At 61.7% G+C, this 46,850-nt stretch carries 46 protein-coding genes, 1 tRNA gene and 1 pseudogene (1 of these 48 running past the window's edge); 18 read left to right on the forward strand and 30 right to left on the reverse strand.

Annotation, left to right across the window (positions count from 1 at the left end; genetic code table 11):
• The 13 genes from D6Z24_RS18805 to D6Z24_RS18865 form a co-directional block, all read right to left on the reverse strand.
• Positions 1–1,213 carry the 5' portion of a nickel-dependent hydrogenase large subunit gene (locus tag D6Z24_RS18805; protein ID WP_129128153.1) on the reverse strand. 485 nt of this gene lie to the left of the window's left edge, so 1,213 of the gene's 1,698 nt are visible here — the first part of the coding sequence; it begins with the start codon at positions 1,211–1,213; its stop codon lies off the left edge, out of view.
• Position 1,214: 1 nt separating this feature from the next.
• The gene (locus tag D6Z24_RS18810) at positions 1,215–2,330 is read right to left on the reverse strand and encodes a hydrogenase small subunit (RefSeq protein ID WP_129128154.1); all 1,116 of its coding nucleotides are present in this window, start codon (positions 2,328–2,330) and stop codon (positions 1,215–1,217) included.
• Positions 2,331–2,802: 472 nt separating this feature from the next.
• Positions 2,803–3,441 carry a response regulator gene (locus D6Z24_RS18815; protein WP_129128155.1) on the reverse strand — a complete coding sequence of 213 codons (639 nt, stop codon included), beginning with the start codon at positions 3,439–3,441 and terminating at the stop codon, positions 2,803–2,805.
• A gap of 1 nt (position 3,442) precedes the next feature.
• Positions 3,443–5,146 (reverse strand): sensor histidine kinase, encoded by a 1,704-nt coding sequence (locus D6Z24_RS18820; RefSeq protein WP_162605188.1) that lies wholly within the window; start codon positions 5,144–5,146, stop codon positions 3,443–3,445.
• A 219-nt stretch (positions 5,147–5,365) separates the two neighbouring features.
• On the reverse strand, positions 5,366–5,905 hold the full coding sequence (locus D6Z24_RS18825; protein WP_162605189.1) for a C-GCAxxG-C-C family protein: 540 nt from the start codon (positions 5,903–5,905) through the stop codon (positions 5,366–5,368).
• Between the two features lie 114 nt (positions 5,906–6,019).
• Positions 6,020–7,150, reverse strand: coding sequence for an ABC transporter permease (locus tag D6Z24_RS18830; RefSeq protein ID WP_129128158.1), 1,131 nt, complete (start codon positions 7,148–7,150; stop codon positions 6,020–6,022).
• Between the two features lie 9 nt (positions 7,151–7,159).
• A complete protein-coding gene (locus D6Z24_RS18835) occupies positions 7,160–8,293 on the reverse strand; it encodes an ABC transporter permease (RefSeq protein WP_129128159.1) in 1,134 nt (377 codons plus the stop codon).
• Positions 8,290–9,246: an ABC transporter ATP-binding protein gene (locus tag D6Z24_RS18840; RefSeq protein WP_129128160.1), complete on the reverse strand. Its 957-nt coding sequence runs from the start codon at positions 9,244–9,246 to the stop codon at positions 8,290–8,292. The genes D6Z24_RS18835 and D6Z24_RS18840 overlap by 4 nt, the downstream gene beginning before the upstream one ends.
• Positions 9,243–10,187 (reverse strand): ABC transporter ATP-binding protein, encoded by a 945-nt coding sequence (locus tag D6Z24_RS18845; protein ID WP_129128161.1) that lies wholly within the window; start codon positions 10,185–10,187, stop codon positions 9,243–9,245. The genes D6Z24_RS18840 and D6Z24_RS18845 overlap by 4 nt, the downstream gene beginning before the upstream one ends.
• Before the next feature lies 1 nt (position 10,188).
• Complete coding sequence (locus tag D6Z24_RS18850; RefSeq protein ID WP_129128162.1) at positions 10,189–11,181, reverse strand: HlyD family secretion protein; 993 nt, start codon at positions 11,179–11,181, stop codon at positions 10,189–10,191.
• Positions 11,182–11,196: 15 nt separating this feature from the next.
• Entirely contained in the window at positions 11,197–12,537 is a 1,341-nt protein-coding gene (locus tag D6Z24_RS18855) for a TolC family protein (RefSeq protein ID WP_129128163.1), read from the reverse strand.
• A 23-nt stretch (positions 12,538–12,560) separates the two neighbouring features.
• Positions 12,561–13,196 carry a TetR/AcrR family transcriptional regulator gene (locus D6Z24_RS18860; protein WP_162605190.1) on the reverse strand — a complete coding sequence of 212 codons (636 nt, stop codon included), beginning with the start codon at positions 13,194–13,196 and terminating at the stop codon, positions 12,561–12,563.
• 341 nt (positions 13,197–13,537) lie between these two features.
• A tRNA-Asn gene (locus D6Z24_RS18865) sits at positions 13,538–13,613 on the reverse strand.
• A gap of 295 nt (positions 13,614–13,908) precedes the next feature.
• On the opposite strand from D6Z24_RS18865, the gene D6Z24_RS18870 reads away from it, so the two are divergent.
• The 4 genes from D6Z24_RS18870 to D6Z24_RS18885 all read left to right on the forward strand — a co-directional run bounded on the left by D6Z24_RS18870 (position 13,909) and on the right by D6Z24_RS18885 (position 18,100).
• Positions 13,909–14,538, forward strand: a complete 630-nt coding sequence (locus tag D6Z24_RS18870; RefSeq protein ID WP_129128165.1) for a cation transporter — start codon at positions 13,909–13,911, stop codon at positions 14,536–14,538.
• A 158-nt stretch (positions 14,539–14,696) separates the two neighbouring features.
• On the forward strand, positions 14,697–15,125 hold the full coding sequence (mscL, locus tag D6Z24_RS18875) for a large conductance mechanosensitive channel protein MscL (protein WP_129128166.1): 429 nt from the start codon (positions 14,697–14,699) through the stop codon (positions 15,123–15,125).
• A 42-nt stretch (positions 15,126–15,167) separates the two neighbouring features.
• A complete protein-coding gene (locus tag D6Z24_RS18880; RefSeq protein WP_129128167.1) occupies positions 15,168–16,439 on the forward strand; it encodes an OmpA family protein in 1,272 nt (423 codons plus the stop codon).
• Between the two features lie 296 nt (positions 16,440–16,735).
• The gene (locus tag D6Z24_RS18885; RefSeq protein ID WP_129128168.1) at positions 16,736–18,100 is read left to right on the forward strand and encodes an OmpA family protein; all 1,365 of its coding nucleotides are present in this window, start codon (positions 16,736–16,738) and stop codon (positions 18,098–18,100) included.
• Between the two features lie 227 nt (positions 18,101–18,327).
• On the opposite strand, the gene D6Z24_RS18890 is transcribed toward D6Z24_RS18885, so the two are convergent.
• The 6 genes from D6Z24_RS18890 to D6Z24_RS18915 all read right to left on the reverse strand — a co-directional run bounded on the left by D6Z24_RS18890 (position 18,328) and on the right by D6Z24_RS18915 (position 22,385).
• A complete protein-coding gene (locus D6Z24_RS18890) occupies positions 18,328–18,981 on the reverse strand; it encodes a hypothetical protein (protein ID WP_129128169.1) in 654 nt (217 codons plus the stop codon).
• A gap of 88 nt (positions 18,982–19,069) precedes the next feature.
• Positions 19,070–19,651, reverse strand: coding sequence for a putative metallopeptidase (locus D6Z24_RS18895; RefSeq protein ID WP_129128170.1), 582 nt, complete (start codon positions 19,649–19,651; stop codon positions 19,070–19,072).
• The gene (locus D6Z24_RS18900; RefSeq protein ID WP_129128171.1) at positions 19,648–19,947 is read right to left on the reverse strand and encodes a cytochrome C; all 300 of its coding nucleotides are present in this window, start codon (positions 19,945–19,947) and stop codon (positions 19,648–19,650) included. The genes D6Z24_RS18895 and D6Z24_RS18900 overlap by 4 nt, the downstream gene beginning before the upstream one ends.
• Positions 19,948–20,139: 192 nt before the next feature.
• Positions 20,140–20,904: an acyl-CoA dehydratase activase gene (locus D6Z24_RS18905; protein ID WP_407925426.1), complete on the reverse strand. Its 765-nt coding sequence runs from the start codon at positions 20,902–20,904 to the stop codon at positions 20,140–20,142.
• A 153-nt stretch (positions 20,905–21,057) separates the two neighbouring features.
• Positions 21,058–22,041 carry a 2-hydroxyacyl-CoA dehydratase family protein gene (locus D6Z24_RS18910; protein ID WP_129128173.1) on the reverse strand — a complete coding sequence of 328 codons (984 nt, stop codon included), beginning with the start codon at positions 22,039–22,041 and terminating at the stop codon, positions 21,058–21,060.
• A 5-nt stretch (positions 22,042–22,046) separates the two neighbouring features.
• Entirely contained in the window at positions 22,047–22,385 is a 339-nt protein-coding gene (locus D6Z24_RS18915; protein ID WP_129128174.1) for a hypothetical protein, read from the reverse strand.
• Between the two features lie 122 nt (positions 22,386–22,507).
• Here D6Z24_RS18915 and gcvT point away from each other — a divergent pair, with 122 nt between their 5' ends.
• The 7 genes from gcvT (at position 22,508) to D6Z24_RS18950 (ending at position 29,364) form a co-directional block, all read left to right on the forward strand.
• Positions 22,508–23,599: a glycine cleavage system aminomethyltransferase GcvT gene (gene gcvT, locus D6Z24_RS18920; RefSeq protein WP_129128175.1), complete on the forward strand. Its 1,092-nt coding sequence runs from the start codon at positions 22,508–22,510 to the stop codon at positions 23,597–23,599.
• A 213-nt stretch (positions 23,600–23,812) separates the two neighbouring features.
• A complete protein-coding gene (gene gcvH, locus D6Z24_RS18925; RefSeq protein ID WP_129128176.1) occupies positions 23,813–24,184 on the forward strand; it encodes a glycine cleavage system protein GcvH in 372 nt (123 codons plus the stop codon).
• 2 nt (positions 24,185–24,186) lie between these two features.
• Positions 24,187–25,524: an aminomethyl-transferring glycine dehydrogenase subunit GcvPA gene (gcvPA, locus tag D6Z24_RS18930; RefSeq protein ID WP_129128177.1), complete on the forward strand. Its 1,338-nt coding sequence runs from the start codon at positions 24,187–24,189 to the stop codon at positions 25,522–25,524.
• Positions 25,515–26,954 carry an aminomethyl-transferring glycine dehydrogenase subunit GcvPB gene (gcvPB, locus tag D6Z24_RS18935; protein WP_129128178.1) on the forward strand — a complete coding sequence of 480 codons (1,440 nt, stop codon included), beginning with the start codon at positions 25,515–25,517 and terminating at the stop codon, positions 26,952–26,954. Before gcvPA ends, gcvPB begins: the two co-directional genes overlap by 10 nt.
• 4 nt (positions 26,955–26,958) lie before the next feature.
• Positions 26,959–27,756: a lipoate--protein ligase family protein gene (locus D6Z24_RS18940; RefSeq protein WP_129128179.1), complete on the forward strand. Its 798-nt coding sequence runs from the start codon at positions 26,959–26,961 to the stop codon at positions 27,754–27,756.
• Positions 27,756–28,646 (forward strand): lipoyl synthase, encoded by an 891-nt coding sequence (lipA, locus tag D6Z24_RS18945; RefSeq protein ID WP_129128180.1) that lies wholly within the window; start codon positions 27,756–27,758, stop codon positions 28,644–28,646. The genes D6Z24_RS18940 and lipA overlap by 1 nt, the downstream gene beginning before the upstream one ends.
• A gap of 241 nt (positions 28,647–28,887) precedes the next feature.
• Complete coding sequence (locus tag D6Z24_RS18950) at positions 28,888–29,364, forward strand: response regulator (RefSeq protein ID WP_129128181.1); 477 nt, start codon at positions 28,888–28,890, stop codon at positions 29,362–29,364.
• A 146-nt stretch (positions 29,365–29,510) separates the two neighbouring features.
• On the opposite strand, the gene D6Z24_RS18955 is transcribed toward D6Z24_RS18950, so the two are convergent.
• From D6Z24_RS18955 to D6Z24_RS18985, 7 genes are all read right to left on the reverse strand, one after another.
• Positions 29,511–29,840 (reverse strand): carboxymuconolactone decarboxylase family protein, encoded by a 330-nt coding sequence (locus D6Z24_RS18955; RefSeq protein ID WP_198419588.1) that lies wholly within the window; start codon positions 29,838–29,840, stop codon positions 29,511–29,513.
• A 20-nt stretch (positions 29,841–29,860) separates the two neighbouring features.
• Complete coding sequence (locus D6Z24_RS18960) at positions 29,861–30,382, reverse strand: flavodoxin (protein ID WP_129128182.1); 522 nt, start codon at positions 30,380–30,382, stop codon at positions 29,861–29,863.
• Between the two features lie 10 nt (positions 30,383–30,392).
• Complete coding sequence (locus D6Z24_RS18965; RefSeq protein ID WP_129128183.1) at positions 30,393–32,195, reverse strand: aldehyde ferredoxin oxidoreductase family protein; 1,803 nt, start codon at positions 32,193–32,195, stop codon at positions 30,393–30,395.
• On the reverse strand, positions 32,192–32,899 hold the full coding sequence (locus D6Z24_RS18970) for a 4Fe-4S dicluster domain-containing protein (RefSeq protein ID WP_129128184.1): 708 nt from the start codon (positions 32,897–32,899) through the stop codon (positions 32,192–32,194). Before D6Z24_RS18970 ends, D6Z24_RS18965 begins: the two co-directional genes overlap by 4 nt.
• A gap of 420 nt (positions 32,900–33,319) precedes the next feature.
• Positions 33,320–34,399 (reverse strand): MBL fold metallo-hydrolase, encoded by a 1,080-nt coding sequence (locus D6Z24_RS18975; protein ID WP_198419589.1) that lies wholly within the window; start codon positions 34,397–34,399, stop codon positions 33,320–33,322.
• Positions 34,400–34,545: 146 nt separating this feature from the next.
• Entirely contained in the window at positions 34,546–35,604 is a 1,059-nt protein-coding gene (locus tag D6Z24_RS18980) for an NAD(P)-dependent alcohol dehydrogenase (protein ID WP_129128185.1), read from the reverse strand.
• Positions 35,605–35,632: 28 nt separating this feature from the next.
• Positions 35,633–36,643, reverse strand: a complete 1,011-nt coding sequence (locus D6Z24_RS18985) for an aldo/keto reductase (RefSeq protein ID WP_129128186.1) — start codon at positions 36,641–36,643, stop codon at positions 35,633–35,635.
• Positions 36,644–36,941: 298 nt separating this feature from the next.
• Here D6Z24_RS18985 and D6Z24_RS18990 point away from each other — a divergent pair, with 298 nt between their 5' ends.
• Positions 36,942–37,859 carry an AraC family transcriptional regulator gene (locus D6Z24_RS18990; protein WP_129128187.1) on the forward strand — a complete coding sequence of 306 codons (918 nt, stop codon included), beginning with the start codon at positions 36,942–36,944 and terminating at the stop codon, positions 37,857–37,859.
• 122 nt (positions 37,860–37,981) lie between these two features.
• Here the strand turns inward: D6Z24_RS18990 and D6Z24_RS22110 are convergent.
• The 4 genes and pseudogenes from D6Z24_RS22110 to trxA all read right to left on the reverse strand — a co-directional run.
• Positions 37,982–38,302 (reverse strand): annotated as a pseudogene (locus D6Z24_RS22110) (hypothetical protein); the annotation flags it as partial.
• A gap of 83 nt (positions 38,303–38,385) precedes the next feature.
• Entirely contained in the window at positions 38,386–38,580 is a 195-nt protein-coding gene (locus D6Z24_RS18995; RefSeq protein WP_129128188.1) for a hypothetical protein, read from the reverse strand.
• A gap of 184 nt (positions 38,581–38,764) precedes the next feature.
• Positions 38,765–39,277 (reverse strand): TlpA family protein disulfide reductase, encoded by a 513-nt coding sequence (locus tag D6Z24_RS19000; protein WP_129128189.1) that lies wholly within the window; start codon positions 39,275–39,277, stop codon positions 38,765–38,767.
• 15 nt (positions 39,278–39,292) lie between these two features.
• Entirely contained in the window at positions 39,293–39,622 is a 330-nt protein-coding gene (gene trxA / locus D6Z24_RS19005) for a thioredoxin (protein WP_129128190.1), read from the reverse strand.
• Between the two features lie 208 nt (positions 39,623–39,830).
• Between trxA and D6Z24_RS19010 the strand changes: the two genes are divergently transcribed.
• From D6Z24_RS19010 to hemB, 6 genes are all read left to right on the forward strand, one after another.
• Complete coding sequence (locus D6Z24_RS19010; RefSeq protein WP_246014731.1) at positions 39,831–40,508, forward strand: precorrin-2 dehydrogenase/sirohydrochlorin ferrochelatase family protein; 678 nt, start codon at positions 39,831–39,833, stop codon at positions 40,506–40,508.
• On the forward strand, positions 40,505–41,320 hold the full coding sequence (gene ccsB / locus D6Z24_RS19015) for a c-type cytochrome biogenesis protein CcsB (protein ID WP_129128192.1): 816 nt from the start codon (positions 40,505–40,507) through the stop codon (positions 41,318–41,320). The genes D6Z24_RS19010 and ccsB overlap by 4 nt, the downstream gene beginning before the upstream one ends.
• Before the next feature lie 28 nt (positions 41,321–41,348).
• Complete coding sequence (gene hemA, locus D6Z24_RS19020; RefSeq protein ID WP_129128193.1) at positions 41,349–42,650, forward strand: glutamyl-tRNA reductase; 1,302 nt, start codon at positions 41,349–41,351, stop codon at positions 42,648–42,650.
• A gap of 46 nt (positions 42,651–42,696) precedes the next feature.
• Entirely contained in the window at positions 42,697–43,653 is a 957-nt protein-coding gene (gene hemC, locus D6Z24_RS19025) for a hydroxymethylbilane synthase (protein WP_129128194.1), read from the forward strand.
• Between the two features lie 280 nt (positions 43,654–43,933).
• Positions 43,934–45,472 carry a uroporphyrinogen-III C-methyltransferase gene (gene cobA, locus D6Z24_RS19030; protein ID WP_129128195.1) on the forward strand — a complete coding sequence of 513 codons (1,539 nt, stop codon included), beginning with the start codon at positions 43,934–43,936 and terminating at the stop codon, positions 45,470–45,472.
• Positions 45,473–45,539: 67 nt separating this feature from the next.
• On the forward strand, positions 45,540–46,559 hold the full coding sequence (gene hemB / locus D6Z24_RS19035; RefSeq protein WP_129128196.1) for a porphobilinogen synthase: 1,020 nt from the start codon (positions 45,540–45,542) through the stop codon (positions 46,557–46,559).
• The last annotated feature ends 291 nt before the right edge of the window (positions 46,560–46,850 follow it).

Below are 46,850 nucleotides of genomic sequence, written 5' to 3' on the forward strand. Positions count from 1 at the left end.
TGCCTAACACCAGGTCAACCGCCCCCTTGGTCTCCTTGTGGCCTGAGGCGTAGGCGACGAGCACGCGGGCGAGCGGTCCCACCTCCATCGGCTTCTCCTCGTAGCGCGGCGCCTTGACCCAGGAGTACTTCTTGTCGGTGTCGAGGTACTGGTAGGGGGGCTTGGGACCCGTGTAGTTCGGTTCGGAGGAACCCTCGTAAGGGTGCAGCCCCTTCCCGTCGCTCCCGGCGTCCTGGTACCAGGAGTGTTCCACGTGCTCGGTGATCTTCCTCTGGTCGAGCGGCACCACCTTGGAGATGTCCCGGTTCAGAATCGCCCCGCCGGGCAGCCAGTTGTTTCCCGCCGCGTCGGGGAACTCCGGGTAGCACATGTAGTTGCCGACCCCGGCGCCGATCCCGGCCCACTCCTTGTAGAAGGAGGCGACGGCGAGGAGGTCCGGGATGTAGACCTTCTCGACGAACTCCTGGGCCTTGGCGAGCAGGCGCTTTATCTCGATCAGTTTGTCCGCGTTCAGCGCGTTCTGGGAGTCCGGGTCGACCGGGATCGACATCCCACCCACGAGGAAGGTCTGCGGGTGCGGGTTCTTGCTCCCTAAAATCGCGTGGATCTTGATGATGTCCTTTTGCCACTCCAAGGCTTCCAGGTAGTGCGCCGTCGCCATCAGGTTCGCCTCGGGCGGGAGCTTGTAGGCGGGGTGCCCCCAGTAGGCGTTCGCGAAGGGACCTAGGCGCCCGGAGGCGACGAACGCCTTCAGCTTCTCCTGCACCGCCTTGAAATGGGTGGCCGAGTTGTTGGGCCAGTCCGAGAGCGAGGCGGCGAGCTGCGCCGTCTTTACCGGATCGGCCTTCAGCGCCGAGGTGATGTCCACCCAGTCGAGCGCGTGCAGGTGGTAGAAGTGGATCACGTGGTCCTGGGTGTTCTGGATGGCGATGATGATGTTCCGTATCAGCTGCGCGTTCGGAGGTACCGGGATCTTCAAAGCGTCCTCGACGGCGCGGATCGAGGCGATGGAGTGCACCGTGGTGCAGACGCCGCAGAAGCGCTGGGTCCAGTACCAGGCGTCGCGCGGGTCGCGGTCCTTAAGGATCTTCTCGATGCCGCGGAACATGGTGCCGGAGACCCAGGCGTTGCTGATCTTGCCGCCGGAGACCTCGGCCTCGACGCGCAGGTGCCCTTCAATCCTTGTGATCGGGTCGACAACGATCTTGGTCATCTCAATCCTCCTTGGTGTCTTCGCCCGGTTCCTTGTCCTTTCGCATCGCGTTCAGCGCGCCGTGCACGATGAAGGCCCCTGCAGCCCCGGCGGCAAGCCCCAGACCGATGGCGTCCGCGGTGTGCTCGATGCCGAAGCCCGGCACGTTCGGGAGCCTGCCGTACATCGGGGACATGACATCCCAGAACTGCGGCTCCGCGCAGCCGACGCAGGGGTGACCCGAGCCGATGGGCCAGGCGGTCTTCTCGTTGTAGCGCTGGGTGGGGCAGTTGTGGAAGGTCGCCGGCCCCTTGCACCCCATCTTGTAGAGACAGTAACCCTTGCGGTGCCCGTCGTCCCCCCACGCCTCCACGTACTGGCCGGCGTCGAAGTGCGGGCGTCTCTCGCAGTTGTCGTGGATGCGCTTGCCGTAGGCGAAGAGCGGGCGGCCGTGGCCATCGAGCGCGGGGATCTTGTTGAAGACGAGATAGTGGACGATGGTGGCGGTCAGGTTGTCCGCGTTGCAGGGGCAGCCGGGGAGGTTGATCACGGTGGCGCCGGGAACCGCCTCCTTGACGCCGACCGCGCCGGTCGGGTTCGGGGCCGCCGCCGGGATGCCGCCGTACGAGGCGCAGTTGCCGATGGCGATGGTCGCCGCGGCGTTGCCGCACACCTCCCGGGCGCGGGCGAGGTTCGATTTACCCCCGACGCAGCCGTAGACCCCGCCGTCCTTCATCGGGATGGAACCCTCGATGACGGCGAAGTATTTCCCCTTGTGCTCGGTGATCGCCTTATCCAGGGCTGCCTCCGCTTGGTGCCCGGCGGCGGCCATGATGGTCTCGTGGTAGTCGACCGAGAGGATATCGAGGACGATCTCGCCGACGGTCGGGTTCGCCGCGCGCAAAAGCGCCTCGCTGTCTCCGGTACACCCCTGGAATTCGAGCCAGACGAGGGTGGGGCGTTTCACCTCGTCGAGGGCGCGCGCGACCGAGGGGGCGAAGGATGGGGGGAGTGCCAGCGCGGCGGTCATCGTGGAGCAGAACTTCAGAAAGTCGCGTCGGGAGACGCCGCGTTCCTTCAGTATCCTGCTGATGGAGAAATCAGTGTCGTCTCTTCCCTCTGTTCTCGTCTTGCTCATCCCGGCCTCCCTTTAGCTCACGGCGAAACGATGGACTCTTTGGAGCACGAACCTGAACTGACTGAATTATGATTGTAATAGAAAGATGTTTTATTGCAAGAGGGGAAAGTGCGGCCTATGAGAAAAAAATTCCCACGGCTAGAGGGTGTTGACAGTAAAACGGGAATTGTGACAGTGCGGATGCAGGGGGCCGCCGAAAAGGACTGCCCATTTGTTTTAACGGGGATTCAGGCAGCGTTGTCCGGTTCCCCCTCCCCTTGCGGGAGGGGGCTAGGGGGTGGGGGCAGGTGCCGCATTTGGAACCGATGGCAACGTCACCCACCTCCCGGCCCCCTCCCGTCAAGGGAGGGGGAGAGCTGGAAGCGGTTCGATGTTGACAGTGCAAGTACCGAAGGGACAACACCGGGATTTAGGGGGATTTCAGCGGGGCCGGCAGAGGCAAAATCCCCCAGCTCTAAAAGAGAAAGAAAGGCTAAACCAGTCCCTTCTCCTGCGCGTAGCGCAGAAGCGCCACGCGCCCGTCCACGTTGACCTTCTGGTAGATGTTGTGCAGGTGGACCTTCACCGTCCCTTCGCTGATGCAGAGCTTGCCGGCGATCTCCTTGTTGCGCAGCCCCCCCGCCACCATGCGCACCAGCTCGATCTCCCGCTGGGTGAGCAGGGCCGCCATCTCGCGCGCCCCCGCCTCGCGCTTCAAAAGCTTCTCAAGGGCCTGCTTGGTCGAGCGCCGCTCCAGCCACTGCTCACCGGTGTAAACCTTGCGGATGCACTGCACGAGGAACTGCGGCGCCATCTCCTTCAGCACCACCCCTTGGATGCCGAGCATGACGGCGTCGAGCATGTCCTCGTCCTCGAGGGCGGCGGTCAGAAGCACGAGTCGTGCGCCCAGCTTCTCCTCGTTCACCTTGCGGGCCACCTCGATGCCGGTGAGACCCGGCATGCGGATGTCGAGGACCGCGACGTCGGGGCGCTCGCGCCGGATCGCCTCGAGGGCTGCGGCGCCGTCGGTGCAGCTCGCCAGCACCTCGAAGTCCGGTTCGAACTTGAAGAGGCTCGTCAGCCCGTTCAGGATCAGGGGGTGGTCGTCGGCAAGCACCAGTCGTATGGCCATGTCATGCTCCTTGTTCCACAAGGGGAAGGGTGATGTCGATGCGGGTGCCGCGCTCGCTCGAGTCGATGATCAGCTCGCCGTTCAATGCCTCGATCCGCTCCCTGAGCGTCACCGGCCCGCGTTTCATGTCGCTTAGCTGGTCCTGGTCGTAGCGCCCGTGGAAGGAGAAGCCGTGTCCGTCGTCGGTGACGGTGATCATGACCCATTGGGCGTTGAAGGCGAGGTTCACCTTGAGCGTCGCCGCGCCGGCGTGGCGCACAGCGTTGATGACCGCTTCGTGGATGACGAAATAGATCTCCCGGGCGATGCCCCGCTCAAGCGGCGGCTGGGGGGTGCTGCAGTTGATCGAACAGGTGATTTCCCACTGGCGCCGGACGCGGGCGGAGAGGTCTTCCAGGCGCTTCATCAGGCCGAACTCTTCGGGCTTGCGGCGCGAGAAAAAGCGCTTCAGAGCGTTGATCTGGTTCCTTAAGTCGCGCTGCTCGGAGGCAAGCAGGTGTTGGACCTGCTGGATGCTCTCGCGCGCCGCGGTGTCGTGCTCGATGAGGCGGGCGGCGGTCTCCAGTTGCAGGCCGGCCCCCGCCAGCGACTGCAGCAGGCCGTCGTGCAGGTCGTGGGCTAGGCGCAGGCGCTCCTCGTCGGCGGCTGCCTGCTGCAGCTGTTTCAGCAGCAGTCCGTGGGAAAGCCTCGCCGCGACCTCTCGGGCCACGATCCCCCCCAGCACCAGGTCGTCCGGGGTCGGGTGCCTCTTGTCCAGGGCGACGAGGTATCCGGAAATCTTGTCGCCGGATATCCGGGAAACTACGGCGGAACTGATCTCGAAACGTCTCACGAACTGCCGGTCGAAGGGGGACCCGTGCCACTGCTGCAGCCCACCGGCACTGTTGTAGACCACCTGCGCCTGTTCCTCTCCGACGCCGCTACAGAAAAAGCCGGCTTCGGAGAGGTCCTCCGCGACGATGTTGCCGAAGGTCTCCGGCTCCTCACGTTCGTAGCGCGACCCTTCCGCCGACCAGCTTAGAACGTGCAGCCAGGGCTCATCCGCCTCTTCCCAGCAAAGGACCACGCGTGGCGCATGCAGGATGGCGGCGGCGTGACCGAGCATCCCCGCTCCGTCCGGGCCGGGCTCGTCCGGCAGCGCCGCGCCGGGCCACTGCGACAGCATGTAAAGGACCTCGCGCATCGATTCCTCGTAAGCACCGAGGTAGCCCAGCAACCCCGCAACAACCGCGAGATAAGCGATGCGGATGATGAAGCGGTTCAGCTCAAAACCATGCTCCAGAATGAGGTTGGACGGGTACCATGCGAGGAGCACGGTGACTGCCATGGCGGTGGCCGCGGTCCAGAGCGTGCCGCGCCACTGCCAGCGAAAGGTCGCACAGACGAGTATGAAGATGAAATAGACGAAGAACGGGCTGTTGGGCCCGGTGGTGAGGAACATGAGGCCGGCGAAAACGAGGAGGTCGATGCCGTGCGTGACTAAGTGCAGCGTCTTCCAGCCGAACCCCCTGCGCTGGATGACGAATCCGATGATGACGGAATAAAGGAGATAGCCGACGAGAATGCCGTAGGTGAACCGCGCGAAGCGTGAAGGCTCTGAAGGGTCGAGCCACACGGCGAGGAGAAAGAATGCCGCCAGGATGACGCGCCCGCTGGCGATCAAGTATTCCGCCCGTGTTTTCGAGTGGTATCTCTGCTGCGGCATCGACGTATCTCCGGCCCGAAATGAGGTTCCATCTTCAAGGTAGGAATTCATTCCGGAAGCTCGTCAGATTAATTCCGGCGCCGCATTCTATACATGCGGTTTACGGTACGTCAATGATTTAGCGACGATGTGGGCGATGTGGGGCCGATAATCCACCGCGTGGGAGCTGAACCGCGGATTATCGACCACGAATGAGACTTCGCATGTACCGAAGTCCGGCTAGACCATCTTCTCGAGGATCTCCCCGGCGCTCTTCACGTAGTTGGGGCAGCGCGTCTTGAAAAGCCCCTTCCGGTCCGCTTCCTTCATCCCTTCCTTGGTCGCCATGTTCACGCCGAGAAGCTGCGAACATCCGAGTTCGCCGTGGCGCGCCTTGAATTCCTTGTTGAACGCCTCGATCTTCGGAAAGACCTTCCTTTCCTTGGGGCCGTGGGCGAGGCCCAGCACCATGTAGGCGGCGGTCACCGCGCCGCACTCGTGACCGGTGGTCATGCCGCCGGCGAAACCGGTGGCGAGCCGGCAGGCGAGCTCGGGCTTGATGCCGTAGGCGGGGGCGTAGTTTTCCAGAATGGCCTGGGAGCAGTTCATCGACTTCAGAAAGTGCTTCCGCGCCGCCTCCGGGCGATCGGCCCCCTGCGCCGCTTCCGCAGACGTCTCGACGTTCAGGGTGCCCTGCGCGGCAAGGCACACCCCCAGACAGAGCGATCCCTTCAGCATGGCGCGCCTGCTGATCGGTGCGTTACCCTCTTCCTTTTTCATGACAACCCTCCGGAGTACGGGGAGGCGGTGACGCCACCCGTGCGAATAAATGAATGGTAGCAATATCATAATATTTGCATGAAAGAAAGGTTAAGTGCGATCGGGGGGGGAGGGCTACTCGAGGGACTTCTGGAAGCGCAGCACGCTCACCGTCAGCATGATGAGGGCGATCGCGGCCATGGCCGCCATCTGGGGCCAGAGGAGGTCGAAACCGCCCCCCTTCAGGTAGACGCTTCTCAGCACCACCTCGTAGTAGCGCAGCGGGTTCAGGTAGGTGAGGCGCTGCAGGATGTCGGGCATGCTGCTGATGGGGGAGCCGAAGCCGGAGAAGATGACCGCGGGCATGATGAAAAAGAAGCTCGTCACCATGGCCTGCTGCTGGGTCGCGGAGACGGTGGAGATGAAGAGCCCCACCCCCAGCATGCAGAGGATGAAGAAGACGGTCCCGGCGCCGAGGACGAGAAAGCTCCCGTTCAGCGGCACGTGGAACCAGAGCGTACCGGCGGCGCTGATGAGTGCGGTGTCCAGAAGGCCGATCAGGAAGAAGGGGATGGTCTTTCCGAGGATGAACTCGACGCGCCGGATCGGGGTCACCATGATCTGCTCCAGGGTGCCGATCTCCCGCTCGCGCACCACGGCGAACGCGGTCAGCGTCACGACGATCACGAGCACGAGGTTGCCGATGACGCCGGGGACGAAGAACCACTGGCTGGACATGTCCGGGTTGTACCAGGGGCGCCTTTCCACGACGATCTCCGGGAGCCCCCCCGCCAGCGCGGGCGCCTGCCGTGCAAGCGTTTTCAGCCGGTACTCCCGGGCGAACCCCTGGGCCACCTGGTTCACGTAGCCCAGCCCCACGAGGGCGGTGTTGGAGTTGCTCGCGTCGACGACCACCTGGAGATGGGCGGTCTCCCCTTTGCCCAAGTCGCGGGCGAAGCCGGAGTTGATCTGGAGCGCCATGGTCGCCTCGTCCCGGTCGATGAGCTCCGGGATTTCACGCCGGTCCGAGAGGCGGCGCACCTCGAAGTAGCGGCTTGCCTGGAAGCGGGAGACGAGGTCGCGGCTCACCTGGCTGTTGTCGTAGTCGACGATGGCCACCGGGACGTGCTTTATCTCCAGCGTCGCGGCGTAGCCGAAGACGAGCGTCTGGATGACCGGCGGCGCGAAGAGGAAGAACCGCGCCCTCTTGTCACGGATCACGTGCAGGAATTCCTTTATGAGCATCTGGCGCAGGCGGCCGAGCATGATTTCCCCCTAGGTGAGCTTCTTGCGGAAGATGCGCGTCGCCGCGAGCCCCAAGATGGCGGCGAAGAGCGCAAGCCCGAAAAAGTCCGGCCACATGTTGAAGACCGACGACCCCTTCAAGAAGACGTTGCGCAGGATCGCCATGTAGTAGCGGGCCGGCACGATGTGGGTGATCCCCTGCACCACCGCCGGCATCTGGTCGATGGGATAGACGAACCCGGAGAGGAGAAAGGCCGGCAGGAAGGTGGCGATGAGCGAGATCTGGCTCGCCGCGAGCTGGGTCTTCGCGACCACGGAGAAGAAGTAGCCAAGCGACAGCACCACGGTGAGAAAGAGGGTGGTGCTCAGCAAAAAGACCCAGATGTGCCCGCGGAAGGGGACCTCGAACCACCAGACCGCCATGATCGCGCAGACGCTCGTGTCGATGAGGCCGATGGCTACGTAGGGGAGGAGCTTGCCGAGCATGATCTCCAAGGGGGTGACCGGCGTGGAGATGAGCTGCTCCATGGTGCCGCGCTCCCACTCGCGCGCGACGGTGAGCGAGGTGAGGAAGGTCCCCACCACGGCCATCACCATGGCGACCACCCCGGGGACGATGGTGACCATGCTCTCCAGGTTCTCGTTGAACCAGGTTCGGGAGTCGACGCTCAAGGGGGCACGCACGCTTCCCTGTCCGCGGGCGCGCAGCCACTCTAACTGGAGCTTTGCCGAGTGCGCCTGCGCCACCGCCTCGGTGTAGCTCATGCCGAGGCTCGCGCTGTTGCTGTCCGTGCCGTCGAAGATCGCCTGGATGCGTACCGCTTGTCCGGAACCGAGCCTTGCCGAGAAGTCCGGCGGGATCACGATGCCGATCTGGCAGGTCCCGGCGTCGACGGCGTGCACCAGTTCCGGGTAGTTGCCTACCGAGCGCACGACGTTGAAGTATCGGGAGGACTGGAAGCGCTTCAGGAAGTCCCGGGAGGCCTGGCTCTGTTCCCGGTCGTAGACGTAGACCGGTATGTGCTTCGTGTCGAAGCTGACGCCGTAGCCGAAGGCTAAGAGCATCACGATGGGCATCGCGATGACGATGCCGATGCTGCGGGCGTCGCGCCGGATCTGGATCATCTCCTTGCGCGCCATGGCGCGAAGCCGGTTCCAGTTCATGCCTGCTCCTTTTCCCTGCGCCCTTTGAGGCTCGTGAGCGAGACGAAGACGTCCTCGAGGGTCGGGCGGATCCGCTCGATGCGGGAGACGGCGATGCGGCGTTCCCCGAGATAGCTCTTAACCTCCGGGATAGCCCGTTCCGCGTCGGGCACGACGAGGTGAAGCGCGTGCCCGAAGATGGCGGCGTCGGTGACCCCGGGCGCCTCCTGGAGAAGTTCCAGCGCCTTCCCCACCTGGTCGCATTCGACGAGGAGCAGGTCCCCCTCCATGCTCTTAAGTTTCAGCTCGAGCGGCGAGCCGGAGGCGACGATCCTGCCGCGGTCGATGAGCACGAGCCGGTTGCAGTATTCCGCCTCGTCCATGTAGTGCGTGGTAACGAAGACGGTCACCCCTTCGTCGGCCATGCGGTGGATCAGCTCCCAGAAGAGACGGCGCGAGATGGGATCGACGCCGGAGGTCGGCTCGTCGAGAAAGACGATGGGAGGGCGGTGCAGCACGGCGCAGCCGAGGGCCAGGCGCTGCTTCCACCCGGCGGCGAGCGTCCCGGTGAGGAGGTGCTCCCGGCCGGTGAGTCCAGCCATGTCGACGGCCCAGGCGATACGCTCGGCCGCGTCGGCCTGGTTCACCCCGTACATCCCCGCGAAGAAGCGGAGGTTCTCGATCACCTTCAGGTCGTTGTAGAGGGAGAACTTCTGCGACATGTAGCCGATATTCTGGCGCACCCGTTCCGGTTCGCGCGCGACGTCGACCCCGGCGACCAGCGCCTTCCCCGAGGTGGGGTGCAAAAGTCCGCAGAGTATCCTGATGGTGGTGGATTTCCCGGCGCCGTTGGGACCGAGAAAACCGAAGATCTCGCCGCGCGACGCCTCGAAGGAGATGTTGTCGACCGCGGTGAAGTCGCCGAAGCGTTTCACGAGGTCCTGCACCACGACCGCCTGGGGCTGACCGTTCATGGCTTCTCCCCCTTCTTCTTTTGCACCGCCTCCACGAAAAGGTCCTCGATGCTGGGCGCCACCTCTTCGACGGAGTCGACCTCGAGCCCCGCCGCGGCGATGCGGGCGCGCAGTTCCGGGATCATGCGCCCGGGTTCCCTGACGACCAGGTGCAGCCCGTCGCCTACGATCATCATGGTCGAGATCCCCTCCATGCCGGAGATGAGCTCCTTCACCGGGCGCGGTTCGGCGCAGACGACGGAGACCACGGCGCCGTCGAGGTTCCCCTTCAGGTTCTCGGGCGTGTCGCAAAAGAGCATGCGCCCCTCGTGCAAGAGCGCCACGCGATGGCAACGCTCCGCCTCGTCCAGGTAGGCGGTGCTGGTGAGGATGGTGACCCCCTGATCGAGGAGCGTGTAGAGGATGCGCCAGAAGTCGCGGCGCGACACCGGGTCGACCCCGTTGGTCGGCTCGTCGAGGAGGATCACCTCCGGGGTGTGGACCAGGGCGCAAACGAGCCCCAGTTTCTGCTTCATGCCGCCGGAGAGTTTCCCCGCGAGCCGCGAGCGGAACTCCACCATCCCCGCCGCCTGCAACAGTTCCGCCGCGCGCGTCTCCCTCTCGGCGCGCGCAACACCGAAAAGGTCGGCGTAGAAGCGGATGTTCTCGTCGACGGTGAGTTCCTCGTAAAGCCCGAAGCGCTGCGGCATGTAACTTATGTGCTGCTTGGCCCCCTCCGGGTCGCGCGTCATGTCGTAGCCCGCCACGCGGGCGCTCCCCGCATCGGGGGCGAGGACGCCGGCCAGCATGCGCATGGTGGTCGTCTTGCCGGCGCCGTCCGGGCCGACGAGGCCGAAGATCTCGCCGCGCGCGACCTTGAAGCTTAACCTGTCCACGGCGCGAACGTCGGGAAAGGACTTCGTGAGCCCGTCGAGCTCTATGGTGAAATCGTCGGCGCCCATGTCACCTGGCCGCCGCGTCGAGGTGCGCGTCCGCCGGCATGCCCGGCTTCAGTTCGTGCGCCTGGTTTTCCAGATCTATCTTGATACGGTACACGAGGGTGACCCGCTCCTTGTGCGTCTCGACGCTCTTCGGGGTGAACTCCGCCTGCGAGGAGATGAAGGAGACGCGCCCCTTGTAGCTCTTGCCGGGGTAGCTGTCCGTTTTCACCGTGGCTACCTGTCCGAGTTTGATCCGCCCCAGATCGGTCTCGCTCAGGTAGCCGCGCAGCCAGAGGTGATCCAGATCGGCGATGGTGACCACCGGCGTGCCGGGGGAGACCACCTCGCCGAGTTCCGCGTGCCGCACCAGTACGACGCCGGTGATGGGTGCCTTGAGCGTCGCGTAGCCGAGCTTGATGCGCGACATCTCGAGCGCCTGCTCGGCCGAGCGGACCCCGGCCCGGTTGATGTCGACCTGCTCTCTTCTCACCCCTTCCTTCACCTGGTCGTAGTTCTGTTTTGCCCGCTCAAGCCCGGCGCTGCTTCGCTTCAGCGCGGCCGCCGCGGTATCCCGCACCTGGGCCGAAACCTCGTCCTTCTCGTAGAGCGCCTGGTAGCGCGCGAGGTCGTGCTTTTTCAGCTCGAAGTCCGCCTGGGCGTCGAGCACCGACTGGTGGGCCGCCTGCTTCTCCTGGGGACGGCTTCCTGCCGTGGCAAGCCCCAGCTCGGCGCGACGCGTGCCGAGGTTCGCCTCGTCGATGCGCAACTGCTGCTGGTAGTCCCCCTGGTCCAGCCTGGCGATGACGTCCCCGGCCCGGACCAGTTGCCCCTCTTCCACGGGTAGCTCGGCCACGCGCCCCGGCACCTTGAAGCCGACCACGCTCTCGTGCGCCTCGATGTTGCCGGAAAGGGTGATGGTGTCGGCGTCGGCCCGGTTCCGGTTGCGGCTGACGAAGAAAACGGCGGCGGCTGCGGCCGCTGCCAGGATGACGATGGGGATCAGTTTACGTTTCATAGGTTCGTGTCCTCGTTACGGTTCGATGCCCAGGAAGAGCCGGTACGCCTTTTCCGTGTCGCCCAGGGCACGCGCGAGCGCGATCTTCGCCTCGACGTGCTGCGCCAGTGCGTTCAGTTCGTTGTCGCGAGCCCGCGCCAGCGCGTCCTGCGCCGTCACCACCTCGATGTTGTTGGCCACCCCGTTTTTGAAGCGGTCGCTCGCGTACTGCAGTTCCTTCTCGGCGAGGGTGAGCCCCTGCCGGGCGGTGAGCACCTGGTCGGATGCGGAGTTCAGGTTCAAAAGCGCCTCGCGGATATCCTGCTCCACCCCGAGCTTCAGATCGGCGATCAGCTCATCGTTTCGCTTGAGCCGGCTGTCGAGCTCCAGGCGCTCACCCTTGCGGTCGTGGTCGAAGAGGTTCATCACCATGTTCACCTGGATCATGCCGGAGGGGTCGAGCTTGCTCATCTCCTGGCCGCTCGTGCCGTAGTTGCCGCTCAGGACGATCCTCGGGAGGTAGCGCGAGCGCGACGCCTTCATCTGCTCTTCGAGGGAGGCGCGCTGGGCGAAAAGGGCGCGGTAATCTGGGCGGCTCTCGAGCGCCGCCTGCACCGCCTGCTCGATCTGCGGGCCCTCAAGCTTCTTGAAGGCGAGCGTGTCGGTGAGGGCGATGGGGGTGCCGAGGTCTAGGCCGACGCCGCGGGCTAGGGAGAGACGGGCAAGTTCCGCGTTGTTGCGGGTGACGAGAAGGTACTGACGGTCGTTGGCGAGCTGCACCTGGGCGCGCAAGACGTCGAGCCCGTCGGCGACGCCCGCGGTGCGCTGGTCGCTGGCGAGCTTTTCCAGCACCTCCGAGGTCTCCACCCGGCTCTTGGCGGTCGCGACCCTTGCCTCGGCGTACGCCGCGTTCACGTACTGCACGGCGACCTGGCGGATCACCTGGCCGCGCGCGTCCCGGTAATCGAGCTGCCTCGCCTTTTGCTCCTCTTCGGCCGCTCTTATCGCGTGATAGCTCTGCAGGTCGAGGATGTTCTGGTCCGCGTAGATACGGAAGTCGTAGCTCGTGAAGGGGCCGACTACGGCGCGGGCGTTGGGAAGGGTGATTCCCTGCGCGCTGAGGTTGCGGGTCTGCCATGCGAACGGGGTCTCGAGGCGCAGGTGCGGCAGGTAGTTGGCCAACTTTCGTTCGCGTGTCCCCTCGGCCTCGTCCGTGCGTGTCTTCGCGAGCAGCGCGTTAAGGTTCCTGTCGAGGCCCCGGGTGATCGCCTGGTCCAGTGACAGGGGGAGGGGAGGGGGACTCTCGGCGTGTACTGCCCCGGCAGCCGACCAGAGCGCCAGGGAGAGGGCCAACACTTTCATGATCTTTGCAGTCATGGCGTATCCTTTGTTGCCTGTCGCTACTTGGGCAGGACTCCGTTCACGAACAGTTCGATGCTTCTTTTCATGCTCTCTTCGAGCGGGTCGACCGGAGCGAGCGACCAGGTGATCATGGTCCCGAAGATCATGCGCTGGAACCCCTGGGCGATGTCGAAGGGGGAGAGGTCGTTGCGCAACTCCCCGTGCTCCTGGCGGTGCCCGATCAGCAGCGCGAGCTGCCGCACGTTGCCGTCGATCGCCTCCGCCATGCGTTTTTGTACCGTGTCGCTCGCGAACACGGCGGTCAAGAGGCTCTGGATCAGGCCCGGACTCTGCCCCTGCTCGATGGTAAGGGTGAGCGCCAGCTCCAGCAAGAGCGGGGCAAGCGGGCGGTCCGAAGCGCGGTTTGCGGCCACGAAAGCGGCCACCCTCTCCATCTGCAGTTCGCGGTAGTCGAGGAGCACGCTTTCCTTGTTTTCGAAATAGTTGAAGAAAGTCCCCTTGCCTACGTCGGCGGCGGCGGTGATCGCCTCGATGGTGGTGGCGTTGAAACCGCGCTCGGCGAAGAGTTTGAGCGCGGCCCGGAAGATCTTCTCCCTGGTCTGCTCGCTCCTCTTGGCCCTGCGCCCGGGCTGGGGTGGGGTGGAAGGGGTGACCTGTTCCACGTTGTCAGTCATTGCGGTCTCCTTTTGAAAAGTGACCATCGGTCAGAAATGACTGTAAGTCATGTTTACCCCTTTGTCAAGCAGTCGGGAAAAAATGCAGGTAGGTTGAGGCAGAGAGGCAAAAGGGGGGAGTATGCGCGGCCTTTGGAAGAGCAGGCTAGAGCGAAGAAAGAAGGGGAGAGCGAAGAAAGAAGGGGAGAGCGAAGAAAGAAAGAACCGGGCGAGTGTGACCGATCGCAGAGAGAAGCGCTTTTTTTCGTACGGACCGGGAGGAGAGAGGACTCAGCGGATGGTGTTGCCAGGCAGAACGCGAAAAGGGCTTACAGTGATTAGCTGTAAGCCCTTGAATTTGGTGGCTCCCGAGGTAGGACTCGAACCTACGACACACGGATTAACAGTCCGCTGATCTACCGACTGATCTACTCGGGAATATTGGGTTCTTCGCCCTGTGCCGCGAAGAGATTACGTGTATAGCATAGTGGTTTTTGGCTGTCAATAATATTTCTGCTGCTCTTTCCATCCAACCGGCAACTTTTTTTGAATACAACAAACTGCTCTCTGAGAGCCACGGCGAAAGGAATGGTTGCATGGCATGACTCCGACGGATGATCCAAATACTGTCGGAGAAGTTATGCCGCCCCCTGTTGACTTCCTGCAGGCCGACAAGATATATTCAGGTTCTGTTATGCATCACCGACGTTGACCGGCTTTCAGAAGGATTTCCATGACCTCGCAAACAGAAAGACTCTACCGAACCGCGGCTGTCCTCGCCCTGATCACCATTTTCTACAACATCGTTGAAGGTGTCGTGTCGGCGTGGTTCGGCGTAGAGGACGAATCCCTGGCACTTTTCGGCTTCGGGCTCGACTCCTTCGTAGAGGTCGTCTCGGGCGCCGGGATCTGGCACATGGTGCGCCGACAGAGGAACAATCCGGACCGGAATCCGGACGACTTCGAGCAGCGGGCGCTCAGGATCACCGGTTTCAGCTTCTACGCCCTGGCGGTCGGGCTTCTCGTCACCGCCGTCTACGATACGCTCCGCCTGCATGCTCCCACCACCACCTTCTGGGGGGTGGTCGTTTCCTGCGTCTCCATCGCCTCGATGTGGCTGCTGATCCGGCAGAAGGTGAAGGTCGGCAATGCCCTTGGTTCCCAGGCCATACTGGCCGACGCCGCCTGCACCCGCGTCTGCCTCCTCCTCTCCGTCATCCTGCTCGTCTCGAGCGTAGGTTACCAGTTGACCGGCATCGGCTGGCTCGACTCGGCGGGCGCCTTGGGCATCGGCTGGTTCTGCTTCAAAGAGGGAAAGGAGGCCTTCGACAAGGCGAGAGGCATTCCCTGCTCATGCAGTTGAAGCAGTGCTGGTTAGCCGGTGGCTAACCCCGTAGAAGGATTTAGCAACTGATTTTGTCAGAAAAAAATGGACCCCTCTTGCAGGTCATGAGAAAGGGTGCTACCCTTTTTAATGTGTAATCTGATGCTTTTGTTTTAACAAAAGGAGGGGGCACAATAATGCTTGAGGAGTTCAAGAAGTTCGCGCTTAAGGGGAACGTCCTTGATCTAGCCATTGCCGTTGTCATCGGTGCGGCGTTCGGCAAGATCGTCAGCTCTTTCGTTGCAGACATCATCACCCCGCCTATCGGAAGGCTTCTGGGGAACGTCGATTTCTCTTCCCTGTTCCTAAACCTCTCATCCACGCCGGTCCGCTCCGTTGCGGAAGCAAAGGCTGCCGGTGTCCCGGTCATCGCCTACGGCCTTTTCCTGAACGCCATTTTCGATTTCCTCATCATCGCTTTCGCCCTTTTTCTCGTTGTGCGCCAGATAAACAGGATGATGCCGGCTCCTCCTCCCCCGGTGACCACCAAGGAGTGCCCGCACTGCTGCACGCAGATACCGGTGAAAGCTGTCCGCTGCCCCAACTGCACATCGAACCAGGACTGACGCTTCAGCTAGCGCTGCCTGGAAATACCAAGGAGGTACCTGATGAAAAAAACTTTGCTGCTTCTTCTTGCTCCGGCGTTGATGCTGGGCATCCACACTGAGGCCCGTGCCGCGGTCAAGGCGGAATCTTTCTCCCTGTCTCCCTACGTTGGCGGCTTTACCTTCATCGGTAAAGAGCACCTGGAGACGATGCCTGTTTACGGTCTGCGTGCCGGCTACAACTTCACCAAGAGCCTCGGCCTTGAGGCCGTCTTCGATTACGGCAGCACCGAGGGCAAGAAAAACAGCGGCATAGGCGACGGCGTGGACGTGTACAACTACCACCTCGACGCCCTGTACCATTTCATGCCGGACTCCCAGTTCGTTCCATACGTCGCCGCGGGCTTTGGCGGGCAGTCGAGAAATTATCCCGGACCTGCGCACACCGACCGCACTTCCTTCAACTACGGCCTGGGCGCCAAATACTTCCTGAGCGACGCGATGGCCCTCAGGGGGGATGTGCGCCACCTGGTGCTCAGGGATGACGGAGAGGCGTTCCACAATCTGGAATACACCGTGGGGATGGACTTCATCTTCGGCGGTGTCAAAGAAGCCCCTGCTCCTGTAGCAGCCCCGGCTCCCGCTCCCGCACCCGCTCCCGTGGTCGTGCCTCCGCCCCCGGCGGCGCCTACCGACCGGCTGAGCATCTCCCCGGCTTCGGTCACCAAGGGAGAGACGGCAACCCTTTCCTGGAACTCGGAAAACGCTACCAAGTGCGTCATCGAGCCGGGGATCGGTCCGGTCCCGGTTTCCGGGACCATGACCGTCACTCCGGACTCGACGGCGTCCTATACCCTCGTTTGCGACGGGGCCGGCGGCACCGCCAAGAGCCTCGCCAAGGTGGACGTGGTCGCTCCGCCGCCTGCACCGGTACCGGCCCCTGTCGTCGTTCCCCCGCCGGTCGTACCCGCGCCGGAACCGGCCAAACTGTGCAAACCGACGGTTATCAACATCCACTTCGATACCAACAAGGCCGATATCAAGCCGCAGTATCATGACGAACTGAAGGCGCTGGCCGACTTCCTTAAGGAGTTCCCCAACGCCAAAGGAACCATAGAAGGCCACACCGACAACGTAGGGGACAAGGCGGCCAACATGAAGCTCTCGCAGCGCAGGGCGGATAGCGTACGCAACTACCTGATCAAGAATTTCGACATCGCACCGGATAGGGTTAAGGCAGTCGGCTATGGCCCGACCAAACCGGTAGCCAGCAACAAGAGCGCGGCAGGAAAGCAGCAGAACCGCCGCATCGAGTCCAACTTCCGCTGCGAATAGACATTAGCGGCTGAACACGCAAAAGGCGCCCCTTGCATGCAGGGGGCGCCTTTTTTATTTGCTGAATATGCGCGGATCTGCTGGAAGAGCAACATGCGCAGACTGGCAGTACACCGTTGACGAAGCATGCGAGGTGCGGGAAAAAGAGACCCTTGCCACTTGGTGTTTCGTGCGGAGTCAGTGCCGGTTCTTTGTTGCACGTCGCGCAAAGGGTGATAGCCTATCCCATGTCTTTTTCCGGGGGTGAAATAGAGGAGGAAGGCAAAATCAAAGCCTAACAACATAGGAGGTGTCAGATGAAAAAGTACCTGCTTTTTGTTCTGGTTCCGGCGCTGTTGTTCACCATGCTTCCAAAGGCTCACGCAGAAGTGAAGGCTGAAAGTTTTTCGCTCTCCCCCTACATCGGCGGCTACACCTTCATAGGGAAGGAACACTTGGAGACCATGCCGGTATACGGCCTGCGCGCGGGGTACAACTTCACGCGGCATTTCGGCCTTGAGGCGGTCTTCGACTACATCTCGACGGAAGGAGAGAAGAACAGTGGTATCGGCGATGTCGACGCCTACAACTACCATCTCGACATGCTCTACCACTTCATGCCGGAGGCACGGCTTGTCCCCTACGTCGCCGCCGGCTTCGGCGGTCACTCAAGGGAGTACCAGGGGGGCGAAGACATGTCGCGTCCCGCCTTCAACTACGGAGTCGGTGCGAAATACTTTCTGACCGACGCCATGGCCCTTAGGGGGGATGTGCGGCACCTGATCCTCAGGGACGAGGGGGAGACGTACCACAACCTTGAGTACACCGTAGGGGTGGATTTCGTCTTTGGCGGCGTAAAAGAGGCACCTGCCACCGCCGAGGCGGCGCCTGCTCCGGTCGCCGAGGAACCTCCGCTCGAGCCGGTTCCGGCCGCCGAGCCTGCACCGGGGCGCTACAAGTACTGCGTCACCCTGCACGGCGAATATGACATCAACCGGGCCGTAATCCGCGATGAGGAGAAGGAAGAGATAGCCGTTGTCGGTGAGTTCATGAAGCAATATCCGACGACCACCGCGGTCCTCGAGGGTCACACCGATAACGTAGGGGCTCCGGAGTACAACCTGGAGCTTTCCAAGCGCCGGGCCGAGTCGGTGGTCGACTACCTCGTCAAAAACTACGGCATAGAGCGCTCCCGGCTCGAGGCCAGGGGGTACGGCATGTCCCGTCCGGTGGCACCCAACACCACCGACGAGGGACGCCAGGCCAACCGTCGCGTAGAGGCCATCATCGACTGTGCCTTCGACGTAAAAGAGGTGAAGCCTCCCGAGCGGCTCTGCATGGGACTAGTTGTCGACTTCGATACCGCCAAGGCGGACATCAAGCCGCAGTACCGGGACGAACTGGCCAAGGTCGCCGACTACATGAAGAAGTACCCGACCACGACCGCGGTCATAGAAGGGCACACCGACAACGTGGGTGGCTACGACTACAACATGAAACTCTCGCTCGAGCGTGCCGAGAACACGGTCCGCTACCTCGTGGACAACTTCGGCATCGACAAGAGCCGGCTTTCCGCGAAGGGGTACGGATACACGCGGCGCATCGCCTACAACAACACGCCAGAGGGGCGGGCAAAGAACCGCAGGATCAACGCGGTCATCGACTGCGTGGTGAAGAAATGAGTCTTGGCGGAAAAATCTGAAGTCGTAGCGAAACAAGAAAGGGGAAGCCGCATCCGGCTTCCCCTTTCCTTTCTTTAACCGCCGCCACTCGGTCCGTGGCCCCTCCCCCCGGAGGGGGGAGGTTGGGAGGGGGGAAGGCTGATCTAGCTGCTGCGCTCCCCCTCCCTGCCCTCCCCCTCCGGGGGAGGGGATGCTGCTGCGATTCACACGCCCTATACCTGCTTTGCCTAACCTATCTCCTTGGTGATGAGGCGCTGCACGGCGCGGAGCATTTCGTCGACGTCGGCGGTCCGGTAGCGCTCTCCCTGCCCGCTGATGAAATCGGCCTTCATGTAGCACCAATCCTTAACCCGCTGGTAGGTTCCCACCTGGTAGGCCTTCGCCTGGTAAAGCGCCTCGTTCATCTCCTCGGTGCTCCCGACCGGGATCCCTTTGCCGCCACAGACGAGCATCAGGAATTGTTCGAGGAGAACCGAGGCGAGAATACAGGCCGTGTGGTTATCCCCGCGTTTCAGGAAGTCGGAGGTCCTGCCGCTCAGGTATTCAAGCACGGCATGGTCCAGGAAGAGGCGGATCTCGGTGAGTCCCCCCTGCTCGAACTCGGTCCGCGCCGACTGCACGATGGCGCGGCAGTTGTCGAAGCTTTCCTTGTAGGTGATGTTGATGATCTTCGCGTAGATGGACTGGAAGTTGCGGTAATAGGCGCTTTCCTCGCCGAAGACCTGCTGCAAGAGGCTCAGTGCCGAGTTGGCCCAGTCCTGGAAAAGTTTGGAGTCGACGGTGGCGGCGATGTCGTTTATGAGCTGCGAGGAACTGACCTTTTTGGCCTTTTCCGCGAGTTCATCGAATTTCCTGCTGATGGTGTAATCGAGCTTCAGCATGCGGTCTTGCTCCCTCTGGGGCTTCGGTCCTGTAAACGCCACTTAACTTATAGTTTTGACGAAGAAAAGTCAACGGGCGATGCCGGCTTCATGCCGGGGAGACGCTGATGCGGGGAGCCTGCAGCCTGCGCCCGACGATAGCGCGGTGCCGCGAGCGGAGCGCCGCCAGGTCCCCCTCGAGGAAGGCTAGCCCCTCCCGGTCCGGGGTAGCCTCCAGGTAGCGGTCGACCAACTGTCCCATGAAAAGGTTGTAGCTCCTGGTGGAGGAGCCGTGCGCGTAGTTCCTGCCGGGAAAACGGCGGATATCGCCGTCGCATGCGGGGGAGATGTGGTACAGCTCGTGGAAGATGGTGATCAGCTTCTCCCGGAAAGGGAGTTCGAGAAAGCGGGGAACCAGGAAGTAGATGACGTAGAGCATCTCTTCGCCGCGGTGGGTGATGCTCGGCATGGTGCACAGCACGCTGCGCCGGCCGCGCCGCGCCTTGACCGAGCGCTCCCCACCTTCAAAGCGCAGGGGGTGGATCTTGGCGAGACTGCCGCCGCGGCCGGCCCTTCCGCTGGAGACGCATACCAGGAGCCTCTCCGGGGCGATGTGTTGCAACTCCGGGGTGCGGGCGACTATGTCGCAAATCAGCCGCTCCAGCTCCCCGGTCAGGTTCAGCGTGGTCATTGCACTCCGGACAGTTTCAGTTTGTGACAGAAGAGGCAGCGCATCGGCCCGTCCTTGGGTTTAACCGGGTGCTTGGCCGGGAACGGGATGCCGCCGGGTTCGGTGTTGTGGCAGGCGGGGCAACCCTTGTCTGCTTCCATCTTGCTGCCGGTCTTTTTGAACAGCTCGTAGGACGGCTTATGGGCATCGTCGAGGGGGACCCGCTTGGTCTTCTCCTCGCCGGAAATGAGATAGAAAACGAGAAAAACTACGGCTACCAGGCCGATGAAGATCATGTCTTTCTTGCCGATACGCATGTACCCTCCGGGGATTGAATGTAGCGGCGAGGTTAAACGGGCCGCGTGTAAAATTCAAGCAAAAACCAACTACCTAACGCAAAGGCTCAAAGCCGCAAAGAGAACCTTTAGAAGGTTTGAAACAACAGCGTTTTTTGTTTTTCTTCGCGCCTTCGCGTCTTTGCGTTGAATAAAGCTTCTGAAGCCTTTGTTTCAGCCGTTGGAAGCGCAGCCGATGGCCCCGTTGTGCTGGGGATGTTTCGGGATGATGATCTCCATGCCGCACTGCGCCCGCAGGAGGGTGATCATCGCGCCGTTTAAGGCAACCCCGCCGGTGATGACCAGGGTGTCGGAGGGAAAGCGCTTCAGCATCGGCATGACCCGCTTCACCAGGGTGAGGTTCACCCCGGCGCACAGCCGCGCTACCGGGTAACCGCGCAGGATCTGGCCGATCAGTTCGCTCTCGCCGAAGATGCCGCAGGTCGCGTCCAGCGCCACCGGCTCGTCGCAATGGGAGGATAGCTCATCGAGGCTCACTTCGAGCACCGCGGCCATGTTCTCCAGGTACCGACCGCTCGAGGCGGCGCACTTGTCGTTCATGACGAAGTCGGTGAGGCGCCCCGCCACCACTTGGGCGACCTTGGTGTCCTGCCCACCCATGTCGAGCAGGGTGAAATCGGCGAGTCCCGTCTGGGTGCGCGCTCCGGCAACGTGCGCCTTTATCTCCGAGATGACGCGTGCGCCGTGCAGGTTTATGCTGTTGCGGCCGTAGCCGGTCACCGTGATCTGCGCCTCGCGCAGTTCGTCGGCGCTGAAGATGCCGCTTCCCTCGAGGTCAAGCGAGAGCTCGTCGTCTACGATGCGGCCGTACTTCTTGTAAAAGGCAATGGTATCGAGATCGGCGAGGCGCAGGATCTCGCCGCCGCGCATGAGCGCGAACTTGGCCTTCCTGCTTCCCAGATCTATTCCTATTCTCAAAGCTTCTGACACCTGAACGGTTCTCCTGTCACTGCCTGCCGGGGCTACTCTATCTGAGTTGAGTGCCCGTCTCTTTTCTCGTCCCCGTCTGCTTGCCAATTCGGGACGTCATTGTATATTTGGTCACGGACTTGCCATTGCCGGAGGTCCGCTTCAGTTTCGATCCTCGAGCAATTCCAGAAAACCTTCCAGCCTGATCTTCGTCCTTGCGTCGACGTTGCCGGGCTTGTCACCCTCCAGCGTCAGTACCGGGAGCTTGATGCTCTTTCGGAGCACCATGTCCTCGATCTGCCTGAAGCAGAAGGACTGCACATAGTGGATAACCCCGTCCACCTTCCTCTTTTGCAGCTCACGGCCGATGTCGCCGATGCGGTGAAAGATATCGTAGGGGTAGCTGTAGGCGCGGTACTGCTCCACCAGGTCCTCTATGCCGTAGGGCATGCTGAACTGCCGCTGGGTCTCGTTGAAGACCACCCTCGCGCCGATTTCCTCGAGGAAGTCGTAGAGCCCGGAGACGATGGGGGGGACGCCGAGGAAGGCGAGCCTGATGGGCTCCTTTCTTTCCGGCCGTTGCACCGCCTCGGCCAGGAAGGCATCAACCTCGGCCTCGAAGGCGTCGAGGTCGCCGTTCATGTCCGAGGTGCAGACCTGGAAGTAGTGGTTCTCCTCGCCGGTGACCCGGTTCTCCTGCCAGGTGAGGCGGTCGATCTCATGCACCTTCGCCCTGATCCGGTCCAGACGCTTCTTGGCGGCGTTGACCTCGTCCCAGCCGACGCCGAAACAAGACATGAGCTTCTCGATCTCCGCCTTCAGGGGGGCCGCCTCCCGGGTGCCGGGGTAGGCAAAGGGGTAGACGCGCACGCCGTTCAGCGAGAGCACCTCCATGAGGGCTTTCGTGTAGCTGCAGTCCCCTTCCGTCACGGCGACCATCTCGGTGATGCCGCTTGCGACCACGGCACCGTAGATACCCTTGATCCAGGCGCATACGTTTCTGGGGAAGCCGGTGAGCTCGGCATCTTCTATCAGCGAAGCTTTTTCGGGATGGGTGATGAAGATGTTGTTCAGGTCGATGGGGGCCACCCCCGCCGCGACCAGGACTTCCAGCGGAATGGTGGTGGTAAAGCCTACTCTGCGCAAAAGGTCTACTCCGTCTTGATGAAGAATAAATAGATGAGGAACGCGCCGATGGCGAGCCCGCCGAAGGCGAAGGGAAGGGTCGTGGAAAGGTTGAGCGTTTCGCCTTCTACCGGCATGGTGAAGTGGATCAGGAGCAAGAGGGAAAAGGTCGTGAAAAGGGTGGCGAGCACGAATTTCGACTTGCGGACCACCGCGTAGAAGGCAACGATCAAAAAGCCGAAGACGAACCAGGGATTCGAGAGCGCGCTCTTCACGGTCAGGTGCCGCGCGAAATCGACCATGTTTGCCGTTTCAAAGGGTGTGAGCTTTTCGGCGAGGTTCTGCAAGAAAGTTGCTTTGTCCATGTTTTCTCCTAGCAACCGCTAGATTATATGCATATCGGATAATTTGGCAAGAAGTTAAACCGGCGGCATATTACCAGCCTCACCTCAAAACTCGGCAGTACATGTCGGGAAGGAGTTCACCCATGGAAGATCTCAAGTCGACCCCGCTGCGCGCAGCTCACGAGGGGCTCAAGGCGCTCATGGCCCCCTTCGGGGGATGGCTCATGCCGATCCAGTACGCAGGGATCATCGCCGAGCACAGGTGGTGCCGGGAGAAGGCGGCCCTTTTCGACATCTGCCACATGGGTGAGTTCCTCTACAAAGGGGACATCGTCGCGGACGGGCTGGAAGGGGTCTTCACCTTTTCGGTAAAGGGGATTCCGGTCGGGCGCTCCCGCTACGGCTTCCTCCTGAACGAGGATGGAGGCGTGATCGACGATCTCATCGTCTTCCGGCTCGCCGAGGACGAGGCGATGATCGTGGTGAACGCGGCGACCACCGACAACGACTTTTCCGTGATCCGCTCGCGCCTCAAAAATCCCGCCGTGCTGACCGACATCTCTTCCCGGACCGGCAAGGTCGACCTGCAGGGTCCGTTGTCGCGCGAGATCATGGTCCGGCATTTCGGTCCGCAGATCCAGGACATCCCTTTCTTCAAGTTCGTCAGGACCCGCATCCTCGATGCCGACGCCATCGTGAGCCGCACCGGTTACACCGGCGAACTAGGCTACGAGATTTTCCTTCCCGCCGACAAGGTCGCCCGGCTTTGGGAACTCCTGCTGGAGGAGCCCGATGTGGCTCCGGCGGGGCTCGGGGCGCGCGACCTGTTGCGGCTTGAGATGGGTTACTCCCTTTACGGCAGCGACCTCGACGAAAAGATCACGCCGCTTACCGCCGGCCTTTCCTCCTTCGTGAACATGGAGAAGGAGTTCATCGGCAAGAGCGCGCTGCAGCGCGAGCTGGCGCAAGGCTCTGCCAAGGCCAAGGTCGCCTTCCGGGTCGATTCCCGGCGCGCCCCGCGTCACCATTACGAGATCCTGCACGAAGGGGAGCAGGTCGGAAGCGTAACGAGTGGCGCCTTCTCCCCGATGCTTTCCTGCGGCATAGGCCTTGGCCTGGTGAAACCGTCGGCCGCAGCCTTGGGGACGAGGCTCGTCATTCGGCACGAGCGGGTCGAGATGGAGGCTGAGGTGGTCGAGCTTCCCTTCTACACCGGCGGTTCCTTGAGGGCGTAAGCGCAGGGGACCGGCTCCGCAGGGCCTGTCCCCTTACCCTGGTACGATAACTCCCCTCCCCCTCCGGGGGAGGGTGCCCGGAGGGCGGGTGAGGGCGCTGCCACGAAGGGATGTCACGCCTGATGCGACGCCCTCACCCCGACCCTCTCCCGGAGGGAGAGGGAGGACTGACAGTGCTGACTTCTCGGCATCCATACTAAAGGAGGATCATCAATGGCAAAGTTCTTCACGAAGGAGCACGAATGGGTCGAGGTGGCGGGCGGGCAGGCCACGGTGGGGATCAGCGAGCATGCAGCCCACGAGTTGGGGGACATCACCTACGTTGAGCTTCCCAAGATCGGCAGGAGCGTGAAACAGTTCGACACCCTGGCCGGGATCGAGTCTGTGAAGGCGGCAAGCGACATCTACGCGCCGATATCCGGCAAGGTGGTCGAGGTGAACCAGGCGCTCGACGAGGCTCCGGAACTGGTGAACCAGGGTGCGGAAGCCCAGGGATGGATCTGCAAGCTCGAAGGGGTGGACGAGGGGGAGCTTGCCGCCCTCATGGACGCCGCCACCTATAGCACGTACCTGAAAGGACTCTAGCGATGGGATACTGTCCGAACACGCCGGATGACATCCGGGAGATGCTTGCCGTGATCGGCGCGGGGAGCGTCGAGGAACTCTTCTCGTCCATACCCGCCGGGCTCAGGGCGAAATCCTTCGATCTCCCCCCCGGGATGTCGGAGCTGGAACTTACGCGTCACATGAAGGAGAAGGCGGCCGCCTGCGGCGCCGACGTCGTTCCATTCATCGGCGGCGGCATCTACGACCATTTCATCCCTGCCGCCGTCGATCACTTGGCCTCGCGCGCCGAGTTCTACACTGCCTACACTCCGTACCAGCCCGAGTGTGCGCAGGGAACCCTGCAGGCGCTCTACGAATACCAGAGCACCATCTGCCGCCTGACCGGGATGGAGGCTTCCAACGCCTCGCTCTACGACGGCGGGACCGCGGTTGCCGAGGCGGCGCTCATGTCGCTGCGCATAACGGAGCGGCACAAGGTGATCCTCGACGCCTCAGTGAACCCGCTGCACCGCGAGATCGTCACGGGATACCTGCACGGCCTCTCCGCTGAAGCGGTGCAGGTGGAGCCAAAGGGTTGCGCCTCCGACCTCGACCGCCTCATGGCCGCCATCGACGGCGAAACCGCCGCGGTCATCGTGCAAAGCCCCGACTTCTTCGGCAACGTCCAGGATTTCCGGGATCTGGCGCAGAAGGCGCACGAACACGAGGCGCTCCTCATCGTCTCCTGCTACCCGATCGCCCTCGGACTCGTGGCGAGCCCCGGGGAGATGGGGGCGGACATCGCGGTCGGCGAGGGGCAGAGCCTCGGGAACCCGGTTTCCTTCGGCGGTCCGTACTTCGGCTTCATCGCCACACGAAAGCGTTTCATCCGCAACCTCCCCGGACGCATCGTGGGGGAAACCATAGATCACCAAGCCCGGCGCGGCTTCGTCCTCACCCTGCAGGCGCGCGAACAGCACATAAAAAGGCACAAGGCGACCTCCAACATCTGCAGCAACCAGAGCCTGTGCGCCCTGCGCGGCCTGATCTTCTGCGCCGCGCTCGGTAAAAAGGGGTTCGAGGAGCTGGCCCTCTTGAATTACGACAAGGCGCAGTACGCGAAGTCGCAGCTCGCCTCGGTGAAGGGGGTGGATCTCCTCACCCGAGGCGCCACCTTCAACGAGTTCACCTTGTCCCTTCCCACGGACGCCTCCGAAGTGGTACAAAGGATCCTCGAAAAAGGAGTGGCGGCGGGTGTCCCGCTCGGCCGGTACTACCAGGGGATGGAAAAGGCGCTGCTCGTCACCGTCACCGAAAAGCGGAGCAAGGATGAGATCGACCGCCTGGCGGTCCTGCTCGAGGAGGCGTTATGGAGCTGATATTCGAGAGATCCGTCTCCGGCCGCGCGGGCGTCCGGGTCCCTTTGAGCGACGTTCCGAAGGCCGCCCCCCTTTCCGAAGCGCTCAGGCGGCAAGAGCCGGTACGGCTTCCCGAGGTGAGCGAGCTCGACCTGGTGCGGCACTACACGAACCTTTCGCGCAGGAACTTCTCCGTGGATACCAACTTCTATCCGCTTGGTTCCTGCACCATGAAATACAACAGCAAGATTAACGAGAACGTGGGTGGGCTCTTCGCCGGTTGCCACCCGGTGCTCGCCCTGCTGCCCGGCGGGGAGAACCTGGTGCAGGGGCCGCTCTCCCTGATCCATGGACTCGAGCGCCAACTAGCCGAGATCACCGGTATGGACGAGGTGACCACCCAGCCGCTTGCCGGGGCCCACGGCGAGATGACCGGCATCATGGTGATCGCCGCCTACCACAAGGCGCGCGGCGATAACAAGCGGAAGTACGTCATCGTCCCCGATTCGTCCCACGGCACCAACCCGGCAAGCGCCGCCATGGCGGGGTACGAGATCGTCACCGTCCCGACCGCCCCCTACGGCGACATGGACCTCGATCTGTACCGGCAGGCGATGAACGAAGAGGTGGCGGCGGTGATGCTCACCTGCCCCAACACGCTCGGGCTCTTCAACCCGCACATCGCCGAGATCTGTGCCATAGCCCACGAGGCGGGTGCCTTAACCTACTACGACGGCGCGAACCTTAACGCGATCCTCGGCAAGGTCCGCCCCGGCGACGTGGGCTTCGACGTGATCCACGTGAACCTGCACAAGACCTTCAGCACGCCGCACGGAGGAGGTGGTCCGGGGAGCGGACCGATCGGGGTGCGCGGAGACCTGGTGCGTTACCTCCCCACGCCGCGTGTGGTGCGCCGGGAGGACGGCGGCTTCACCGTCGAGGACCATCCCGAGGGGATCGGGCGGGTCTCCGACTTCTTTGGAAACTTCGGGATCATGGCACGCGCCTATGCCTACATCACCATGCTCGGGCGCGAGGGGCTCATCGAGGTGAGCGAGCAGGCGGTGTTGAACGCAAACTACATGATGGCGCGGCTCAAGGAGGAGTATGAGCTTCCTTTCGACCAGACCTGCATGCACGAGTGCGTATTTTCGGCTGTCCGCCAGATGGAGCACGGCGTGCACTCCATCGACGTAGCGAAGTACCTGGTCGACCGCGGTTTCCATCCGCCTACCGTTTACTTCCCGCTCAACGTGAAGGAGGCGATCATGATCGAGCCGACCGAGACCGAGAGCAGGCAGACCATGGACGCCTTCATCGAGGTGATGCTCGAGGCGGCAAGGCTTGCGAGGGAAAATCCCGAGCGTCTGCACGAGGCGCCGGTGACGACGCCGGTAGGGCGCCTGGACGAGACCCGGGCGGCAAGGGCGCAGCAGGTGTGCTGCGAGTGAATTTATGACTACATGGCGACTGATAGATACCGGGCCGCTGGACGGCCCGGGGAACATGGCACTGGACGAGGCGCTCCTCAACTGTTTCCAGAAGGATCCGACGCGTCCGGTATTGCGCCTTTACGGCTGGAGCCCCGCCGCGCTTTCCGTCGGGCGCTTCCAGGACGCGGCCGCGGCGCTCGATCTCGATCTCTGCCGGGACGAAGGTGTTCCGGTGGTGCGCCGCATGACCGGCGGCGGCATCATCTACCATGCCGCTGAGGTCACCTACAGCATCGTTTGCGCGCCGGATCACCTCGGGAGCAGTGGGGTGAAGGAAGGCTTCAGAAAGCTCTGCGGGTTCCTTCTCGGCACCTATGAGCGCCTGGGGCTCGATGCCCGTTTCGCCGTCGACCTGAACCCCTCCGAGGAACGCCTCGGCGAGCGGACCGCCTTCTGCTTCGCCGGAAAGGAGGAGTTCGACGTGGTGGTTAACGACCGCAAGATCGGCGGCAACGCCCAGCGCAGGCTCTCCGGCGCCATACTGCAGCACGGCTCAATTCCGCTGGAAAGCAGGGTGCAGGAGGGGCTGCGTTTCCTGAAAGAACCGGCCCCGGGGGCGGCACGCTCGGTGAGCCTCGCGGAGCTTGGGCGAAGGCCGGAACCGGAGGAGCTGAAAGAACTCCTTGTGGCATCGTTTAAGGAGCGCCTGGGCGTTGAGCTTACGGCGCAAGGGCTAACCCCTGAAGAGGCCGTTGTGGCGAAGAAGCTTGAAGAGCACAAGTACCGTTGCCGGCAGTGGACCCTCGAGGGGCGCTGCTGATGCAGGAACAGAGGGAAAGGGTGGAAGCAGTGGACCAGTTGCGAAAGCCGGAATGGCTGCAGAAGAAGATCACTCCGGCGGCCCACGCGGAGATGGAAGGGCTTTTAAAGGAGCTCAACCTGAACACGGTCTGCCAGCAGGCGCGCTGCCCGAACATAACCGAATGCTTTAGACAGCGGCAGGCGACCTTCCTGATCCTCGGGCGGGCCTGCACGAGGCTTTGTTCCTTCTGTTCCGTCTCGAAGGAAACGCCGCTTCCCGCGGAACAGGGGGAACCGGCCGCGGTTGCCGAGGCGGTCTGCCGCCTGAAACTCTCCCACGTCGTCATCACCAGCCCCACCCGCGACGATCTCCCGGACGGCGGCGCCCGCCATTACGCCGCGACCGTTGTGGAAATCCGCAAGGCCTCTCCGGCGACCAAAATAGAACTGTTGATCCCCGACCTGCGCGGCGACCTGGAGGCCCTCAAGGTGGTGCTGGCAAGCGAGCCGGACATCCTCGGGCACAACCTGGAGACCGTTCCCCGGCTTTACGCAATCCGCTCCGGCGCCGATTATCAGAGGTCTCTGAAACTGCTGGCCGATGCGCACCGGCTGAGGCCTGATCTCAAGACGAAATCCGGGCTCATGCTCGGGCTTGGCGAGGAGGAAGATGAACTCGTAGCCGTCTTCGAGGATCTGGTTGCCGCAGGATGCAGCTACCTGAGCCTTGGTCAGTATCTCGCCCCCAGTCGACAGCATTACCCGGTGCAGCGTTTCGTCGAACCGGAACGCTTCGAGGCGCTGAAGGAGAAGGCGCTTCTCGCCGGTCTCACCCACGTCGAAAGCGCCCCTTACGTGCGTAGTTCCTACCTCGCCGAGCGCTACCTCACCGCCACCCCACAGCCTTAACGCTGCAGGACCACCACGAGGCTTTAATTTCGAAGCAGTGAGCATGGCATCACGTTCCCCCCTTCGCAAAGGGGGCGCGAGGTCACGCACGGCGCTTCGTGGCCCCGCAGGTTCCATTGTCACCAGCCGCAGTCCTACAAGAAAATCGTCCTCTTCCCGCTATTTCCGATTCTCTTTCGCGCATATCCTGTGACCATGGACACTGTTATGGAATGGCAGCTTTCTGCCTTTGGGGGAGACTATGCGGGCGTTGATCGTCGAAGGGAGCGAGGCGAAACGGGTCTTGTTGGAGAAGATGCTGGCGCCTCATTGTATCGTCGAATCGGCGAGGGACGCAGAGGAGGGGGTGCGGAGGTTTGTCGCAAGCTACCAGAGCGACGATCCGTTTGCCATAGTCTGTACCGCCGTTGCGCTTCCCGGAATGGGCGGGACTGACCTGGTAAAAAAGATCCGCCGCCTCGAAAAATACTGGCCCGAAGAGAAAATCTCGCCGCGCACCGTCTTTTGTGTCTTTCACGACCGCGTCGGGGAGGGAGAGCGGATCGGCTTCGAGTTCCTGGGTGACCAGTTCATCTTCCACAACCAGACGCCGTGCGACAAGGTGGGGCTCCTTTCCGCCATAGGATTCAGCCGTGGGGTTTGGTCCAGTTTTCGTACCCTTTCGGCGCGGGCCGCCGCCTCGGCGAGCGGGCAAGCTGAAGTGCGGTGGTGGCAGTAACTGGATTCTTTATAGCGAGTTTCCCGCTGTGCAGTGGTGGCTGTCGCAGCTGGTTGGTAGCACGCGTTTCCTCTCCTTTTGCTCCAAATTCGGTCCTATTCCCAAAGGGAGCAGCCACTGGCAAAAGCCAGTGGCTTTTTTTGTCATCACTCCTGCATGCTGTCGAGCACATGCTTCAGGTGGGCGAACCCCGAGGCTGCCGTAGGCCAGCCTGCATAGAAGGCAATGTGCGTTATCGCTGCCACCAGCTCTTCCTTTGTCAGCCCGTTTTCCAGCCCCTTTTTGAGGTGGAACTCCACCTGTTCGATACGGTTCAGCGCTACGAGGCAGGTGACCGTGATCAGGCTCTTGTCCCGCGGCGAGAGTTCCGGCCGCTCCCATATTTCGCCGAAAAGGAAATCCTTGGTGAGCCTTGCGAACTCCGGTGCAACCGCCTCCAGATCGCTCATCCCTTTACCTTCTTCTTGTTTTGCCATCGCCGCCTCCGTGTTTTATATCAAGCCGCCTCTGCTATGCCGAGCTTCTGCAACCATTCCGACAGTTTCTCTCCTGCTCGTTTGACCTCTCCCCCCCGGATGGCGATGCCGTCGAGCACCGTAGCCCCGGGGCAAAGCTCGGCGATGTCCCTTGCGCTTCGCCCGAGACCCGTCCCTTCATGGGTGATGAACGGGAAGATGGCTTTGTCGGTCAGGTCGTGTCCGGCGAGAAAGGTCATCACCGGCGGCGCCACCGTATTCCACCAGTTGGGGGAGCCTACGAGGATGATGTCGTAATCGGCCGGGTCCGCTACCGTTACCTTCAGTTCGGGGCGGTGACGTGACTGCAATTCCCGCTTCGCCTGGGCGACGACCGTGTCGTAATCTTGCGGATACGGGTGAGCCGGGATCAGTTCCAGCAGGTCGCCCCCAACCCTTTCGTTGATCTGCCTGGCGCATTCCCGCGTGTTGCCGGAATGAGAGAAATAGACGGTCAGTACCTTCCAGGTCCCTATGTTTTCCTTGCTGCTTTTCTTGCTCATCGAAATCCTCTCAAATAAAATCCAGTCCCAGTTCCTTGAGCTTCGCCGTCCCCGGTTTCGTGCTCTCGGGATCCCATCCCCGGTCCTTGTAGTAACGGGTGAGCATGGTCTCGAACTCCTTGCGGTCGAGTACGGCTCCCTTCTTTGCGCCGATGGTGAAGGCATCTTCGAAGAAACGGTCGGGGAGCCTGTCGTCGGCGCGGCGGAAGCCCTCACGGTAGTTGAACACCTTCTCCAGGTTGAAGATGCGCTCTCCCGCCTTCTCGAACTCTTTCTTGTCGTACTCGTGCCCGGTGATCGCGCTCAAAAGCTCCAGCATGGGCTCCTCCAGCGCCGGCTCGAAGGTGGGGAAAAAGCACATCCCGGTGGAGTCGAGCATGGCGCGCCTGTTCTGCATGGCGATGTTGTCGCCGCTCATGTGGCAGGCGCCCCGCGAGGCGGTGGCGTAGGATAGCCCCCTCGGCTGGTTCGCCTGGATGTTGTGCGCGGCGAGTTCGAGCCCCTTCACGTGGATCGCGAACTTCTCGCTCCCCTGGCCTATGTGTCGCGCAAGCCCCGCCACACCCTTGCCTGCCAGTTCCCCCACGCCGTCGCGGGCGGCGATCTTCTCGATCATGGCGAGCGTCGCGTCCACGCTCCCCCATTTGAGGTCGATGCCGTCGAGGAATTTGCGGTCGATCATCCCCTTCTCGTAGGCCTCCATCAGGAAGCCGATCACGTTGCCGGTGGAGATCTGGTCGAGCCCGAGGTCGTCGATGACGGTGATGGCTTTGAGAAGTCCCGGCATGTCGGAGATCATCAGGTTGGAGCCGAGCATGACGCCGGTTTCGTACTCAGGCCCGTCATGGACCACGCCGCCGTACTTCCCCTTGGTGACGCCGCTTTTCTTGCAGGCTAAAGGACAGCAGAAACAGGCAATGTCCCTTACCCACACGTCGCGCCGCGCTGCATCGCCGCCGATTTTGTCCGCCTCCGTGAAGGTCCCTTCGCGGTAGTTGCGCACCGACTCGGTCCCGGCCTTGCTGTTGCCGACAATGGCCCGCGCGGTTCCCTGCTCGGCCCATGACTTGGCGTAAGCGGTGCCGTAGAGCGCTTTCCTCGCCTTTTCCAATGCCGCGAGAAAGCGCTCGTGATCAGCCACGCTCGGCTGCCCCGTCCCCTTGACTGCGATCCCTTTCAGGTTCTTGGAGCCCATGACACAGCCTGAACCGCCGCGCCCCGCAGCCCTTCCGGCGGTGTGGATGATGCTGGAATAGGGGACGAGCTTTTCACCGGCGGGGCCGATGTAGACGGTCTTGAATTTGCGGTCGCCGAGCTCTTCGAGGAACGCTTTGTCGAAGGCGTCGGTACGCATCCCTCTAAATTTCCGGGCATCCCGGATTTCCACCTTGCCGTCGTCGATCACGATGTAGCTGAGTTCCTTGGCCTTTCCCGTGATCACCAGGCCGTCGTACCCCGCGAACCTAAGCTCGGGGCCGAAAAAACCGCCCATGTTGGAATAGGTGACCGTAGAGGCATGGGGGTGATCGGAAGCCATCGGTGCCGTGATGGGAGACTTGGTGACCACGCAGGTTCTCGAAGAGGACGGCACCGGCAGTCCGGAGAACGGTCCCGGTATGAACATGAGCGGGTTTTCCGGGGACAGCGCATCGACGCCGGGTTTCTTCAGCCGGTCCCATAGGAGCTTCATACCGAGTCCCTGGCCGCCGACAAACAGGTCCAGGTCTCGGGAGGAGACGGGGACCGTCTCGCTTTTCCCCGTGGAGAGGTCGACGTTCAATATCTTGCCGTAGTATCCTGGTTTCGCGCTCATTGGGCACCTCCGAAGCTGGTCGTGCCGTACCAGTTTCTGGCCAGCTCCGCCGCGATCTTTTCCGGCCCGAGGCCGTAGAATTTCCTGTCCCGCCTGACCTCCACGTAGGAGAGGGCGCCGAAGGGACAGCGCTTCACGCACTGCGGGTCGCCGCCGCAAAGCGTGCACATCCCTTCCGGGCGTCCCGTCTCCGGGTTGGGACGGATGACGCCGGTGCGTTGCGAGGCGCAGGCCTTGGCGCAGCTTTGGCAGCCGATGCAGCGTTTTTCATCGTTACGCATGGTGTGCGTCGCGTCGTCGCGGTAAAAGGCACGCCGGCCGCGCGGGTCCGGTTCGACCGGACATGCCTTCGCGCACGGAGTGTCGGCGCACATGGCGCAGACGCCTGCCACGTCAACATCGGGGTTGAAGCTGTGCACCCGGATGTTCGCGTGGATCGGGTTGCCCAGTCCCGGGAGTTCCTTCCCCTTGACCGAAACCGGCCGGTTACGTGAGGCGCAGGCCGTCTCACAGGTCCGGCACCCCGTGCACTTGCCGTAATCCACCACGATCATCTTGAGGGCCGGTTCGCCGGAAAGGGCCCATGCGGCCGAGTGCACCCCGAACTGCCCGAAGAGTACCAGCGCGCCTCCACCTACGCCGACTCCCTTGATGAAGTCGCGCCGGGTGACCCCTCTCCTGTTTTCCTTGTTTTCCGTCGTCATGTCAGCCTCCTTGCCTGTTTGCATCGTTCCTACGCAGGATCGTGGGGACGATCTCTAACAGGCACCTTTAGTTCCCCCTCCCCTTGCGGGAGGGGGTTAGGGGGTGGGGGAAGGCGCCATCATTTCCGTATCTTGCGGCTTCACCCTCCCCCCCGGCCCCCTCCCGTCAAGGGAGGGGGAGGCCTCAAAGGGCGATTCTCCCGGAATTCCCTGTTTCATCGTTCCTACGCTCCAGCGTGGGAACGCAAAGCCTCGGACGCTCCGGCGTCTGCTTAGGGGACGCTGGAGCGTCCCCCAACGTGCGTTCCCACGGAGGACCGTAGGAACGATCTCGAAGCGCCGCGGGTGACCTCGCGCTCCCCCCTTTGCGAAGGGGGGACGGGGGGGATTTGCCTTGGTGCCGTTTCGCACTCACTTCCCTCAGCGTTGTCCATGGACCGCATCAGGCTCAGGCAGCAGGGCGGACGTGCCGGCATGTGGCGCGTCGACACTCGCCCACCAGTGCCTGTACGGACCCGTCTCGTGCTGCAGTACCGGTTCACCCATCACGGGGAAGGCTACCTCGACATAGCGTGCCTGTGCCAGTGCCGCAAGCCGGTCGAAAGGCTCGCGCCATCCATGCATGGCGAGGTCGAAGGTGCCGTTGTGGATTGGCAGGAGCCTTTTGCCCCGCAGGTCCAGGTGCGCCTGGATCGTCTCCTCAGGCGTCATGTGTACGCCGGCCCAGTTCGCGTTGTAGGCGCCGGCCTCGATCATGGTCAGGTCGAAGGGGCCGTACTCGTCGCCTATCCTTTTGAAACCGGAGAAGTAGCCTGAATCGCCGCTGAAAAAGATCCGGAAGTCCGGAGCGAGGATCACCCACGAACCCCACTGTGTCTTGTTCCTGCCGAATAGCCCGCGGCCTGAGAAGTGACGGGACGGCGTTGCCGCGAAAAGGACGCCGCCGACCTTGATCGACTGCCACCAGTCCAGCTGCCTGATTTTCGCGGACGGGACGCCCCACTCGGCGATGATGTCGCCCACCCCGGGCGGCGTCATGAAGTATTCCGTTTTCTTGGCCAGTGCAACGATGGAGCGCCGGTCGAGGTGGTCGTAGTGATCGTGGGAGATGATCACTCCCTTTATCGGGGGGAGTTCTTCGATGCTGATCGGCGGCTTGTGAAATCTGAGCGGCCCGGCGAAAGGAATCGGCGATGCGCGGTCGGAAAATACCGGATCGGTGAGCCAGAACGCGTTCTGCAGCTTCAACAGAACGGTGGAGTGCCCGAGACGGAAGACCGTGTTGTCGGGTGCCGCGAGCAACTGCTCACGGGACATCTTCCGGACCGGAATTTCCCCGGTGGGAACGGTGCCGGCCGGCTTGTTGAAGAAGAAGTTCCACATCACCCGGGCGCTTTCAATGAAGCTCCCCGTCGACATCACTGCCGCGTCCTGCTGCGAAGAGTGGCTGGGGCTTTTCTGCCCGGATGTGCTGCTGCCGTTGATAGATGCTGCCGCCATGGCGGTTAGGCCTCCAATACACAATACGGTGAAGACGTATCTTCCCGCCCGGGAGCCGGGAACGGTCCGGGCGAGAAGAAAATGGGAGCGGCGCCGGGTCCAGTGACGGACCCGGCGCCCTACTGCGTGCAGTAACCACATGGGGATTACTCGGACTTGAGGGAGGCCATGTCGATGGAGAAACGGTACTTCACGTCCGACTTCACCAGCCTTTCGTACGCCTCGTTGACCCGCTGGATGGGGATGATCTCGACATCGGAGGTGATGTTGTGCTTGCCGCAGAAATCGAGCATCTCCTGGGTCTCGGCAAGCCCGCCGATCAGCGAGCCGGAGACGCTGCGCCTGCCGAAGAGAAGGGCGAAGGAGGAGAGGGCGAGCGGTTTGTCCGGCGCCCCGACCAGGGTGATGTTCCCCTCAAGACCCAGCATGTTGATGTAGGCGTTCAGGTCATGATCCGCCGCGATGGTGTCCAGGATGAAGTTGAAGGTCCCCGCGTGCTGCTTCATCTGCTCGGCATCGGTGGAGATGATCACCTCGTCGGCACCCAGACGCAGCGCGTCCTCCTTCTTGCCGGGGGAGGTGGTGAAGACGACGACGTGTGCGCCGAAGGCCTTGGCGAACTTCACCCCCATGTGCCCGAGGCCGCCAAGACCCACCACGCCGACCTTCTTCCCTTTGATGTCGCCCCAGCGGTGGATGGGGGAGTAGGTGGTGATCCCGGCGCAGAGAAGCGGCGCGACGCCTGCCAGTTCCAGGTTGGCGGGGACGCGCAGCACGAAGTGCTCATCGACCACGATGCTGTCCGAGTATCCGCCGTAGGTGACTCCGCCAAGATGCTTGTCCGGAGAGTTGTAGGTGAAGGTAGCGTTGCCGCAGAACTGCTCGAGGTCCGCCTTGCAGCTCGGGCAGGTGTGGTCGGAGTCGACGAGGCAGCCGACGCCCGCGAGGTCGCCCGCCTTGAACTTGGTCACCGCGGAGCCGACCTTGGTGACGCGCCCCACGATCTCGTGTCCCGGCACGCAGGGGTAGATGGTGGGCATGACGCTTTGCCACTCGTCACGCACCGTGTGCAGGTCGGAGTGGCAGATGCCGCAATAAAGGATCTCGATCTGGACGTCGCGTTCGGTCGGTTCCCGGCGCTGGATGACGGTGGATGCCAGCGGTGCGGTTGAGCTTGCGGCGGAGTAGGCTTTTGCTTTGTACATTGTTTATCCTCCTGTTTCTTGTGTTGTGCTAGCGGTTGGTCAGCTTTTCCAACATCTCGGGATAGCGGGCCCCTTCAACATGGATCTTGGCGGCCGCGCTGTCGATCTCGCGCAGATCGTCAGTGCTCAGGGTGACGTCGGTCGCGCCGATGTTCTCCTCCAAGCGCTCGAGCCTCGTGGTACCCGGGATAGGCACGATCCACGGTTTTTGTGCCAAAAGCCAGGCGAGGGCGATCTGCGCCGGAGTCGCCTTTTTCTTCCCTCCGATGTCGCTCAAGAGATCTACCAGTGCCTGGTTCGCCTGGCGGGCCTCCGGCGTGAAGCGGGGGAGGGTGGTGCGGAAGTCGCTGCTGTCGAAGGTCGTACTTGCGTCCATCTTTCCGGTCAGGAATCCCTTGCCGAGGGGACTGTAGGCCACAAGGCCGATGCCGAGCTCTTCGAGGGTGGGGAGTATCTCCTCCTCGGGGCGCCTCCACCAGAGCGAGTATTCATTTTGCAACGCCGCCACCGGCTGTACCGCATGGGCGCGGCGGATGGTTTGCACCCCCGCCTCGGAGAGGCCGAAATACTTCACCTTGCCTTCCTTGATCAGTTCCTTCACCGCTCCCGCGACCTCCTCGATCGGCACGTCGGGATCGACGCGGTGCTGGTAGAAGAGATCGATGGTGTCGATCCTGAGCCGTTTGAGCGAGGCTTCGGCCACTTCCCTGATGTGTTCGGGACGGCTGTTCAGCCCGGGAGTCGCACCCTTCATTCCCCTGGGGTCCCTGCCGGGAGCGATGTCGAAGCCGAACTTGGTGGCGATCACCACCTTGTCGCGCAGCGGCGCGAGCGCCTCGCCGACCAGCTCCTCGTTGATGAACGGGCCGTACACTTCAGCCGTGTCGAAGAAGTCTACGCCGCGCTCCACTGCGGTCCGAAGCAGGGTGATCATCTCCTGTTTGTCCTTGGGCGGGCCGTACGAGAAGCTCATTCCCATGCACCCGAGGCCGAGCGCCGAAACTTCGAGACCGCTTTTACCCAGTTTCCTTTTTTGCATTCCGTTTCTCCTTTTGTAGGACTCAAAACCGCCGGGGTGCATGGAGGGCCAGGCACATCCGCAAATTTTACCGCAGTGTGCCTCATGCTCCATCCCGCAAACCGGGTAATCCCCTTTTGAGGATGATCAGATCCTACTACCCGGAAAGAAAAGAGAGGTAGACCGATTCTGTCTATTTTTTGCCTGATCCTGCGATCGCTGCAAAAAAAGTTGTAAAGCTCGCGTGGCTTGAGTAGGATGCCATCAGGTGAACTGTTGAAAAAACAAGCTGTTGAGCGGATGGTTGGAGGTGGTGTAAATGGACGCTGCTATCGAGAGTTTGAAGTTTAACATTGCACGATGGACCGAAGCTGGGGAGCTTTTCGATACCGCGATCCCGGGGCTGGCGCTTTTCAAACGTGAAGAGGTGACCGAGCCGGTCAGCGGGATGTACGAACCGAGCGTCTGCCTGGTCGTTCAAGGCGCCAAGAGGGTAAAGCTTGGAGAGGAGACCCTGGTTTACGACGCGAGGCACTTTCTGATCACCTCGGTGCATCTCCCCACGGTGGTCCAGGTCATCGAGGCGAGCCCGGAAAAACCGTACCTCGGTCTCAGGTTGCTGCTCGATCTGCGCGAGGTCTCGCAACTGATGTTGGACAGCAACCTTCCGCAGCCGCGTACGCAGCAGTCCAGCCGCGGTATGGCGGTCAGCGAGGTGACCCATCCTCTCGTCAGCGCCTTTAAACGGCTCGTCGATCTGCTGGATGATGAAAACGACATACCGATACTAGCACCGATGATCCAGCGGGAAATCATCTACCGTCTGCTGGTGGGAGAGCAAGGGGCGAGGCTGCGGCAGATAGCCTCGGCGGGTAGCCAGAGTCAGCAGATCGCGCGGGCCATCGACTGGCTGAAGGGGAACTTTAGCAACCCGCTGCGTATCGAAGACCTGGCGACGCGCGTCAACATGAGCACCTCGACCTTTCACCATCACTTCAGGACGCTGACCGCGATGAGCCCATTGCAGTACCAGAAGATGCTGCGACTCAACGAAGCCCGGCGCCTGATGCTTACCGAGCGTGTCGATGCTACGACCGCCGCCTTCAACGTCGGCTACGAGAGTGCCTCGCAGTTCAGTCGCGAATACAGCCGGTTATTCGGCGCGCCCCCGTTGCGGGACATCACATACCTGCGGCAGACTGCCGTCGGTGACGTTCCGACCTCCGCTTCGGCGTGATCAATTCCTTGTTGGTGCCCATCAACAATATGTTGGTACCCATCAGCAATATGTTGGTACCCATCAACAATATGTTGGTGCCCATCAACAATATGTTGGTACCCATCAGCAATATGTTGGTACCCATCAACAATATGTTGGTACCCATCGACAATATGTTGGTACCCATCAACAATATGTTGGTACCCATCAACAATATGTTGGTACCCATCAATAATATGTTGGTACCCATCAACAATATGTTGGTACCCATCAACAATATGTTGGTGCCCATCAACAATATGTTGGTACCCATCAGCAACATGTTGGTACCCATCATCAATATGTTGGTGCCCATCAGCAATATGTTGGTACCCATCGACAATATGTTGGTGCCCATCAACAAAGTGTTGATGCCCGCCGACAATATGTTGGTACCCGCAGACAAAGCGTTGAGGTCCCACCGCCCCGGGGGGGCATGATCTAGAGTTTCGTCGCGACGGTATTGCGATTCGATCAAGGGGCGAACTGGAAGTTTTAATGGGGATTACTGCTGGTCTTCCACGTTCCAATATGGCTGGGTTGCTTTGGACGCTGCCGGGTCTTCCTTGGTGACAATAACGAGGTCTACTTCTTCGCCGATATGGGATCTGATTTGATCCGCTTCGGCACTGCTTTTCAGCTCAAGGACCGCATGGCCTCCTTGGCCGACCCCTATCACACCCTTTGCCCTTAGTTCCATAGCTGCCTCCTCTTGTCCGTGACGTTTCGCAGTTCGAGCACCAACGAATCCTGCCATCATGTTAAAAAATGTCAATGACGCGCCTGCGGCTGTCCGGCCAAAAAAAAGAGCGGCGTCCGCGCTGAGACACTTTTAGGTGCCGCAGCGTGACGCCGCTCTTTTTCTTTTTCAAATCAGGGTGTTGCTACTCGGCGAGGAGCCTTTTTACGGTCTCTTCCAGTCCCCTTGCGGTCTGGTCCGAGAAACCCTGGAACCTTTCGACCACTACGCCCTTTTTGTTGATCACGAACAGGGTAGGGATGGAGCGCAGCCCGTATTCGGTCTGCAGGTCTTCACCCGCGATGGCTACCGGGTAGCTGACCTTTCTCTCCGCGATGAAGTTCTTGACGTCGCGATCGCTCCCCTCATCGACGCTGACTCCGAGTACCTGCAGCCCTTGCTTGCCGTATTTGGCACGCAGCGAGTTAAGGTGCGGTATCGCTTCCTTGCAGGGGATACACCAGGTAGCGAAGAAATCCATTACCAGGACATAGCCCTTGTAGTTGTTGAGCGTGATCTGCTGTCCGATGGTGGTGGTCAGCTTGATCGGGGGGGCGGGATCCCCTTTCTGCAGGATGGCTGCTGCAGGCTGGCTGGAGAGCAAAAGCCCTGCGAGTGCCAGGGGGACGGCTTTCATCGCGAACTTCTTGAACAACATCTGCTTTTTCCTTTTTTAGAGAGCTTTCTTGATCAGGGCGTCGAGCTGTGCCTTCGGAATGGCGCCGACAACCTGGTCTACTACCTTGCCGTCTTTGATGAGGATCACGGTGGGGATGCCGCGCACGCCGTATTTGCCGGGTGTCGCCGGGTTGTCGTCCACGTTGACCTTGCCTACTTTGACGCGTCCTTCGTATTCGGACGCTACCGTATCGATGAGGGGCGCGATGGCTTTGCAGGGGGCGCACCAGGTGGCCCAGAAGTCTACCAGTACCGGGATGTCGGACTGCAGTACTTCTTTCTCAAAATTGTCATCGGTAAAGGTTTGTACGTTTTCGCTGGCCATTGACCTTCTCCTTTATTAAAAAAGTGGTTTCTACTATAAATGAGCGGATGAAAAAAGCAAGGAGTAATTGCCCGCGCGGAGAGCGGGAAAGAATACCAGTGAAACCCTCTGCATCGTTCATGTATTCAGCATTGACACTCTTTCCGGTTCGGGCCATATTAGCGCCGGTTGAGGTTGTCATGGCTCTTTATTCCCTTACCGGAGAAACATGGTGCGCCACTATCCTATCAACATGAACCTCGAGGGGCGGCTCGTGGTGATCGTAGGCGGCGGCAGGGTGGCGGAACGCAAGGCGAAACGGCTGGTGGAAGCCGGTGCGAAGCTTGTCGTTGTGTCCCCGGTCCTTAGCGGGCCGCTTGCCCATCTAGCCGCCGAGGGAAAGCTGCTGCACCTTTGCCGCGCCTACCAGCCCGGCGACCTGACCGGCGCCGTGCTCACCTTCGCCGCCACCGACGACCCCTGTGTCAACCGCATGGTCGTGGAGGAGGCGCGAGCCCTCAACGTACTCATAGACAGCGTCGATGCACCTCGTGAAAGCGACTTTGCCACCCCTGCCGTTTTGCAACAGGGAGAACTACTCATAACAGTTTCAACCGGTGGCGCCAGCCCTTCACTGGCACGGCGCATCGTCGAACAGCTTGAGCCTCTCTTCGGTCCTGAATATAGCGAGGCGGTTGCTCTTTTAGGAACTGTCCGTGAAAAGCTATTGACTGAAAAGGTGGGGAACGCATACAATGACCCGGTTTTTGCCGAACTTGCCGCGCTGGATCTACCTGCGCTGATCAGGACCGGGCAGAGAGATGCCATAGACCAGATACTCCAGAAGCTCTCAGCTACCGGGGCCACATCGGGCTCGGTAGGAGCAGGAAAAAAGGACCCTTCATGAACGCCTTGCTCTTCAACAGCACCCTGGTCATCTATGCGGTTGTCACCGCCGTCTACCTCCTGTACTTGCTTAAGCCGAAGGAGTCGCTCGGCAAAGTGGGCCTGTGGCTCACCCTGGCGGGCTTCGTCGTGCACTGCGGCTTCACGGTCAACCGGTACCTCGAGGCCGGGCACACGCCGATCACCAACCTGCACGAATCGCTTTCCTTCTTCAGCCTCGCCATCGTCGGCATCTTCATCCTCTTCGAAAGGCGCTACAAGATCAGCATCCTCGGCTCCTTCATGATGCCGCTGGCGCTTCTGGTCATGGCGATCTCCGCCTCCTTCTCCAGTGTTATTCCACCGCTCAACCCGGCGCTCAAGAGCAAGTGGCTCGCCGTCCACACCATCATGGCCTTTTTGGGGTACGCAGCCTTCGCCATCTCCTTCGGCGTAAGCATCATGTACCTCATCCAGTCGCACTTCCTGAAGACGCGGCGCCTCGGGCCCATGTTCCAGAAACTCCCCGCGCTCGACCTTCTGGACGACATCAGCTACCGCTGCCTCACCTTCGGTTTCCCGCTGCTCACCTTCGCCATCATCTCCGGCGCCATCTGGGCCGAGACCGCGTGGGGGACTTACTGGAGCTGGGATCCCAAGGAAACCTGGTCGCTCATCACCTGGTTCATCTACGCCGCGCTTTTGCACGGCAGGCTGACCACCGGATGGCGCGGCAGGAAGGCCGCCATGCTCTCCATCTTCGGCTTTGTCATCATGCTCTTCACCTTCCTCGGCGTAAACCTGTTGCTGCCGGGACTGCACAGCTACAAGTAAGGGATTTCCCCAAGGGGCAGGCATTGTTATGAACATTATTGTGGTAGGCCTTTCGCATAAAACTGCCGGAGTTGAAATAAGGGAAAAAATCGCCTTTTCTCCCACCCAGATGGAGAAACCGCTCAAGACCCTCGTGGAGTTGCCTGACATCACCGAGGCGGTGATCGTATCCACCTGCAACCGCGTCGAGATTTACGCCACCACCCGCGACGTCGCAGGCGGGATGGCGCGCCTTAAGCGTTTCCTCGCTGACTATCACAACTTCCCGTTGGAGACGCTGGAGAAGCACCTCTACAGCTATCACGGTGAGGACGCCACCCGCCACGTGTTCCGCGTCGCTTCGAGCCTCGACTCCATGGTCGTGGGCGAGCCGCAGATCCTCGGGCAGATCAAGACCTCCTACGGTTATGCCGCCGAGTTCAAGAGCTCCGGCATCATCCTGAACCGTTTCCTCCACAAGGCGTTCTCGGTGGCGAAACGCGTGAGAACCGAGACGAAGATCGCCTCCTCCGCCGTTTCCGTCGCCTTTGCCGCAGTGGAACTCGCCAAGAAGATCTTCGGCGAACTCGGCGACAAGACCGTCCTCCTTATCGGCGCAGGCGAGATGTGCGAACTGGCCGCGAAACACTTCATCAACGTCGGCGTGCGCGGCGTCATGGTGACGAACCGCACCTACGAGCGCGCCGAAAAGCTCGCCGAGGAGTTCGACGCCAAGCCGGTCCGTTTCGAAGACCTGATGGATCATCTCCCGAAGGCCGACATCATCCTCTCCTCGACCGGGGCCCCGCACTTCATCATCCGTGAAAACGACATGGAGGAGGTGTTGCGCCGCCGCAAGCACAAGCCGATGTTCTTCATCGACATCGCCGTGCCGCGCGACATCGATCCCAAGGTGAACGACGTCGAGAACTGTTACCTCTACACCGTCGACGACCTGAACGGCGTCGTCGCCACGAACCTGGAGCAGCGCAAGATCGAGGCTGCCAAGGCCGAGGCGATCGTCGAGCAGGAAATAGGCCAGTTCTTCAAGTGGCTCGCCTCCCTCGACGTGACCCCGACCATCGTGGCGCTCAGAAGCCACTTCGACGAGATCAGGAAGGCGGAGCTCGCGAAGACCCTGTCGAACTGGAAGGACCTCCCCCCCGGTGCGGAGAAGAAGCTGGAAGCACTCACCAACGCCATCATGAACAAGCTGCTGCATCAGCCGACGAGCACTCTGAAAAGGACCGACCAGGGAAGCCGCAACGACCTCTACGTCGACGCACTGCGCAGCCTGTTCGACCTGCAGACGGAAACGGAGCAGGAGAACCTGATGGAACTGGAAGACTAACGGAACAAAGACTGGAACACATACAGATAAAGGAGAAACGGACAAAATGGCGCTGAAGGAGCTGAGAATAGGAACCCGCGCGAGCCAGCTCGCACTCTGGCAGGCAAACTGGGTGAAGTCCGAACTGGAAAAACGCTACCCGGACATGACGGTGACCCTGAAGAAGATCAAGACCATCGGCGACAAGATCCTCGACGTGCCGCTGGCGCAGGTCGGCGGCAAAGGACTCTTCGTGAAGGAGATCGAAGAGGCGATGCTGCGCGGCGAGATCGACATCGCGGTGCACAGCATGAAGGACGTCCCGACCGAGTTCCCTGAAGGGCTCGGCCTTTACTGCATCACCAAGCGTGAGGACCCGCGTGATGCGGTGATCTCCAAAGGTGTCAAGTTTGCCGACCTGCCGCAGGGCGCCCGTATCGGCACCTCCGCGCTCCGTCGCCAGGCGCAGCTCCTGAAGGTCCGTCCCGACCTCGAGATGGTCATCATCCGCGGCAACGTCGAGACCCGTATGAACAAGCTGGAGACCGAGGGGCTTGACGCCGTCATCCTCGCCGCCGCCGGCCTGAACCGTCTGGGCTTCGCTGATCGCGTCACCGAACTCCTTCCGGCCGATCTCTCCCTGCCTGCCATCGGCCAGGGCGCCCTCGGCATCGAGTGCAACCTCTCCAACGAGGCGGTGAAGGACGCGATCTCCTTCTTCAACGACCCCGACACGAGCCGCGCGGTGCGTGCCGAGCGCGCCCTCTTGTGGCGCTGCGAGGGTGGCTGCCAGGTTCCCATCGCCGCTTACGGCGAAGTGACCGGCGACGAGCTGAAGCTGACCGGCTTCATCGCCAGCGTTGACGGCAAGGTCTCCGTGAAAGGGAGCGTGACCGGTCCGGCCGACGACTGCGAGAAGCTGGGCGTGAAACTCGCCGAGCAGCTCCTCAACGAGGGCGGCCACGCGATCCTCGCCGAGGTCTACCAGCGCGAAGTCTCCCGGGAGAAGGAAATCCCGGTATAAACCTGAAAGCATTACCACAGAGGACACTGAGGCCCACAGAGAACACAGAGGAAAATCAAAGGCGACTGAAGGTTTAAAACCTTCCGCTTTCGAATTCCTCTGTGGCCCTCTGTGACCTCTGCGCCTGTCCGCCGTAGCCTTGGTGAAGGCAGGAGCCTGCCCACCGTAGCCTTGGCGAAGGTGGGTGGTTAACGCTTTCGCTTTTTCCGTTTTTAAAGGCTAACGGTCCTACCTTAGCCTTTTGCCTTTTGCGCACGACACTCACTTATCCTGGTGCGAGATGACCGTTCAAACGACTAACAAAGGCTACGTCTACCTGATCGGCGCGGGGCCGGGCGACCCGGGGCTCATCACGGTCAAGGGACGCGACTGCCTGGCGAAGGCCCAGGTGGTGATGTACGACTACTTGGCCAACGACGAACTGCTGCGCTACGCGCCGAAAGGGGCTGAGCTCATCTACGCCGGGAAGGTCGGCGGCGAGCACAACCGCGAGCAGAGCCAGATCAACGAGATGCTCGTGCAAAAGGCGCTCACCGGAAAGGTGGTGGCACGCCTCAAGGGTGGCGACTCCTTCATCTTCGGTCGCGGCGGTGAGGAGTGCGAGGCGCTGGTCGAGGCGGGAATCCCGTTCGAGATCGTGCCGGGCATAACCGCTGCCGTCGGCGCTACGAGCTACGCCGGCATCCCGCTTACCCACCGCGGTGTCACCACGTCGGTCGCCTTCGTGACCGGTCACGAAAAGAAGGGTAAGGCTTCGTCGGAGATCGACTGGGAAGGGCTTTCTCTCGGAAGCGGCACCGTGGTCTTCTACATGGGGGTCACCAACCTGCCGCATATCGCCCAGAGCCTCATGGACCATGGTCGCGCGCCGCAGACGCCGGTTGCCCTGATCAGATGGGGAACCCGCCCGGAGCAGGAGGTGCTGGTCGGGACGCTCGCCGACATCGCCGAGAAGGCCAGAAATGCCGGCTTCAAGGCACCCGCCATCACGGTGGTCGGCGAGGTGGTGAGTCTAAGGGAAACGCTGCGCTGGTTCGACAACCGCCCGCTCTTCGGACGCTCGGTCATGGTCACCCGCGGTGCGGATCAGGCAGGCGAATTCGCCTCCAAGCTTGAGCAGTTGGGAGCCCGCACGCACTGCTGCCCGACCATCGAGATCGTGCCGCCGCAAAGTTACGCGGCGCTCGACGAGGCGATCAACGCCCTCGACAGCTTCCACTGGATCATCTTCACCTCGTACAACACGGTCCAATACTTTTTCAACCGGCTCCGCGAGCACGGCATGGATTCCCGGGCGCTCGGACGTTGCCGCGTCTGCGCCGTCGGCCCCAAGACCGGCGCCGCCCTGGAGGCATACGGCATCCGCCCCGACCTGATTCCCGCCGACTACAAGGCCGAGGGAGTCGTGGCGGCCTTCGCCGAGATGGACATCGACGGGAAGTGGGTTCTTTTCCCGAAGGGGGACCGTGCCCGCGACGTGATTCCGGAAGAGCTGGGGCGGCTGGGAGCGCAGGTCATCGCGCCGATCGCCTACGCGAACCGCACCCCGGGAGATATCCCGGCCGAGACGCTTGCCGCCCTCGAGGAGAAGCGCCTGGACTGCGTGAGCTTCACCTCCTCTTCCACGGTGCAGAACCTCGCCGCGATCCTTGGCGAGAACCGTTTTCTGCGCTTGATGGAAGGGGTCAAGGTCGCCTCCATCGGTCCCATCACTTCGAAGACCTGTCGCGATCTTGGGCTTGAGGTGCACATGGAGCCGGCCGAGTACACGCTCGACGCACTGGCCCGGGAGATGGTTTCCTATTTTCGGCAGAGCTAAGAAGTATTCCCGCATTACTAATTGAGTAGTAACAGAAACGCAACGCAGACACGCAAAGGAGAGACCTATGTTCTACCCGTTGTACAGAGCGAGAAGGATTCGGGGCAAGGAAGTTTTCAGAAACATGGTCCGTGAGACCTCTGTCTCCGCCAACGACCTCATATACCCGATGTTTTCTGCCTTCGGCAAGGGGATCAAGAAGGAGATCTCTTCCATGCCGGGCATCTACCAGCAGTCCATCGAGAACATCGTGGAGGAGGCCCAGGAGGTTTACGAGCTGGGCGTTCCGGCGGTGATCCTGTTCGGGATTCCCGAGCAGAAGGACGCCATGGGTAGCGACGCCTACTCCGATACCGGCATCATCCAGGAGACCATCCGCGCCATCAAGAAAGAGGTCCCGAAGCTTGCCGTCATCACCGACGTCTGCATGTGCGAGTACACCGACCACGGGCATTGCGGCGTGATCAAAAACGGTGACGTGGACAACGACGAGACCCTCGAGCTTCTGGCCCGTGAGGCGCTCTCCCACGCCAAGGCAGGCGCCGACATGGTCGCCCCCTCCGACATGATGGACGGCCGTGTGGCCGCGATCCGCGAGGCGCTGGACAACAACGGTTACAACAACATCCCGCTGATGAGCTATGCGGTGAAGTACGCCTCCGGCTACTACGGTCCGTTCCGTGAGGCCGCCGAGTCCACCCCGCAGTTCGGTGACCGCCGTTCCTACCAGATGGACCCGGCGAACCGTCTCGAGGCGATCCGCGAAGCGCGCATGGACGTGGAGGAAGGTGCCGACATCCTGATGGTCAAGCCCGGCCTTCCCTACCTCGACATCGTGCGCGAGGTGAGAAACGAGTTCAACCTCCCCACCGCCGTGTACAACGTCTCCGGCGAGTACAGCATGGTGAAGGCCGCCGCCAACATGGGGTGGATCGACGAGGACCGCGTCGTCATGGAGACCATGATGTCCTTCAAACGCGCCGGCGCCGACCTCATCCTGACCTACCACTCGAAAGACGTGGCGAGGCTGCTGAAGAAGGGATACGAGGCGGATCTGCGCGATCGTTGCGGCTGCGGCTGCAAGTAAGGAGCTGCTCGCCCTCGTTTAGAAACGCAAAGCACCAAATGAAAATCCCCTGCCGGTATCCGGCAGGGGATTTTTTTTATGGTTCATCAGGGAATTTGGGGGAGCCGATGGTGTTACTTGTCTGGCAGAGAGCAAGCCCTAACGTCCCCCCCCTTTGCGAAGGGTGTATAGACCGGAGTCAAGGGTGACAGTCGTTCGGAGACATGGGTGACACTTTTTTATCGCCGATCCGGATCTCCCGGAGCTTATGGTGGCAGTAGTAAATTAAAAATGTTCCGTCCTGATCCGTGG

It is taken from the genome of Geomonas oryzae (assembly GCF_004117875.1).
Lineage (GTDB): Bacteria > Desulfobacterota > Desulfuromonadia > Geobacterales > Geobacteraceae > Geomonas > Geomonas oryzae.

Bases quoted from the DNA above. Each gene is read 5' to 3' on its own strand.
- gcvT (WP_129128175.1), top strand. From the start codon at position 22,508: ATGGAAGATCTCAAGTCGACCCCGCTGCGCGCAGCTCACGAGGGGCTC.
- mscL (WP_129128166.1), top strand. From the start codon at position 14,697: ATGCTTGAGGAGTTCAAGAAGTTCGCGCTTAAGGGGAACGTCCTTGAT.
- D6Z24_RS18870 (WP_129128165.1), top strand. From the start codon at position 13,909: ATGACCTCGCAAACAGAAAGACTCTACCGAACCGCGGCTGTCCTCGCC.
- D6Z24_RS18825 (WP_162605189.1), bottom strand. From the start codon at position 5,905: ATGAAAAAGGAAGAGGGTAACGCACCGATCAGCAGGCGCGCCATGCTG.
- D6Z24_RS18915 (WP_129128174.1), bottom strand. From the start codon at position 22,385: ATGGACAAAGCAACTTTCTTGCAGAACCTCGCCGAAAAGCTCACACCC.
- gcvPB (WP_129128178.1), top strand. From the start codon at position 25,515: ATGGAGCTGATATTCGAGAGATCCGTCTCCGGCCGCGCGGGCGTCCGG.
- D6Z24_RS18885 (WP_129128168.1), top strand. From the start codon at position 16,736: ATGAAAAAGTACCTGCTTTTTGTTCTGGTTCCGGCGCTGTTGTTCACC.
- D6Z24_RS18980 (WP_129128185.1), bottom strand. From the start codon at position 35,604: ATGTACAAAGCAAAAGCCTACTCCGCCGCAAGCTCAACCGCACCGCTG.
- D6Z24_RS19000 (WP_129128189.1), bottom strand. From the start codon at position 39,277: ATGTTGTTCAAGAAGTTCGCGATGAAAGCCGTCCCCCTGGCACTCGCA.
- D6Z24_RS18950 (WP_129128181.1), top strand. From the start codon at position 28,888: ATGCGGGCGTTGATCGTCGAAGGGAGCGAGGCGAAACGGGTCTTGTTG.
- D6Z24_RS18985 (WP_129128186.1), bottom strand. From the start codon at position 36,643: ATGCAAAAAAGGAAACTGGGTAAAAGCGGTCTCGAAGTTTCGGCGCTC.
- D6Z24_RS18815 (WP_129128155.1), bottom strand. From the start codon at position 3,441: ATGGCCATACGACTGGTGCTTGCCGACGACCACCCCCTGATCCTGAAC.
- D6Z24_RS18835 (WP_129128159.1), bottom strand. From the start codon at position 8,293: ATGAACTGGAACCGGCTTCGCGCCATGGCGCGCAAGGAGATGATCCAG.
- D6Z24_RS18890 (WP_129128169.1), bottom strand. From the start codon at position 18,981: ATGCTGAAGCTCGATTACACCATCAGCAGGAAATTCGATGAACTCGCG.
- hemC (WP_129128194.1), top strand. From the start codon at position 42,697: ATGGCGCTGAAGGAGCTGAGAATAGGAACCCGCGCGAGCCAGCTCGCA.
- D6Z24_RS18855 (WP_129128163.1), bottom strand. From the start codon at position 12,537: ATGACTGCAAAGATCATGAAAGTGTTGGCCCTCTCCCTGGCGCTCTGG.
- D6Z24_RS18965 (WP_129128183.1), bottom strand. From the start codon at position 32,195: ATGAGCGCGAAACCAGGATACTACGGCAAGATATTGAACGTCGACCTC.
- D6Z24_RS18820 (WP_162605188.1), bottom strand. From the start codon at position 5,146: ATGCCGCAGCAGAGATACCACTCGAAAACACGGGCGGAATACTTGATC.
- D6Z24_RS18810 (WP_129128154.1), bottom strand. From the start codon at position 2,330: ATGAGCAAGACGAGAACAGAGGGAAGAGACGACACTGATTTCTCCATC.
- lipA (WP_129128180.1), top strand. From the start codon at position 27,756: ATGCAGGAACAGAGGGAAAGGGTGGAAGCAGTGGACCAGTTGCGAAAG.
- gcvPA (WP_129128177.1), top strand. From the start codon at position 24,187: ATGGGATACTGTCCGAACACGCCGGATGACATCCGGGAGATGCTTGCC.
- D6Z24_RS18940 (WP_129128179.1), top strand. From the start codon at position 26,959: ATGACTACATGGCGACTGATAGATACCGGGCCGCTGGACGGCCCGGGG.
- D6Z24_RS19010 (WP_246014731.1), top strand. From the start codon at position 39,831: ATGGTGCGCCACTATCCTATCAACATGAACCTCGAGGGGCGGCTCGTG.
- D6Z24_RS18995 (WP_129128188.1), bottom strand. From the start codon at position 38,580: ATGGAACTAAGGGCAAAGGGTGTGATAGGGGTCGGCCAAGGAGGCCAT.
- D6Z24_RS18895 (WP_129128170.1), bottom strand. From the start codon at position 19,651: ATGACCACGCTGAACCTGACCGGGGAGCTGGAGCGGCTGATTTGCGAC.
- cobA (WP_129128195.1), top strand. From the start codon at position 43,934: ATGACCGTTCAAACGACTAACAAAGGCTACGTCTACCTGATCGGCGCG.
- D6Z24_RS18880 (WP_129128167.1), top strand. From the start codon at position 15,168: ATGAAAAAAACTTTGCTGCTTCTTCTTGCTCCGGCGTTGATGCTGGGC.
- D6Z24_RS18955 (WP_198419588.1), bottom strand. From the start codon at position 29,840: ATGGCAAAACAAGAAGAAGGTAAAGGGATGAGCGATCTGGAGGCGGTT.
- hemB (WP_129128196.1), top strand. From the start codon at position 45,540: ATGTTCTACCCGTTGTACAGAGCGAGAAGGATTCGGGGCAAGGAAGTT.
- D6Z24_RS18850 (WP_129128162.1), bottom strand. From the start codon at position 11,181: ATGAAACGTAAACTGATCCCCATCGTCATCCTGGCAGCGGCCGCAGCC.
- D6Z24_RS18845 (WP_129128161.1), bottom strand. From the start codon at position 10,187: ATGGGCGCCGACGATTTCACCATAGAGCTCGACGGGCTCACGAAGTCC.
- D6Z24_RS18970 (WP_129128184.1), bottom strand. From the start codon at position 32,899: ATGACGACGGAAAACAAGGAAAACAGGAGAGGGGTCACCCGGCGCGAC.
- hemA (WP_129128193.1), top strand. From the start codon at position 41,349: ATGAACATTATTGTGGTAGGCCTTTCGCATAAAACTGCCGGAGTTGAA.
- D6Z24_RS18860 (WP_162605190.1), bottom strand. From the start codon at position 13,196: ATGACTGACAACGTGGAACAGGTCACCCCTTCCACCCCACCCCAGCCC.
- D6Z24_RS18840 (WP_129128160.1), bottom strand. From the start codon at position 9,246: ATGAACGGTCAGCCCCAGGCGGTCGTGGTGCAGGACCTCGTGAAACGC.
- D6Z24_RS18975 (WP_198419589.1), bottom strand. From the start codon at position 34,399: ATGGCGGCAGCATCTATCAACGGCAGCAGCACATCCGGGCAGAAAAGC.
- D6Z24_RS18900 (WP_129128171.1), bottom strand. From the start codon at position 19,947: ATGCGTATCGGCAAGAAAGACATGATCTTCATCGGCCTGGTAGCCGTA.
- D6Z24_RS18990 (WP_129128187.1), top strand. From the start codon at position 36,942: ATGGACGCTGCTATCGAGAGTTTGAAGTTTAACATTGCACGATGGACC.
- ccsB (WP_129128192.1), top strand. From the start codon at position 40,505: ATGAACGCCTTGCTCTTCAACAGCACCCTGGTCATCTATGCGGTTGTC.
- gcvH (WP_129128176.1), top strand. From the start codon at position 23,813: ATGGCAAAGTTCTTCACGAAGGAGCACGAATGGGTCGAGGTGGCGGGC.
- trxA (WP_129128190.1), bottom strand. From the start codon at position 39,622: ATGGCCAGCGAAAACGTACAAACCTTTACCGATGACAATTTTGAGAAA.
- D6Z24_RS18830 (WP_129128158.1), bottom strand. From the start codon at position 7,150: ATGCTCGGCCGCCTGCGCCAGATGCTCATAAAGGAATTCCTGCACGTG.
- D6Z24_RS18960 (WP_129128182.1), bottom strand. From the start codon at position 30,382: ATGAGCAAGAAAAGCAGCAAGGAAAACATAGGGACCTGGAAGGTACTG.